The sequence below is a fragment of the Streptomyces sp. NPDC002926 genome (assembly GCF_053591755.1).
The window spans coordinates 1-55,130 of the sequence record NZ_JBSFUK010000023.1 but is presented as its reverse complement, the minus strand read 5'-3'; the positions used below and the strand labels follow the sequence as shown (position 1 = coordinate 55,130).

Annotated in this window: 49 protein-coding genes, 1 tRNA gene and 1 pseudogene (1 of these 51 running past the window's edge); 27 read left to right on the top strand and 24 right to left on the bottom strand. The window is 70.3% G+C overall.

The window, feature by feature from the left end; all coding sequences use genetic code 11:
- Positions 1-1,188, bottom strand: the 5' portion of a protein-coding gene (locus tag ACWDZ6_RS26335) for a M20/M25/M40 family metallo-hydrolase (RefSeq protein WP_451504810.1). 147 nt of this gene lie to the left of the window's left edge; only the first 1,188 of its 1,335 coding nucleotides appear in the window; it begins with the start codon at positions 1,186-1,188; its stop codon lies beyond the left edge, outside the window.
- Between the two features lie 187 nt (positions 1,189-1,375).
- On the opposite strand from ACWDZ6_RS26335, the gene ACWDZ6_RS26330 reads away from it, so the two are divergent.
- Together ACWDZ6_RS26330 and ACWDZ6_RS26325 are read left to right on the top strand one after the other, a co-directional pair.
- A tRNA-Leu gene (locus tag ACWDZ6_RS26330) sits at positions 1,376-1,463 on the top strand.
- Between the two features lie 192 nt (positions 1,464-1,655).
- Positions 1,656-2,600: an RluA family pseudouridine synthase gene (locus ACWDZ6_RS26325; RefSeq protein ID WP_451504809.1), complete on the top strand. Its 945-nt coding sequence runs from the start codon at positions 1,656-1,658 to the stop codon at positions 2,598-2,600.
- A 147-nt stretch (positions 2,601-2,747) separates the two neighbouring features.
- Here ACWDZ6_RS26325 and ACWDZ6_RS26320 read toward each other — a convergent pair whose 3' ends face one another.
- Positions 2,748-4,208 carry an amino acid permease gene (locus ACWDZ6_RS26320; RefSeq protein WP_451504808.1) on the bottom strand — a complete coding sequence of 487 codons (1,461 nt, stop codon included), beginning with the start codon at positions 4,206-4,208 and terminating at the stop codon, positions 2,748-2,750.
- Between the two features lie 235 nt (positions 4,209-4,443).
- On the bottom strand, positions 4,444-5,145 hold the full coding sequence (locus ACWDZ6_RS26315) for a FadR/GntR family transcriptional regulator (RefSeq protein ID WP_451504807.1): 702 nt from the start codon (positions 5,143-5,145) through the stop codon (positions 4,444-4,446).
- Between the two features lie 131 nt (positions 5,146-5,276).
- Here ACWDZ6_RS26315 and ACWDZ6_RS26310 point away from each other — a divergent pair, with 131 nt between their 5' ends.
- Together ACWDZ6_RS26310 and ACWDZ6_RS26305 are read left to right on the top strand one after the other, a co-directional pair.
- Positions 5,277-5,786: a gluconokinase gene (locus ACWDZ6_RS26310; RefSeq protein WP_451504806.1), complete on the top strand. Its 510-nt coding sequence runs from the start codon at positions 5,277-5,279 to the stop codon at positions 5,784-5,786.
- A gap of 12 nt (positions 5,787-5,798) precedes the next feature.
- Positions 5,799-7,196, top strand: a complete 1,398-nt coding sequence (locus ACWDZ6_RS26305) for a GntT/GntP/DsdX family permease (RefSeq protein WP_451504805.1) — start codon at positions 5,799-5,801, stop codon at positions 7,194-7,196.
- Here ACWDZ6_RS26305 and ACWDZ6_RS26300 read toward each other — a convergent pair.
- The 3 genes from ACWDZ6_RS26300 to ACWDZ6_RS26290 all read right to left on the bottom strand — a co-directional run bounded on the left by ACWDZ6_RS26300 (position 7,182) and on the right by ACWDZ6_RS26290 (position 10,308).
- Positions 7,182-7,856, bottom strand: a complete 675-nt coding sequence (locus ACWDZ6_RS26300; protein WP_451504804.1) for a cytochrome b/b6 domain-containing protein — start codon at positions 7,854-7,856, stop codon at positions 7,182-7,184. The genes ACWDZ6_RS26305 and ACWDZ6_RS26300 overlap by 15 nt on opposite strands.
- A complete protein-coding gene (locus tag ACWDZ6_RS26295) occupies positions 7,798-8,463 on the bottom strand; it encodes a molybdopterin-dependent oxidoreductase (protein ID WP_451504824.1) in 666 nt (221 codons plus the stop codon). Before ACWDZ6_RS26295 ends, ACWDZ6_RS26300 begins: the two co-directional genes overlap by 59 nt.
- A 189-nt stretch (positions 8,464-8,652) precedes the next feature.
- Positions 8,653-10,308 carry an FAD-binding dehydrogenase gene (locus tag ACWDZ6_RS26290; protein ID WP_389183104.1) on the bottom strand — a complete coding sequence of 552 codons (1,656 nt, stop codon included), beginning with the start codon at positions 10,306-10,308 and terminating at the stop codon, positions 8,653-8,655.
- Positions 10,309-10,420: 112 nt separating this feature from the next.
- Here ACWDZ6_RS26290 and ACWDZ6_RS26285 point away from each other — a divergent pair, with 112 nt between their 5' ends.
- The 7 genes from ACWDZ6_RS26285 to ACWDZ6_RS26255 all read left to right on the top strand — a co-directional run bounded on the left by ACWDZ6_RS26285 (position 10,421) and on the right by ACWDZ6_RS26255 (position 15,940).
- Positions 10,421-10,936 (top strand): NUDIX hydrolase, encoded by a 516-nt coding sequence (locus ACWDZ6_RS26285; protein WP_389183107.1) that lies wholly within the window; start codon positions 10,421-10,423, stop codon positions 10,934-10,936.
- Between the two features lie 210 nt (positions 10,937-11,146).
- Positions 11,147-11,545: a YidH family protein gene (locus tag ACWDZ6_RS26280; RefSeq protein WP_326648795.1), complete on the top strand. Its 399-nt coding sequence runs from the start codon at positions 11,147-11,149 to the stop codon at positions 11,543-11,545.
- Complete coding sequence (locus ACWDZ6_RS26275; RefSeq protein ID WP_451504803.1) at positions 11,542-11,859, top strand: DUF202 domain-containing protein; 318 nt, start codon at positions 11,542-11,544, stop codon at positions 11,857-11,859. The genes ACWDZ6_RS26280 and ACWDZ6_RS26275 overlap by 4 nt, the downstream gene beginning before the upstream one ends.
- A 363-nt stretch (positions 11,860-12,222) precedes the next feature.
- Positions 12,223-12,519, top strand: coding sequence for a hypothetical protein (locus ACWDZ6_RS26270; protein WP_451504802.1), 297 nt, complete (start codon positions 12,223-12,225; stop codon positions 12,517-12,519).
- 86 nt (positions 12,520-12,605) lie between these two features.
- Entirely contained in the window at positions 12,606-13,520 is a 915-nt protein-coding gene (locus ACWDZ6_RS26265) for an MBL fold metallo-hydrolase (protein WP_451504801.1), read from the top strand.
- 174 nt (positions 13,521-13,694) lie between these two features.
- A complete protein-coding gene (locus ACWDZ6_RS26260) occupies positions 13,695-14,717 on the top strand; it encodes a phosphotransferase family protein (RefSeq protein ID WP_451504800.1) in 1,023 nt (340 codons plus the stop codon).
- Between the two features lie 8 nt (positions 14,718-14,725).
- Entirely contained in the window at positions 14,726-15,940 is a 1,215-nt protein-coding gene (locus ACWDZ6_RS26255; protein WP_451504799.1) for an acyl-CoA dehydrogenase family protein, read from the top strand.
- A gap of 94 nt (positions 15,941-16,034) precedes the next feature.
- Here the strand turns inward: ACWDZ6_RS26255 and ACWDZ6_RS26250 are convergent, their stop codons facing one another.
- Genes ACWDZ6_RS26250 through ACWDZ6_RS26240 form a run of 3 tightly spaced genes read right to left on the bottom strand, consistent with a single transcriptional unit; the run spans position 16,035 to position 19,080 of the window.
- A complete protein-coding gene (locus ACWDZ6_RS26250) occupies positions 16,035-16,628 on the bottom strand; it encodes a TetR/AcrR family transcriptional regulator (protein WP_326648801.1) in 594 nt (197 codons plus the stop codon).
- 38 nt (positions 16,629-16,666) lie between these two features.
- Positions 16,667-18,319, bottom strand: a complete 1,653-nt coding sequence (locus tag ACWDZ6_RS26245; protein ID WP_451504798.1) for a class I adenylate-forming enzyme family protein — start codon at positions 18,317-18,319, stop codon at positions 16,667-16,669.
- Complete coding sequence (locus tag ACWDZ6_RS26240) at positions 18,316-19,080, bottom strand: SDR family oxidoreductase (protein ID WP_366734317.1); 765 nt, start codon at positions 19,078-19,080, stop codon at positions 18,316-18,318. Before ACWDZ6_RS26240 ends, ACWDZ6_RS26245 begins: the two co-directional genes overlap by 4 nt.
- Before the next feature lie 198 nt (positions 19,081-19,278).
- On the opposite strand from ACWDZ6_RS26240, the gene ACWDZ6_RS26235 reads away from it, so the two are divergent.
- Entirely contained in the window at positions 19,279-20,541 is a 1,263-nt protein-coding gene (locus tag ACWDZ6_RS26235) for an exo-beta-N-acetylmuramidase NamZ family protein (RefSeq protein ID WP_451504797.1), read from the top strand.
- A 144-nt stretch (positions 20,542-20,685) separates the two neighbouring features.
- The gene (locus ACWDZ6_RS26230) at positions 20,686-21,990 is read left to right on the top strand and encodes a serine-threonine protein kinase (RefSeq protein ID WP_451504796.1); all 1,305 of its coding nucleotides are present in this window, start codon (positions 20,686-20,688) and stop codon (positions 21,988-21,990) included.
- Between the two features lie 131 nt (positions 21,991-22,121).
- Here ACWDZ6_RS26230 and ACWDZ6_RS26225 read toward each other — a convergent pair whose 3' ends face one another.
- Positions 22,122-24,938 (bottom strand): penicillin acylase family protein, encoded by a 2,817-nt coding sequence (locus tag ACWDZ6_RS26225; RefSeq protein WP_451504795.1) that lies wholly within the window; start codon positions 24,936-24,938, stop codon positions 22,122-22,124.
- A 204-nt stretch (positions 24,939-25,142) separates the two neighbouring features.
- Here ACWDZ6_RS26225 and ACWDZ6_RS26220 point away from each other — a divergent pair, with 204 nt between their 5' ends.
- Together ACWDZ6_RS26220 and ACWDZ6_RS26215 are read left to right on the top strand one after the other, a co-directional pair.
- A complete protein-coding gene (locus tag ACWDZ6_RS26220; RefSeq protein ID WP_451504794.1) occupies positions 25,143-25,754 on the top strand; it encodes a hypothetical protein in 612 nt (203 codons plus the stop codon).
- Positions 25,755-26,061: 307 nt separating this feature from the next.
- Complete coding sequence (locus ACWDZ6_RS26215) at positions 26,062-27,171, top strand: RNA ligase (ATP) (protein ID WP_451504793.1); 1,110 nt, start codon at positions 26,062-26,064, stop codon at positions 27,169-27,171.
- Positions 27,172-27,347: 176 nt separating this feature from the next.
- On the opposite strand, the gene soxR is transcribed toward ACWDZ6_RS26215, so the two are convergent.
- On the bottom strand, positions 27,348-27,824 hold the full coding sequence (gene soxR / locus ACWDZ6_RS26210; RefSeq protein ID WP_326648808.1) for a redox-sensitive transcriptional activator SoxR: 477 nt from the start codon (positions 27,822-27,824) through the stop codon (positions 27,348-27,350).
- Positions 27,825-27,947: 123 nt separating this feature from the next.
- Here soxR and ACWDZ6_RS26205 point away from each other — a divergent pair, with 123 nt between their 5' ends.
- Complete coding sequence (locus ACWDZ6_RS26205) at positions 27,948-28,409, top strand: MaoC family dehydratase (RefSeq protein WP_451504792.1); 462 nt, start codon at positions 27,948-27,950, stop codon at positions 28,407-28,409.
- Between the two features lie 24 nt (positions 28,410-28,433).
- Here the strand turns inward: ACWDZ6_RS26205 and ACWDZ6_RS26200 are convergent, their stop codons facing one another.
- The 3 genes from ACWDZ6_RS26200 to ACWDZ6_RS26190 form a co-directional block, all read right to left on the bottom strand.
- Positions 28,434-29,057, bottom strand: a complete 624-nt coding sequence (locus tag ACWDZ6_RS26200) for a TetR/AcrR family transcriptional regulator (RefSeq protein WP_451504791.1) — start codon at positions 29,055-29,057, stop codon at positions 28,434-28,436.
- Between the two features lie 69 nt (positions 29,058-29,126).
- Entirely contained in the window at positions 29,127-29,414 is a 288-nt protein-coding gene (locus ACWDZ6_RS26195; RefSeq protein ID WP_327322503.1) for a YiaA/YiaB family inner membrane protein, read from the bottom strand.
- 76 nt (positions 29,415-29,490) lie between these two features.
- Positions 29,491-30,642 carry an acyl-CoA dehydrogenase family protein gene (locus ACWDZ6_RS26190; RefSeq protein ID WP_451504790.1) on the bottom strand — a complete coding sequence of 384 codons (1,152 nt, stop codon included), beginning with the start codon at positions 30,640-30,642 and terminating at the stop codon, positions 29,491-29,493.
- A 65-nt stretch (positions 30,643-30,707) separates the two neighbouring features.
- Here ACWDZ6_RS26190 and ACWDZ6_RS26185 point away from each other — a divergent pair, with 65 nt between their 5' ends.
- The 3 genes from ACWDZ6_RS26185 to ACWDZ6_RS26175 all read left to right on the top strand — a co-directional run bounded on the left by ACWDZ6_RS26185 (position 30,708) and on the right by ACWDZ6_RS26175 (position 33,221).
- Positions 30,708-31,352 carry a TetR/AcrR family transcriptional regulator gene (locus ACWDZ6_RS26185; RefSeq protein ID WP_366734310.1) on the top strand — a complete coding sequence of 215 codons (645 nt, stop codon included), beginning with the start codon at positions 30,708-30,710 and terminating at the stop codon, positions 31,350-31,352.
- Between the two features lie 133 nt (positions 31,353-31,485).
- On the top strand, positions 31,486-32,181 hold the full coding sequence (locus ACWDZ6_RS26180) for an ArsR/SmtB family transcription factor (protein ID WP_451504789.1): 696 nt from the start codon (positions 31,486-31,488) through the stop codon (positions 32,179-32,181).
- Positions 32,182-32,213: 32 nt separating this feature from the next.
- Positions 32,214-33,221 carry a DMT family transporter gene (locus ACWDZ6_RS26175; protein WP_451504788.1) on the top strand — a complete coding sequence of 336 codons (1,008 nt, stop codon included), beginning with the start codon at positions 32,214-32,216 and terminating at the stop codon, positions 33,219-33,221.
- Positions 33,222-33,349: 128 nt separating this feature from the next.
- On the opposite strand, the gene ACWDZ6_RS26170 is transcribed toward ACWDZ6_RS26175, so the two are convergent.
- From ACWDZ6_RS26170 to ACWDZ6_RS26135, 8 genes are all read right to left on the bottom strand, one after another.
- Positions 33,350-34,675 carry an MFS transporter gene (locus ACWDZ6_RS26170; protein WP_451504787.1) on the bottom strand — a complete coding sequence of 442 codons (1,326 nt, stop codon included), beginning with the start codon at positions 34,673-34,675 and terminating at the stop codon, positions 33,350-33,352.
- Between the two features lie 183 nt (positions 34,676-34,858).
- Positions 34,859-35,938, bottom strand: coding sequence for a Zn-dependent alcohol dehydrogenase (locus ACWDZ6_RS26165; RefSeq protein WP_326648817.1), 1,080 nt, complete (start codon positions 35,936-35,938; stop codon positions 34,859-34,861).
- Positions 35,939-35,957: 19 nt separating this feature from the next.
- The gene (locus ACWDZ6_RS26160; RefSeq protein ID WP_451504786.1) at positions 35,958-37,352 is read right to left on the bottom strand and encodes an aldehyde dehydrogenase family protein; all 1,395 of its coding nucleotides are present in this window, start codon (positions 37,350-37,352) and stop codon (positions 35,958-35,960) included.
- Between the two features lie 100 nt (positions 37,353-37,452).
- A complete protein-coding gene (locus tag ACWDZ6_RS26155; protein WP_451504785.1) occupies positions 37,453-38,799 on the bottom strand; it encodes an ABC transporter ATP-binding protein in 1,347 nt (448 codons plus the stop codon).
- Positions 38,800-38,852: 53 nt separating this feature from the next.
- Positions 38,853-40,151: an MFS transporter gene (locus ACWDZ6_RS26150; protein WP_451504784.1), complete on the bottom strand. Its 1,299-nt coding sequence runs from the start codon at positions 40,149-40,151 to the stop codon at positions 38,853-38,855.
- Positions 40,152-40,153: 2 nt separating this feature from the next.
- A complete protein-coding gene (locus tag ACWDZ6_RS26145; RefSeq protein WP_451504783.1) occupies positions 40,154-41,629 on the bottom strand; it encodes a CitMHS family transporter in 1,476 nt (491 codons plus the stop codon).
- A gap of 120 nt (positions 41,630-41,749) precedes the next feature.
- Positions 41,750-44,011, bottom strand: a complete 2,262-nt coding sequence (locus ACWDZ6_RS26140; protein ID WP_451504782.1) for a molybdopterin oxidoreductase family protein — start codon at positions 44,009-44,011, stop codon at positions 41,750-41,752.
- Positions 44,012-44,240: 229 nt separating this feature from the next.
- A complete protein-coding gene (locus tag ACWDZ6_RS26135) occupies positions 44,241-44,714 on the bottom strand; it encodes a carboxymuconolactone decarboxylase family protein (RefSeq protein ID WP_366734300.1) in 474 nt (157 codons plus the stop codon).
- Between the two features lie 122 nt (positions 44,715-44,836).
- Here ACWDZ6_RS26135 and ACWDZ6_RS26130 point away from each other — a divergent pair, with 122 nt between their 5' ends.
- Positions 44,837-44,977, top strand: coding sequence for a hypothetical protein (locus tag ACWDZ6_RS26130; RefSeq protein ID WP_451504781.1), 141 nt, complete (start codon positions 44,837-44,839; stop codon positions 44,975-44,977).
- Here the strand turns inward: ACWDZ6_RS26130 and ACWDZ6_RS26125 are convergent.
- On the bottom strand, positions 44,974-45,600 hold the full coding sequence (locus tag ACWDZ6_RS26125) for a TetR family transcriptional regulator (protein WP_451504823.1): 627 nt from the start codon (positions 45,598-45,600) through the stop codon (positions 44,974-44,976). The two genes, ACWDZ6_RS26130 and ACWDZ6_RS26125, sit on opposite strands and share 4 nt — an antisense overlap.
- An 83-nt stretch (positions 45,601-45,683) precedes the next feature.
- On the opposite strand from ACWDZ6_RS26125, the gene hmgA reads away from it, so the two are divergent.
- From hmgA to ACWDZ6_RS26105, 4 genes are all read left to right on the top strand, one after another.
- Positions 45,684-47,036 carry a homogentisate 1,2-dioxygenase gene (gene hmgA, locus ACWDZ6_RS26120; protein WP_451504780.1) on the top strand — a complete coding sequence of 451 codons (1,353 nt, stop codon included), beginning with the start codon at positions 45,684-45,686 and terminating at the stop codon, positions 47,034-47,036.
- Positions 47,037-47,048: 12 nt separating this feature from the next.
- Complete coding sequence (locus ACWDZ6_RS26115) at positions 47,049-47,801, top strand: GntR family transcriptional regulator (protein WP_451504779.1); 753 nt, start codon at positions 47,049-47,051, stop codon at positions 47,799-47,801.
- A 342-nt stretch (positions 47,802-48,143) separates the two neighbouring features.
- A complete protein-coding gene (locus ACWDZ6_RS26110; protein ID WP_451504778.1) occupies positions 48,144-49,313 on the top strand; it encodes a type ISP restriction/modification enzyme in 1,170 nt (389 codons plus the stop codon).
- Between the two features lie 58 nt (positions 49,314-49,371).
- Complete coding sequence (locus ACWDZ6_RS26105; RefSeq protein ID WP_451504777.1) at positions 49,372-50,568, top strand: CaiB/BaiF CoA transferase family protein; 1,197 nt, start codon at positions 49,372-49,374, stop codon at positions 50,566-50,568.
- Positions 50,569-50,604: 36 nt separating this feature from the next.
- Here ACWDZ6_RS26105 and ACWDZ6_RS26100 read toward each other — a convergent pair whose 3' ends face one another.
- Positions 50,605-50,868, bottom strand: a complete 264-nt coding sequence (locus tag ACWDZ6_RS26100; RefSeq protein ID WP_366734295.1) for a hypothetical protein — start codon at positions 50,866-50,868, stop codon at positions 50,605-50,607.
- A 260-nt stretch (positions 50,869-51,128) separates the two neighbouring features.
- On the opposite strand from ACWDZ6_RS26100, the gene ACWDZ6_RS26095 reads away from it, so the two are divergent.
- The 3 genes and pseudogenes from ACWDZ6_RS26095 to ACWDZ6_RS26085 form a co-directional block, all read left to right on the top strand.
- A complete protein-coding gene (locus ACWDZ6_RS26095; RefSeq protein WP_451504776.1) occupies positions 51,129-52,658 on the top strand; it encodes a DUF4331 domain-containing protein in 1,530 nt (509 codons plus the stop codon).
- Between the two features lie 52 nt (positions 52,659-52,710).
- Positions 52,711-54,360 (top strand): tetratricopeptide repeat protein, encoded by a 1,650-nt coding sequence (locus tag ACWDZ6_RS26090; protein ID WP_451504775.1) that lies wholly within the window; start codon positions 52,711-52,713, stop codon positions 54,358-54,360.
- Positions 54,357-55,130: pseudogene (locus tag ACWDZ6_RS26085) on the top strand (nickel transporter); the annotation flags it as partial. The gene ACWDZ6_RS26090 and the pseudogene ACWDZ6_RS26085, both read left to right, overlap by 4 nt.

The following is a 55,130-nucleotide window of genomic DNA, read 5'->3' as shown; positions in this document are numbered from 1 at the left end:
GAGGTCGTCGAAGGACTTGGCGTCGGTACCCCCGGAAAGCATGTACGGGACGGCCCGGGCGATCGGGTCCTCGGCCTTGAGCGCGATCTGCATGGCGTCGACGAGATCCCCGTCGAAGCTGGTCTCGAGCGCCTTGTCCCCGTGCACGTCCTCCCGCTTGACCCTTGGGCCGAGCAGCCGGTCGAGGTCGGTCAGGAACTCCTCCTCGTAGCCCGGCAGGAAGCGCCCGTCGACATGTGCGGTCGCCTGCCCGGGGATCACGTTCACCTTGTAGCCGGCGCCGAGCATGGTGGGGGCGGCGGAGTTGCGCAGGGTGGCGCCGATCATCTTGGCGATGCCGCCGAGCTTGGCGAGCGTCGCCTCCATGTCCTCGGGGTCGAGCGGTGTGCCGAGCGCGTCGGAGAGCTCGTCGAGGAAGGACCGTACGGTCTTGGTCATCCTGACCGGCCACTTGTGCCGGCCCAGGCGCCCGACCGCCTCGCAGAGCTCGGTGATGGCGTTGTCGTTGTTGGTCATCGACCCGTGGCCGGCGGTGCCTTCCACAGTGAGCCGCATCCAGTGCATGCCCTTCTGCGCCGTCTCGACGAGATAGAGCCGCAGATTCTCGTTGACGGTGAAGGAGAAGCCGCCGACCTCGCCGATCGCCTCTGTCACACCCTCGAAGAGATCCGGGTGCTTGTCGACCAGGTGCCGGGCCCCGTACGTGCCGCCTGCCTCCTCGTCGGCGAGGAAGGCCAGCACGATGTCGCGCGGGGGCTTTCGGCCGCTGCGCAGCCGGTCCCGTACGACCGCCAGGGTCATGGCGTCCATGTCCTTCATGTCGACCGCGCCCCGGCCCCACACACAGCCGTCCGCGATCTCGCCGGAGAAGGGGTGGTGCGTCCAGTCGTCCGCGTTGGCCGGTACGACATCGGTGTGGCCGTGAATGAGCAGCGCGGGCCTCGACGGGTCCTCACCCGCGATACGGGCCACTGTGGAGGCGCGGCCCTTGTGGGACTCGAAGATCTGCGGCTCGAGCCCGACCTCGGCGAGCTTCTCCGCGACGTACTCGGCGGCGGCCCGCTCCCCCGGGCCCGAGTGGTCGCCGTAGTTGCTCGTGTCGATCCGGATCAGCTCACGGCAGAGGTCGACGACCTCGTCCTCACCCGAAACGGGCTTGGTCCCCTCAGCCTTGTTCGACTGGCTCACGCTGATTCCTCCCACTGTCGCTGCTGGTGGTTCCCCCTCATCCTCCCGCGCCCCGGCCCCGTACCCCAAGGGCGACCGCCCGCCGTCATGCGGCCGTCACACCGGATCCGGGCGTGATCGAGCACAGTCGAATGTTTGCTATGGTTTTCCACGTCGGAACGGCCCAGCGCCGCGAGACAGACACCTGGTCCGGGTGGCGGAATGGCAGACGCGCTAGCTTGAGGTGCTAGTGCCCTTTATCGGGCGTGGGGGTTCAAGTCCCCCCTCGGACACCAGCAAAGATCCCCACGGATTCCCGTGGGGATCTTTTGTGTACCCCTGAGTGTCGTGCGTCCGAGTGTCATGCGTCCGCGGTACGCGCGTGGCCGGGAGCGCGGCCGAAGCGGGGGTGCAGGGTGGATGGGCAGCGCCATCAGCTCCCGCCCCCGTTCCGCCGGCATCCCATGGAGCGGGCATACAGTCACTCGGTGAGACGCAGACACAAAGCCCCGGCCGCTCCGCTCCCCCAGCGCGACGGGATCGACCCGGTGCGACTGCGGCTGCCCGCCGACCCGGACGGCGCCTGGGCGACGGTGCGCGACCATCTCGCCACGCGGTACGCCGGCGCCATCGGCGCCGAGGCCGTCGACGCGATGTTCAGTGAGGGACGCGTGGTCGGTACGGAGGGTCCTGTCGCCGCCGACGAGCCCTACACCGCCGGCCGGTACCTCTGGTTCCACCGGGACTTCGCCCCCGAGGAGCCCGTCCCCTTCGAGGTCGGGATCGTCCATCGCGACGAGCGTCTCGTGGTCGCCGACAAACCCCACTTCCTGGCCACCACACCGCGCGGCCGGCACATCACCGAGACGGCGCTCGCCCGGCTGCGGCGCGATCTGGAACTGCCCGAGCTGCAGCCCGCGCACCGTCTCGACCGCCTGACCGCGGGGCTCGCGCTCTTCGTCGTACGGCCCGGGGACCGAGGCGCGTACCAGACCCTGTTCCGGGACCGGGAGGTTCGCAAGGAGTACGAGGCGGTGGCTCCTTACGACCCGGCGGTGGCCCTGCCCCGCACCGTACGCAGCAGGATCGTGAAGGAGCGCGGGGTGATGGCAGCGCGCGAGGAGCCCGGCGAGCCGAACAGCGAGAGCCGGATCGAGCTGCTCGAGCACCACGCCGGGCTCGGCCTCTACCGGCTGCTGCCGGCCACCGGCCGCACCCATCAGCTGCGGGTCCACATGAACAGCCTGGGACTTCCGCTGCTGAACGACCCGGTCTATCCGGTCGTCCAGGAGGCGGGGCCCGACGACTACTCCCGGCCTCTTCAACTCCTGGCGAAGGTGCTGGAGTTCACCGATCCGGTGACAGGGGAGCCGCTCCGCTTCGAGAGCGGGTTCCGGCTGGCTCGGTGGCCCGCCGCCCGGCGCAGCCGCTGATGTGAAGCAGCCCACTCCGCGGCATGAGGTGACTCGTCGCTGTGGCGGTCGCGTCGCCGTGGCCGGTCCGTACCAGGGCTGACGGGTACGGGAACGGGCCCCCGCGGGATCTCTCCGGCGGGGGCCCGTTCTCCTGCAACGACGCCGTCAGGCGTCCTGGCGTTCCCGCGCGAGGGAGTTCACCCGGCCGCGGACCAGGTACCAGCCACCGACCAGGGCCGCCGCGATCAGCGGCAGGAACATCACGGTCGTACGGCCCACACCGCCGCCCCACCACATCAGAAAGACCACGCTGGCGAGGAAGAGCAGCGTGAGGATCTGGGTGTACGGGGCCCAGGGCAGCCGGTAGGCGGGGCGGGTGACCCGGCCGTCCTGTGCCCGGTGCCAGAACAGCAGCGAACAGAGCATGATCATGCCCCAGGTGCCGAGGATGCCGATCGAGGCGAAGTTCAGCACGATCTCGAAGGCCTGGCCGGGCACGAGGTAGTTGAGCGCGACGCCCAGCACACCGAATCCGGCGGTCAGCAGGATGCCGCCGTAGGGCACCTGGCCCTTGTTCATCCGGCCGGTGAACCTGGGCGCGGAGCCCGACAGCGCCATGGAGCGCAGGATGCGGCCGGTGGAGTACAGACCGGAGTTCAGGCTGGAGAGCGCCGCGGTCAGCACGACGAGGTTCATCACGCCGGCCGCGCCCGGGACGCCGAGCTTGTCCATGACGGTGACGAAGGGGCTCTGGCCATCGGAGTACGCCGTGTACGGGAGGAGCAGCGCGAGCAGTACCACCGAGCCGACGTAGAACAGACCGACACGCCACATGATCGAGTTGATCGCCTTGGGCATGATCTTTTCGGGGCTTTCGGTCTCACCCGCGGCGACGCCGCACAGCTCGACGGAGGCGTACGCGAAGACGACGCCCTGGATCACCAGCAGCATCGGCAGCATGCCCGCCGGGAAGATGCCGCCGCTGTCGGTGATGGTGGAGAAGCCGGGGGTGTGGCCGTCGACCGGGTGCTGAGTGACCACCAGGAAGATGCCGATCAGCATGAAGGCGACCAGCGCGGCCACCTTGATGATCGCGAACCAGAACTCCATCTCACCGAAGTACTTCACCGAGATGAGGTTCGCGGTCAGGACGACGGCGAGTGCGATCAGCGCGAGGACCCACTGGGGGATGTCGCTGAACATGGCCCAGAAGTGCGCGTAGGTGGCGGCCGCGGTGATGTCGGCGACCGCGGTGGTCGACCAGTTGAGGAAGTAGAGCCAGCCGGCCGCGAAGGCGCCCTTCTCGCCCATGAACTCACGGGCGTACGAGACGAAGGCGCCGGACGAGGGGCGGTAGAGCACCAGCTCGCCGAGCGCGCGGACCACGAAGAAGGCGAAGACGCCGCAGACCGCGTAGGCGATGGCGAGGGAAGGGCCGGCGCCGGCCAGCCTGCCGCCCGCGCCGAGGAACAGCCCGGTGCCGATCGCTCCGCCGATGGCGATCATGTTGATGTGGCGGGACTTGAGGTCCTTGCTGTAGCCGGCGTCGCCCGCGTCGACATGGGGGGAGCTCTTCGCCGGTGCCCCGGCGGCGAGCGTTTCGGCCGCGGTGGTGCGGTCACTCATGGAGAGGTTCGCCTTCGTGAGGGGACGGGGGCCCGGCCGAAGCCGGTGGGGGGTGGTCACCCTGGCATGGCCCGAGGGCACATAACCCGACGGCACATCATCACGGCAACCCTGCGATTTTGGCAGTGGCCAACCTCACGCAGGAATAGATCTGAGGTGTTTCAGAGGTTACGCCGCAGTAAACCAAGGTCACCCACGAGCTCGACTCTCCGGGGCGCGAGCGGCTCCGGACGGCTCAGGGCGCCAGCACATCCAGTTCGGCGAGCGCCCCGACGGAGATCTGGCGGGTGATCTCCTCGGCCCGGACCGCGTCGCCCTCACGGACCGCCTCGGCCACCTGGACATGCAGGGTCACGGCCGCCGGATCGGGGTCGTCGAACATCACCTGATGGTGCGTACGTCCGGCGAGGACCTCGGCGACCACATCGCCGAGCCGCGCGAACATCTCGTTGCCCGAGGCGTTCAGCACGACACGGTGGAAGGCGATGTCGTGCTTCAGATACCCCTCGAGCTGATGTCCGCGCGATGTGGCGACCATGCCGAGGGCGCACTCGGTGAGTTCGGCGCACTGCTCGGGGGTGGCGTTGCGGGCGGCGAGCCCGGCCGCGACCGGCTCGATGGCGGAGCGCAGCACGGTCAGTGAGCGCAGCTGGCGCGGGCGGTCGGTGCCGGCCAGCCGCCAGCGGATGACCCGCGGGTCGTAGACGTTCCATTCCTCGGTCGGGCGGACGGTCACACCGACCCGGCGTCGGGACTCCACGAGGTGCATCGACTCCAGTACCCGGACCACTTCACGGACGACGGTGCGCGAGACGTCGAAGCGCTGCGCCACCTCGTCGGTGCGCAGCACGCTGCCCTGCGGATACTCGCCCGCGGTGATCGCGAGGCCGAGGGTGTCCAGCACATGGATATGGAGGCCCCGGCCCTCAGTGGTCATGGGGCAAGAGTACGGGGCACGGTTCGCAATCTAAAAGTATGACGTTTATGTCTCGACCATTGAATACGTCATACCTAATGGGCTTCAGTGGCTCGACGGACCGATGTCGACGAAGACAGCGAGGCACGTAGATGAGCACCCCCCACGTCGTCGTGGTGATGGGCGTGGCAGGCACCGGCAAGACCACGATCGGCCCCCTGCTCGCCGCCGCGCTGGGCGTCCCGTACGCCGAGGGCGACGATTTCCATCCCCCGGCGAACATCGCCAAGATGTCGGCCGGCACCCCGCTGGACGACGCGGACCGCGGGCCCTGGCTCGATGCCATCGGGCAGTGGGCGCACAGCCGGGCGGGGTTGGGCGGAGTGGTCTCCAGCTCCGCGCTCAAGCGGGTCTATCGCGACCGGTTGCGGGCCGCCGCACCCGGTGCCGTCTTCCTCCATCTCACCGGCGACCGGGCGCTCGTCGAGCAGCGGATGTCCGAGCGCAAGGGTCACTTCATGCCCGCCGCGCTGCTGGACTCGCAGTTCGCCACGCTCCAGCCGCTCGGCAGGGACGAGGCGGGCGTCGCCGTCGATGTGTCCGGCTCCCCGGAAGAAATAACCGAACGGGCCGTCGCCGCGCTGCGCCGGCTCGAGAGCTAAGGAATCGCCACCGTGACCAGTCTCAGCGTCGAGACGCTGGCAGCGGACGCCACCGAAACGATCACTTCGGCCGGCAACGCGCAGTTGGGCATCGCCGTCCTGGCGGGCATTGCCGTCATCGTCCTTCTCATCACCAAGTTCAAGGTCCATGCGTTCCTGGCGCTGACCATCGGCTCACTGGCTCTCGGCGCGTTCGCCGGCGCCCCGCTGGACAAGGTCATAGTCAGCTTCACCACCGGCCTCGGCACCACCGTCGCCGGTGTGGGCGTGCTCATCGCGCTCGGTGCGATCCTCGGCAAGCTCCTCGCCGACTCCGGCGGCGCGGACCAGATCGTCGACACGATCCTCGCCAAGGCGGGCGGTCGCGCCATGCCGTGGGCGATGGTGCTCATCGCCTCGGTGATCGGGCTGCCGCTCTTCTTCGAGGTCGGCATCGTGCTGCTGATCCCGGTGGTACTGCTCGTCGCCAAGCGCGGCAACTACTCGCTGATGCGGATCGGCATCCCGGCCCTGGCCGGCCTCTCCGTGATGCACGGGCTGATCCCGCCGCACCCCGGACCGCTGGTCGCGATCGACGCCATCGGCGCCAACCTCGGCGTCACGCTGGCGCTCGGTGTGGTGGTCGCCATTCCGACCGTGATCATCGCGGGTCCGGTGTTCTCCCGATTCGCCGCGCGCTGGGTGGACATCCCGGCGCCGGAGCGCATGATTCCGCAGCGCCCTTCCGAAGACCTGGACCGGCGTCCCGGCTTCGGCGCCACCGTGGCCACCGTGCTGCTGCCGGTCGTCCTCATGCTGGTCAAGGCGCTCGTGGACATCGTCGTCGACGACAAGGAGAGCGGCATCCAGCGTGTCACCGATGTCATCGGCTCACCGCTCATCGCCCTGCTCGCCGCGGTCGTCGTCGCAATGTTCACGCTGGGCCGCGCGGCCGGGTTCACCAAGGAACGGCTCTCCTCCACCGTCGAGAAGTCGCTCGCCCCGATCGCGGGCATCCTGCTGATCGTCGGCGCGGGCGGCGGCTTCAAGCAGACGCTGATCGACGTCGGCGTGGGCCAGATGATCCTGGACTTCTCCAAGAGCTGGTCGATTCCGGCGCTGCTGCTGGCCTGGCTCATCGCCGTGGCCATCCGTCTGGCGACCGGTTCGGCGACCGTGGCGACGATCTCCGCCGCCGGTCTGGTCGCGCCGCTCGCGGCCGATATGTCGACCACACACGCGGCCCTGCTGGTGCTGGCGATCGGCACGGGCTCGCTCTTCTTCAGCCATGTCAACGACGCCGGATTCTGGCTGGTGAAGGAGTACTTCGGGATGAGTGTCGGCCAGACGATCAAGACCTGGTCGGTGATGGAGACGATCATCTCCGTGGTCGGCCTCGGCTGCGTACTGCTGCTGTCACTCGTCCTCTAGCCGGTCGTCCAGCCACAGCGGGTGTTCCCGCTTCGCCCACGGGCGCTCGACCGACCCGGTACGCATACCCCTGCGTGCCTCCGGGTCGGCGAGCGCCATGGCGATGTGTCCGGCCAGCACGATGCCGACGGTCAGCGACAGCCAGTCATGGACGAACGTCGCGCTGGTCCGCCAGACCAGCGGGGTCAGGTGGGTGAACCACATCAGCAGCCCGGTCGCCAGCATCACCAGCACCGCGCCCGCGATCCACCCGGCGTACACCTTCTGCCCGGCGTTGAACTTGCCCGCGGGACGGGACTCGGGACGGCGGTCGCGTCGGCGGGCCGCGCGCAGCCACGTCCGGTCGTGCGGCCCGAAGCGGTTCAGCCTGCGCAGATCGGCACGGAAGGCGGGCGAGGCGAGACCGAGCAGGAACGGTACGGGCAGCAGCAGCCCGGCCCACTCATGGACGGTGACCACCAGGTAGCGGCGGCCGACGAGTTCGGCGATCTGGGGTACGTAGAGAGCCGCGGCGGTCGCCACGCACAGCAGCATCAGCGCGGCAGTCGTACGGTGCACCCAGCGCTCGGCGCGGCTGAACCGCCGTACTTGCGGGGGCCGTTCAGACTGTGGGGGTGTCAGTGCGGCCGTTGGACCGGCCGACCCAGGCGTCGACGTCATAGCCCCGCTCCTCCCAGTAGCCGGGCCGGACGCCGTCGGTGACGGTGATCCCGGAAAGCCATTTCGCCGACTTGTAGAAATACATCGGTGCGACATAGAGCCGGACCGGGCCGCCGTGGGAGTGGCTGACCGGCTTGTCCTGCATCTGCAGGGCAACCAGCACATCGTCGCGACGGGCCTGCGGCAGCGTGAGGCTCTCGCTGTACGTGCCGTCGAAACAGCTGAAGCGGATCGCCCTGGCCTCGGGGCGTACGCCCGCGGCGTCCAGCAGCAGCGACAGCTTGACCCCCGCGAACGGGGTGTCGGGGACCCGCCAGCCGGTGACGCACTGGACGTCGCGCACGACCCGGGTCTGCGGCAGCCTGCGCAGCGCGTCCAGCGTGTAGGTCGCCGGGCGGTCGACCAGACCGTCGACGGTCAGCCGGTAGCTCCGCTCGTCCTTGCGCGGTACGGAGGAGGCGACCGAGTAGTAGCGGAAGCCTCCGCCGTTGGGCAGCAGCCCGCTCAGACCGGTCGGGTCCTTGTCCGAGGCCGCGCCGAGGAAGGATTCGAGCCCGCGCTGCAGATAGGGCGCCGCCACGACTCCGGTCGCGCCGAGGCCGAGCATGCCGAGCACCAAGCGGCGCCCGACGGGCGCGCCCTCGGTGTCGGAGTGGTGTGTGGTCACCCTTTGATTCGAACACTGCGGGCCTTGAGAAGCCAGAAGAACCGGCCGCACGTCAGACTTTCGTCACACTCCGTCGGCAAGTGGCGTTTCGGGGCCCGCCCTCGATCTCCGGACGGGCCGGCATCCGCCCTAGCCCACCGCTTTCGCCGCTGCCCGCCCCGCTGCCCGCCCCGAGAAGATGCAGCCGCCGAGGAACGTGCCCTCCAGCGAGCGGTAGCCGTGCACCCCGCCGCCGCCGAAGCCGGCCGATTCGCCCGCCGCGTACAGACCCGCCAGCGGCTGGCCGTCCTCGCCGAGCACCCGCGAGGACAGGTCGGTCTCCAGGCCTCCGAGGGATTTGCGGGTGACGATATTCAGCCGTACGGCGATGAGCGGTCCGGCCTTGGGGTCGAGGATGCGGTGCGGTGCGGCGGTACGTATGAGCTTGTCGCCGAGATAGTTGCGGGCCCCGCGGATGGCTGTGACCTGGAGGTCCTTGGTGAACCGGTTCTTGATCTCCCGGTCCCGCGCGGTGATCTCGCGCCGCAGCTCCGCCTCGTCGATCAGCGCCTCCTTGGTGAGTGCGTTCATCCCTCGTACGAGTGCGGAGAGATCGTGCTCGACGACGAAGTCGACGCCGTTGTCCATGAAGGCCTTCACCGGGCCCGGGACATCGGCCCTGGCGCGCCCGATCACATCGCGGATCGACTTCCCGGTCAGATCCGGGTTCTGCTCGGAGCCCGACAGTGCGAACTCCTTGCCGATGATCTTCTGGTCGAGCACGAACCAGGTGTAGTCGTGACCGGACTTCATGATGTGTTCGAGCGTGCCGAGCGTGTCGAAGCCGGGGAAGAGCGGGACGGGCAGCCGCTTGCCGCGCGCGTCCAGCCAGAGGGAGGACGGGCCGGGCAGGATGCGGATGCCGTGCCTGGCCCAGATCGGGTTCCAGTTCTCGATGCCCTCGGTGTAGTGCCACATCCGGTCGCGGTTGATGTGGCTCGCGCCCGCGCCCTCCGCGATGCCGAGCATCAGCCCGTCGACATGCGCGGGAACGCCGGAGAGCATCTTCCGGGGCGGGGTGCCGAGCCGCTCGGGCCACTGGGCGCGTACGAGATCGTGGTTGCCGCCTATGCCGCCCGAGGTGACGATCACCGCCTGCGCGCGGAACTCGAAGGCGCCGGCCACCTCCCGGCTGCTCGCGGTGCCGCGCTCGGCGGCGGACGGTTCGAGGACCTCGCCGCTGACGGTGTCCAGCACTCCCGCGCTGCCGCTCAGCCCGGTGACGCGGTGCCGGAACCTCAGCTGGACCAGGCCGCGCGCGACGCCTTCCCGGACCCGGCGTTCGAAGGGTGCGACCACGCCGGGTCCGGTGCCCCAGGTGACGTGGAAACGCGGTACGGAGTTGCCGTGGCCGGTGGCGTCGTATCCGCCGCGCTCGGCCCAGCCCACCACCGGGAAGAACCGCATTCCCTGCGCGTGCAGCCAGGCCCGCTTCTCGCCGGCGGCGAAGTCGACGTATGCCTCGGCCCACTCGCGCGGCCACCGGTCCTCGTCGCGGTCGAACCCGGCGGTGCCGAGCCAGTCCTGGAGCGCCAGGGCCCTGCTGTCCTTGATCCGCATCCGCCGCTGCTCGGGCGAGTCGACGAAGAACAGCCCGCCGAAGGACCAGTGCGCCTGCCCGCCGATGGACTGCTCGGGCTCCTGGTCGAGAAGGATGACCTTGCGCCCCGCGTCGACGAGCTCCGCGGTGGCCACCAGGCCTGCCAGCCCTGCCCCGATCACGATCACATCAGCGTCGTACGCCATGAGTTCCATCCTTGTCGGGCTCGGCCGTGTCAGGGGCGCGTGCGGTGGTCCGATCTTCGGTACGGGTCAGTAACTAGTCAACAGTCCGGTCGGCCGGTGATTGGATGGGGGCATGACTCCCGCTGACGAAATCCTGGACATCGTCGATGAGAACGACGAGGTGATAGGCCAGGCTCCGCGCGGCGAGGCATACGCCCGCCGGATGCGCCACCGTTGTGCGTTCATCCTCGTCAGGGACGCGGAGGGCCGGATCTTCGTCCACCGTCGTACGGCGACGAAGCTTGTCTTCCCCTCGCTGTACGACATGTTCGTCGGCGGCGTCGTCGGCGCGGGCGAGAGCTACGACGAGGCGGCGCTGCGCGAGGCCGAGGAGGAGCTCGGGGTCCGAGGACTCCCCCGGCCCGAACCGCTGTTCAAGTTCCTGTACGAGAACGGCGAGCAGACCTGGTGGTCGGCCGTGTACGAGGTCCGCTGCGAGCTGCCCGTGCACCCTCAGGCCGAGGAGATCGCCTGGCACGACTTCCTGCCGGAGGATGAGCTGGAGCGGCGGCTCGGTGAGTGGGAGTGGGTGCCGGACGGGCTCGCGGCGTACGAACGGGTGCGGGAGTCGGGTACGCGGCCCTCCTGACCGGGCGTCGGTGCCCGGTCGGAGGTGATGCCCGGCGCCGGGGAAGCGCGCGGGGGTGTGGCCGCTGCCACGGACCGGGATCGTGCTGCCGTCCCGTACGGCCCGACTCGGCAGCTGCCGGATGGAGTTGCCGAGGATCGGACAGCGGCTCCCGCGTACCGCCGCCCGGTGGCCGGGGCCACTGACAACTCCGCGGGTAGGGTGCGGCAGGTGAGCGAAATCGGACAGAGCCTGCGGCTGTGGTTCGCGCCCCAGCGGGTGCGGGAGGAGGGCGAGACTCCCGACTACCGGTTCTCGCTCGCCAATGAGCGGACCTTTCTCGCCTGGCTGCGTACGGCGCTCGCACTGATCGGCGGCGGGTTCGCGGTCGACCAGTTTCTGCCGGACCTGGCCTGGGGATTGCGCGCGGGGATGGCGCTCGGGCTGCTGGGCGCCGGGGTGCTGTGCGCGCTGCGCGCTGTGAATCACTGGGTGCGGTGCGAGCGGGCGATGCGGCGGGGCGAGGACCTGCCCGTTTCGCGGTTCCCGACCCTCCTGAGCATGGTGATCGCCGTCGTCGCGGTGGCGATGGTGGTGGTCGTTCTCTTCGGCTGGGAGGGCGGGCGTTGACCGCAGGGCCGGAGCGGGATCCGGGGCTGCAGCCCGAGCGGACCCGGCTGGCGTGGCGCAGGACCACCCTGGCGTTCACCGTGGCGGCCGTGCTCGCTGCCCGGCAGGCGGCCGGCGGTGATCTGGGCACTGCCGGGTTCATCGCGGTGGCCTGCAGTGCCCTGGTGTGGCTGGGTTTTCTGCGGGTGGCTCACCGGCGCGTGCACGCGCTGGGTACCGGCCCCAGACCGCAGGCGCTGCCGGGCCGCGCCGCGCTGGCAGCCGTGGCCTGCACGGTCGCCCTGGCCGGTTTCGCGGTCGCGGTGATCGTCTGAGCTCAGGCCTCCCGTCGGCTCGGGCTTCCGGTCGGCTCGGGCTTCCGGTCGGTTCGGGCCGCCCGGTCGACGGTGACGACGATCCTGCCGCGGGTGCGGCCCTCCGCGTCCGGCGCTTGGGCCTCGGCCGCCTGTTCCGGCGGGAAGGTCCGGTCCCCATGGAATCCGACCCTCAGCCGCGGTCAGCGCCGGCGCAGGCCGGGTCTGCACGAGCGCCCCGGGCCGGTCGGCGCGCGCCTGCGCGGTGTGCGCGGTCATCCTGTTTCCCGGGCGTGGCACGGGGCCGGGACACGGACGGAGAGAGTCCCGACGGCTAGCCTGAAGAGCGACAGAACGCCACGAATCACATCAAAGGTGAGCGTCATGACCGTTCTCCACCACGAACATCCCACGCATGAGCACACGCACGGTCCGGCCTGCGGACATACCGAGGTTCCGCACGGCGACCACGTGGATTACGCGCACGACGGCCACCTCCACCGGGCGCACTCCGGGCACTGGGACGAGTGCGAGCCGGGCGAGCATGTCTCGCACAGCGGCCATGCGCACGATCACGGCCCGGGCTGCGGGCACCCCGCCGTGAAGCACGGCGACCATATGGACTACGTCCACGACGGACACCGGCACGCCCAGCATGACGGCCACTGGGACGACCACTGAGCACGGCCGGCTCCCGCCTTCCCCCGCGCCCCGGCCAACTGGCAGTCTGTTACCGCTCGGTTCGGCCTTGACCCGGGGGAGTTCAGTTGTCTGCAACGGATCCGTACACCATCCGGCTCGCCCCGGAAGTGCACGCCTATGTCCAGCCGGACGGCGGCTGGTGCCTGAACAACGCGGGGTTCGTCAGCGACGGGGAGTCGACCCTCCTCATCGACACCGCCGCCACGGAACGGCGGGCGCGAGCGCTGCGTGAGGCGGTCCTGGCGAGCGGCGTCCCGCTGCCCCGCACCATCGTCAATACGCATCACCACGGCGATCACACCTACGGCAACACGGTCTTCACTCCGCGAGCCGTGGTGATCGGGCACGACCTGTGCCGCAGCGAGCAGTTGTCGGCAGGCCATCAGCTCCATCTGATGTGGCCGCGGACCGACTTCGGCGACATCACGATCACCGCGCCCACCGTGACGTACAACGACCGGCTCACCGTCCATGTCGGTGACATCGAGGTGCGGCTGATCCACCCCGGCGGCGTCGCGCACACCCTCGGCGACACCATCGTGCATCTGCCGCGGCAAAGGGTGGTCTTCACCGGGGACCTGATCTTCCAGGGCGGCACGCCCTTCATCCCGATGGGCTCGCTGAGCGGGTCCCTGCGGGCACTGGACGTGCTGCGCTCGCTCGACGCGACGACGGTCGTCCCCGGCCACGGTCCGGTCACCGACCCGTCGGCCTACGACGCGACGGAGCGCTATCTGCGGTACGTCGCCGAGCTGGCCCAGGAGGGACGCGCCAAGGGGCGCACTCCGCTGGAGACGGCGCGTGAGGCGGATCTCGGGGGCTTCGCCGATCTGCGGGAGAGTGAGCGCCTGGTGGCGAATCTGCACCGGGCGTACGTGGAGCTGGACGGGCAGCCGGAGGGCTCGCCACTGGATCCCGTGCTGGTCTTCGGCGATATGGCGGCGATGAACGGCGGCGTGCCGGTGGCCTGCCACGCCTGAGCGGTCCCGCCGCCTGACCGACAGCGACCTGGTTCCCGTATGTCACGGACCCACCTGGATGTGATCCGACGCGGTGTGATCCGGACCCGGGTTCCGCCGCGCACTGGACGACATACCGACTGGTCGGTCATCATGAACCGGATCCGTTCCTATGCGCCCCCGGAGGTGCCAACCATGAGCTCAGTCCCCCCGCCAGGCCTCGATCCCGAGCAGCTGCGCGGTTATCTCGACCGCGAGCGTCCGGGTCTGGTGAGCGGACCGCTCAGCGCCCGGCTGATCCAGGGCGGCCGCTCCAACCTCACGTACTCCGTGACCGACGGAACCGGCCGCTGGGTCGTCCGCAGGCCGCCGCTCGGGCATGTGCTGGCCACCGCGCACGACATGAAGCGTGAGCACCGGGTGATCAGCGCACTGCACCCGACCGCCGTGCCGGTGCCCGAGCCCGTGCTGCTGTGCGAGGACGAGGCGGTGATCGGGTCGCCGTTCTATGTCATGGAGTTCGTGGACGGCACTCCGTACCGTACGGCCGAGGAACTGGCACCGATCGGATCCCGGCGCACCCGGGACACGGTGCTCGGCCTGGTCGACACCCTCGTGGAACTGCATGCCGTGAACCCCGAGTCGGTGGGTCTGGGCGACTTCGGCCGGCCCGAGGGCTTCCTCGACCGGCAGCTGCGGCGGTGGGGCAAGCAGTTGGACGCCTCCCGCAACCGCGAACTCGCCGGCATCGACGAGCTGCACGCCGCACTCGGCGGCTCGCTGCCCGCCTCCCCCACAGCCACCGTCATCCACGGCGACTACCGGCTGGACAACGTCCTGGTCGGCGAGGACGACCGGATCAAGGCGGTGCTGGACTGGGAGATGTCGACCCTCGGCGATCCGCTGACCGACCTCGGTCTGCTGGTGATGTACAGCGCCAGGCTGGAGCTGCCCGACTCTCCGATCAGCACGACCGCGGGAGCGCCGGGCCATCCGGACGCTGCCGAGCTGATCGAGCGGTACGCCGCCCGCTCCGGCCGCGACACCTCCGCCATCTCCTGGTACACGGCCTTCGCCTGGTTCAAGCTCGCCGTGATCCTCGAGGGCATCCACTACCGCTACACCCTCGGCCAGACCGTCGGCGCCGGCTTCGACCGGATCGGCGATCTCGTCCCCGTCTTCATCGAGCACGGCCGCACCACCCTCCAGGAAGGCTGAGTACACCCATGGACTTCGCATTCGACGCGCGCACCGAGGAGCTGCGTGCCCGGCTGCTCGCCTTCATGGACGAGCACGTCTACCCGGCCGAGGCGATCGAGCACGAGCAGCGCCTGCAGCTGGCCTCGCCGTGGGACACCCCGGTGATCGTGGAGGAGCTGAAGGCCGAGGCGCGCAAGCAGGGCCTGTGGAACCTCTTCCTGCCCGATGCCGAACACGGCGCCGGACTGACCAACCTGCAGTACGCGCCGCTCGCCGAGATCACCGGTCGCAGCCCGCACCTGGCCCCGACGGCGCTGAACTGTGCCGCTCCGGACACCGGGAACATGGAGGTGCTCGCGCAGTTCGCCACCGACGACCAGAAGAAGCAGTGGCTGGAGCCGCTGCTCGCCGGTGAGATCCGGTCGGCGTTCGCGATGACCGAGCCCGAGGTCGCCTCGTCCGACGCGACGAACATCCAGACGCGGATCGAGCGCGACGGTGACGACTACGTCATCAACGGCCGCAAGTGGTACATCTCCGGGGCGATGAACCCCCTCTGCAAGATCTTCATCGTGATGGGCAAGACCGACCCGGACGGCGACGACATCCGCCGCCAGCAGTCGATGATCCTGGTTCCGCGCGACGCCCCCGGTCTCGAAGTCCGGCGCGCCATGCAGGTGTACGGCTACGAGGACCACTCGCACGGCGGCCACGCCGAGATCGTCTTCAACAATGTCCGGGTGCCCGCCTCGAACCTCATCGGTGAGGAGGGCGGCGGCTTCGCCATCGCCCAGGCGCGCCTCGGCCCTGGCCGTATCCACCACTGCATGCGGCTGATCGGCATGGCCGAGCGGGCCATCGAGCTGATGTGCCGGCGGGCCGTGTCGCGTGAGGCCTTCGGCAAGGCGATCGCCCAGCAGGGCGTCGTGCAGAACTGGATCGCGGACGCCCGGGTGACGGTCGAGCAGCTGCGTCTCCTGGTGCTGAAGACCGCGTGGCTGATGGACACGGTCGGCAACCGCGGTGCGCACGCGGAGATCCAGGCCATCAAGATCGCCACCCCGCGCGCGGTCGTGGACATCCTCGACAAGGCGGTCCAGGTGCATGGCGCGGGCGGTGTGAGCCAGGACTTCCCGCTGGCCGAACTCTGGGCCGCGGCACGGACGTTGAAGCTGGCGGACGGCCCGGACGAGGTGCACCAGCGCTCGCTGGCGCGGCGTGAGCTGAAGCAGTACATGTAGGCATTCGCCGGGGCTCCGCCCCGGATGCCGGTCCTCAGTCAGCCGGGCGGGCCTGATTCCAGGCCCGCCCGGCTGACTGAGGACACAACGGCGACTACGGGCGCAGCGCGCGCAGCAGCATGTCCGCGAGGTGGTCGGCGACCTGCTGCGGAGTGAGCGGGCCGTCCGGGCTGTACCAGGTGGACAGATGATGGACCGAGCCGAAGTGGTAGTCCACCACCAGGTCGGCGGGGGTGGCCGAGGAGAACACCCCGCTCCGCTGGCCCTCCTCGACCAGCGCGCGGAACCGCTCGTGATAGCGGCGGCGCTCGGCACGTACCTGCTTGTGCTTCTCCGGGCTCAGATGATGCATCGACCGGAAGAAGATCGCCGCGTCGTCGAGGTTGTCGATCGTGGTCACGACCACATCGGCCGCGGCCCCGCGCAGCCGCCGCTCCACCGGCTCATCGGCGTTCGCGTAGGCGTCGAGCCGCTCCTGCTGGATCCGGAGCACTCGCGCGTAGACCTCCTGGAGCAGGTCTTCCTTGGAGCCGAAGTAGTGGTAGAGCGCCCCCTTGGTGACGCCGGCCGCCTCGACGATCTCCTGCACGGAGGTGCGGTCGTAGCCGCGTTCGGCGAAGAGCCGGGTGGCGGCGGCCAGCAGCCTCTGCGGGACAGGGGCGCCGTCCCCGTCCGTCGTCCTGGCCATTGCCGCCACCCACCTCTCGTTCAGTACCACTGAGTAACTTACTTGTTGAAACGCAGTTCCCGCCGGAGGATCTTCCCACTTGTCGTTTTGGGCAGTTCCGGCAGGATCTCCACCACCCGCGGGTACTTGTACGCGGCCAGCCGCTCCGCGCAGTACGCGGAGATTTCAGCCGGTTCCACGTCGACTCCAGGGCGCAGGCTGACGTATGCCTTGACCGTTTCCCCACGGTAGTCGTCGGGGACGCCCACAACGGCCGCCTCGCGCACCGCCGGGTGGGTGTAAAGGACGTCCTCGACCTCGCGCGGCCAGACCTTGAAACCGGAAGCGTTGATCATGTCCTTCTTGCGGTCGACGACATAGAGCCAACCGTCAGCGTCCATGAAGCCGATGTCTCCGGTGCGCAGCTCGCCGTCCGGGAACGCCTCGGCGGTGGCGTCCGGCAGCTTCCAGTAGCCGGGCACGACCTGGGGACCGCTGACCGCGATCTCACCCGGCTCGCCGAAGGGCACCTCCTCGCCCGTCTCGTCGATGATCCGCACCAGCGTGTCCGGCCCCGGCACGCCGACGGAGAGGGTGCCGGAGGCCGGGTCGACCGGGGCCTCCTTCTCCGGCGGCACGGAGGCGCAGGGCGCTGTGCACTCGGTGAGGCCGTAGCCGTTGCGGACGTACGGGCCGAAGCCGGCGCGGAACCTCTCGACCAGCGCGGGCGGCACCGGGGCGCCGCCCGAGGAGATCACCTGAAAGGAGTCGAAGTGCTCGCGGGTGGCGGTGGGCTGTGCGGCGAGCGCCATGAAGGCGGTGGAGGGTCCCACGGTGTACGCGGGCCGGTGCTCCGCGAAGGCGTCGAGGACAACGCCCGCCTCGAAGCGGTAGGCGAGCGCAAGGGTGCCGGCGTTGGCGATACAGGCGGCGAGCTGGCAGACCATGCCGGTGATGTGGAACAGGGGCGCGAGCGCGAAGTAACAGGCACCCTCGGGCAGAGGGTGGCCGGTGCGCTGGCGCTCGGCGTTGTAGGTGATGCCGCCGTGGAGGTTCATGGCCCCCTTGGGAGTGCCACTGGTGCCCGAGGTGTAGCTGATCAACGCCACGTCGGCGGTGGCGAGTTCACGGTCCACCGGAGCAGTGTGCCCGGCGCGGGCCACGCTCACCAGATCGTCGGCGTCCACCGCCTGCGGCAGCCGCTCGAAGCCGAGGACACGGGCGTCGTTCCGGGTCTGCAGATCGAGTTCGCAGGCGGTGAGCGCGATACGTACGGACGAGACGGCGGCGCTCGCGCGCAGATAGGTCTCCCAGGCACGGTCCGAGCAGATCAGCGCGGTGACGTCGGCGTCGTTCAGTACGTGCGACACCTCGGCCGACTTGTACATCGGGTTGAGCGGGACGACGGTGGCGCCGGCCTTCCAGGCACCCAGCAGCGCGATCACGAAGTGCGGGGAGTTCTGCAGCATGATCGCGACACGGTCGCCGCGCCTGACACCGCGTGCGGCGAGATGGCCCGCGACGGAGTCGGAGAGCGCGTCGGTCTCGCGGTAGCTGAGCCGTCCGTCGAAGTAGGCGAGGGCGGTGTGCTCGGGGGCCCGTTCGACGGCGGCGCGGAAGGAGTGCACCACGGTCGCCGGCGGGGTGATGTCGGCGCGCTGGACGTCAGTGAGCTGGGAGAGCCACGGCTTGGCGGCGTAGATCGAGGTCACCGGGCCGTCCCTTCCCACTTCTGCTGAAGGTGGTTCATACCGGTCAGCCAGCGTTCGGGCGTGGCGGCACGGGCCTGGTAGTACTCGGCGACCTCGGGGTGCGGCAGGATCAGGAAGCGGTCGGCCTCGATGCCCTCGAAGAGCGCGTCGGCGACGTCCTCGGGCTCGATCGCGGTCGGCGCGAGGACGAGCTCTCCCGCCGATCCGGCCGCCGTCAGCATGTCCGTACGCACGCCCTGGGGGCAGATCGCGTGGACCTTGATGCCGCGGTGGCGGTAGGTGAGCGAGAGCCACTCGGCGAAGGCGTACGCGCCGTGCTTCGTGACGCTGTACGGGGCCGCGCCGACCATGGTGAGCAGCCCGGCGGCGGAGACGGTGGAGACGAAGCGGCCGCTCCCCCGCTCCAGCCAGTCGGGCAGCAGGGTGCGGGCCGCGCGGACATGCGCCATGAGATTGACGTCCCAGGCGGCTGCCCAGACCTCTTCGTCGGCGAAGACGTCGCCGGGCGAGGCGAGGCCGGCGTTGGCGCAGTAGACGTCCACGGTGCCCCCCAGCGCGTCGCGGGCCGCTTCCACGATCTCCGAGGCGTCACCGGGGACCGCGGTCGCGCCGATCTCGTCGGCGATCGCCTTGGTCCTTGTGGGATCGAGGTCGTTGACCACGACGCGGGCGCCCTCCGCCGCGAACCGGCGGGCGAGTGCGGCGCCGATGCCGCCGCCCGCGCCCGTAACCACAACTCCAGCGCCGTGCACCGTACCCATCAAGCTCCGCCTCTCCGCGTGCCGACCATCACCGCAGACTAACCAGTCGGTATGTCGTGAGGGAAGGGGCGGGCCGTAAGGGGAGCGGCCGATGGACCGGAAGGCCGGATGCGAACCTGGAGGCGGGGTCGTTCCCCGCGGCCGGTGTGCGCGCTAGCGTGCGTGGCCATGACGGACGACGGTCACGGAGGTAGCCCGATGAGCCTGTCCAGACGAGGTTTGCTGGCCGCCGGAGGCGCGGCGGGCGCGCTGGCGGCGACATCCGGTTCGGCCGCGGCGCGGCCGGGGGCGTCCGTCGCGCGGTTCGGCGACGGCGGCCGGGTACGTACCGGTTTCGACCGGCTGGCCGCCGACGGATACGCACGGCTGTCCGGACAGCGGGTCGGGGTGGTCACCAACCCCACCGGGATCACCCGGGACGTACGCCACATCGTGGACGTCATGCATGCCGACGACCGGGTGGACATCGCCGCCGTCTTCGGTCCCGAACACGGCTTCCGCGGTACCGCGCAGGCAGGCGGTTCCGAGGGCCGCTACAACGACCCGGCGACCGGGCTGCCCGTCTACGACACCTACCTCAAGAGCGGGCAGCCGCTCGCCGACATCTTCACCGTGTCGGGCGTGGAGACGATCGTCTTCGACATCCAGGACGCCGGCGCCCGTTTCTACACGTACATCTGGACGCTCTACGACTGCATGCAGGCGGCGGCGCTGGCGGGCAAGCGCTTCGTGGTGCTCGACCGGCCGAACCCGGTGACGGGCAGGGCCGCCCTCGGCCCCGTGCTCGACAAGGGGTTCGCGAGCTTCGTGGGCCGCGAGCCGATCTCCCAGGCACACGGCATGACCGTGACCGAGCTGGCGGAACTGTTCAACGGTGAGTTCCTGACGAAGCCGGTGGAGTTGGAGACGGTACGGATGTCGGGCTGGCGGCGATCGGACTTCTTCGACGGGACGGGCCTGCCGTGGGTGCCGCCGAGCCCCAATATGCCGACGCCGGACACCGCGCTCGTCTATTCGGGGACCTGTCTTTTCGAGGGCACGAATCTGTCGGAGGGGCGCGGGACGACACGGCCGTTCGAGCTGCTGGGCGCGGAGGGCATCGACCGCAAGTGGGCGGAGGCCGTGAACACGCTCCGACTGCCGGGCGTCCGCTTCCGCGAGGCGTACTTCGCTCCGACCTTCTCCAAGTTCCAGGGCAAGACGATCGGCGGGGTCCAACTCCACGTCCACGAACGGAAGTCGTACGACCCGGTCCGTACGGGGATCGCTCTGCTGGTGACGGCGAAGCGGACCTGGAGCGGTTTCGCCTGGCGCCCGGACAACTGGATCGACAAGCTGACGGGCTCGGCGAAGGTACGCACGATGATCGACGCGGGTGCCGGGACGGACGAGGTGGTCGGGGCGTGGCAGAGCGAGCTGACTGCCTTCCGGGCCGTACGGAAGAGGTATCTGCGGTATTGACGGGCCCGGCCCACCGTACGACCGGCTCTGATCGGCTCTGACTGTCTTCGACCGACCGCGGCCGACATATGTCGCGGGTATGGCCGTCCCTCCCTTCCCGCAGGATGCTGTGTCATCAGGTGACAAAAACGGGGAGGGCCGGTCATGCCGGATATGAGTGTGGAGCCGTACCGGGACATCACCTTCGACAAGGACGGTGATGTCGATGCGCGGCAGCGCGACCGGCTGGCAAGGCTGGAGGTCACCGATCTGGTGATGTTCGCGCACGGCTGGAACAACTCGCCTTCCGTTGCGGCCCAGTTGTACTCGGCCTTCTTCGCGCCGTTTCCCGGGCTGCTGGCGGCATCGCCCGGTGTGCGGCTCGGATACGCGGGTGTCGTGTGGCCGTCGATGAAGTTCACGGACGAGCCGGTACCCGACTTCAAGCCGTCCGTCTTCGGCCCGTCGACGGAACCGGGGCTGGACGAGGCGACACAGGATGCCCTGATCGAGCTCTTCCCCGGACACCGGGCGACGGTGGAACGGCTGGCCCGGCTCCTGGACGAGCAGCCCGAGTCGGAGACCGCGTTCGCGGAGTTCGGCGTGCTGGCACGGCAGTTGGCCGAAGTGCCGGCCGGCGGGCTCGAGTCCGGCTTCACGGACGATCTGCCGCAGGACGAGCAGGGGCCGCCGGCAGTCCTGTACGAGGACGCGCTCACGATGTGCCGGAAGTTCACGCTGGCACTGGAGGAGACCGGGGCCATGACGGAGCAGTCCGGCGTTCGGTCCTTCTCGATCGGCGGCGGATTGAAGAAGGTGTGGAAGGGCGCGAAGGAGCTGCTGAGGCAGACGACGTACTACGCGATGAAGCGGCGCGCCGGGACTGTCGGCGAGCTGGGCCTCGGCCCGCTGCTCGGGCAGCTCGCCCGGTCCTCCCCCGATGTACGCGTCCATCTGGTCGGACACAGCCAGGGGGCACGGCTGGTCTCCTTCGCGCTGCGCGGACTGCCCGACGGCGTACGGAACGTGAAGTCACTGACGCTCCTTCAGGGAGCGTTCTCCCACTACGCGTTCGCGCCGAGCCTGCCGCACTCCCCGCACAGCGGCGGGGCTCTGCGCAGCTTGGAGCACCGGGTCGACGGTCCCGTGGTCGCCTGCTATTCACGGCACGACAGCGCGCTCGGGGTGATCTATCCGCTGGCGTCGAGCCTCGCCGGGGACGATGCGAGCGCGGTCGGGCCGGACAAGCGGTGGTGGGCGATGGGACACGACGGGATACAGGCTGTTGGGCAGACATCGCGGATAACACTCGAGCAGGCACTCCGCGACGGTATTCCGGGCTCGGGGTGCGTCAATGTGGACACGGCGTCGGTGGTGCGGCGCGGCGGACCGCCGGCGGGCGCGCACAGCGACATCTGTCATGAGGAGCTGGCGCGGGTGGTGGTTGCCGCCGGCCGCATCGGACGCTGAGTGGCCTCGACGCCCGTGCAAACCACGGCAGTTGTCATCGACCGGCCAACACCGGGCGACTGGCACCGGGCGACCGGCACCGGCCGACCGTCAGCGGTGAGTGTCACTGGCGAGCGGCCGGCGATGAGTGGTCACCTGTGTGACGGGAACTCCACGACCTGCTGGTACGTCGGCCGGTTCTGCCAGTTGACCCCCGGGTGGGTGATGCCGCCCAGCGCACGGTGGATGATCGAGTCCGTGCACCACTGGTTGCCCGCGCCGCAGCTGCCGTCGGCGGGGTAGACCTCGGTCGCCGGCTTGGCCGTGGCCTGCTTCAGCGTGGCGAGGAGTGCGTCACGGCAGGCGGCGAGGTCACCGTTGCCGCAGTACGTCCTCGCCAGCGGGCCCTGGACCGGCAGGCCCAGTACCTGGCGCAGATCCTTGTCCGCGAATGCCCACCAGCCGTACTGGAAGGCGGAGCCGCTGTGCGCGCCGGTCGCGCCATGGCCGGCCGCCGGGGATCCGTCGATCGCGAGGTTCCCGGCCAGAGCCCGGTAGAGACCGTCGCCGAGTCCCGGTCCGAACTCGGCCTCGGTCAAGAGCGGCCACCAGGCGTCCATGATGCGTACCGCGTCGGCATGGGTGTAGCTGTGCGAGCCGGGCGCCGTCTCCCTGCGCTGCGAGCCTGCCGCGCTCCAGGAGTCCAACTGCTGGATCGACGCGTTCAGTTGGGGGTCCGTAACGGGCTGAGAGCGCAGCACCTTCAGCAGCTCGGGCAGCAGCTGCTCGCCGCGCAGATCGGCGACGGCCGCCTCCGCCATGGCCCGGGTGAGCGAGGCACGGGTCACCCGGCCGTCCGCGACCAGCTTCGCCAATCGGTCATCGAGCAGATCGCCACGGTGCACGGCGCCGAAGCCGAATGCCGCGGTGGCGTACCCCTTGGCCTGCCGGTTGTTCCAGGAGATGTAGTAGTCCTGTCCGATGGACCGGGGGTGCTGGGCGAAGGGCGTGTACGAGGCGGTGTTGGCCGCCGGGTCGAAGCCCTGCCACTCGTACGGCTGCTCCGCCCTGACCGGCAGCGCCGGGTCGACGTCGGCCGCCCGTACCGGGTTCATGCCGCTGTTGAAATAGGCGGCGGTGCGCGAGTCGGCGTAGAACCAGTTGAAGGCGTAGTCGATGTGGTGGGCGGCCTGCTGGAAGGACGTGGCGTCCGTCACGTACGACGGGTCGTTGAGCATCTGGAAGCCGATGATCGAGTCGGCCTCGTGGCGGTAGGTGGTGCGCAGCGAGGTGTACGCGACGGGCTTGCCGCCCACCGTGGCGCGGTGGGTGACCATGCCGTACTTGGTCCGCCAGACCTGCATGCGGTAGGAGCCGGCAGCGGTGGAGTCGGCGACCGTCGGCTTCCAGGCGTTGCGGCGCTCCATTTTCTCCATGGGGGTGCAGACGCCGCGGTAGAGGTAGTGGTCGGCGTCCTTGCCCGGGGTGCCGCCGCCGGGTGCGCACAGCTCGACCGCATAGCTGTCGGTGATGTCCTGGGCGGCGGAGGTGGCGGACCAGGCGTAGTCCTGGCCTCGGCCCATCTGGACGTACATACCGATGCCGGCGAAGGAGACGCCGCGAGCGGAGATGCCGGGGCCCTGTATCTCCTGGAGCATCATCAGCTGTGGCGCGAAATAGCCGGTTTGCGGGCCGAAGACGGCGATCGGGTTGCCGCTCGCGGTGTTCTTGCCGGAGACGACGAGCGCGTTGGACATCCCGCGCCCGCCGCCGATGGAGCCGGGCGCGACAACTCCGTGGTCGTACATGCCCTGCGCGGGCCTGAGGTTCTCCGGGACCCGCAGCGGGGACTTGGCGTCGGTGCCCGCGGCGCCGGTCCTGTCGTGGACGAGCTGCTCGGGGACGAGAGATCCGGCGTCGGGCAGTGCGGTGCCGCGCGGGTTCGCGGGCTTGTTGGCGTACGGGAAACTGGTGCCGTCATGGACGGTGAGCACGGCCTCGGGATCCTCGCGCTGCCGGAAGGACTCCCAGACCCTGGTGCCTTCCACCAGGCCGTACTTCTGCTGGGCGGCGAGCAGGGAGAGAGCGGCCTGCACCTCGCCGCCGCCGCCTCCGCCGAACTGGCCGCCGACCACCGAGGCGATGGCGATGAGGTCGCTGAGTTTGAAGGGCTGGATCTCACCGGCGTTGGTGATCGAGTCGATATGGCCGGTCAGGACGTACTCGCCGGGGAAGTACCGTCCGTTCTTGGACTGCACCCGGTAGGCGTTGATGCCGTCGACGTAGGCCTGGGCATCGGCCATGGCCTGCTCGCCACGGGCGCCCTCGGTGGTGCGGATCCGCTCCGCCTGCGCCTCGTAGTCGGCCTCGGTGTACGGGGCGGAGGGCCAGAACTGCTGCTCCAGGCCCTGGTTGGCGAGCGCACCGCCGGCGAACGGGGTGAGTTCGCCCCGGCCGATGTGCCGGAAGAGGTCCATCATCCACAGCCGGTCCTGGCCGGCGGCGAATCCGGCGCCGTACTCGGTGCCGTAGCGGGTGGTGCCCTTGATGTGCGGGACGCCGGTCTTCCTGTCGCGGGTGATCGTGACGTCGGAGCGGGGTCTGGTGACGGACTCGGCCTGGCCTTCGGGGACACCGAAGGAGGAGTCGTTGAAGAAGTCGGTCAACTTGGCGTCGGTGAGTCCGCCGTAGCCGCCCACCAGGGAGTCGTAGCGGCCGAGTTGGTCGGAGCTGTGGGCGGGGCGGGTGCCGAGGACGCGGTGGGCGAGGATGTCGGCGAGGGTGGCGTTGCCGTTCTCGCCGGGCGGCAGGATGTCGGCGCACTGGCTCCGGCAGAGGTCGCCATCGGCGGACGCGGCGGGGGCCGCGGCTGCGGCCGTGGTCCGGGGCAGCGGGGCCATCAGCCCCGCGGCGAGCGCGAACACCGCGGCAGTGACGGCAGTTCTGAGTCTTCCGGTGCGTCGTCGCATGGATGCTCCTCGGGGAGGCCGATGCGCCGGAGGTTACCGACGGTATGACACGCAAGTAAGGTGAACATGCGTCACCTTTCGAACCACCGCACGGCGAGGCGATGTCCCACTGATGGCCGCCATCGAATTTTCGATGGAGCCGGATGGGGTAGTCGTACGTCCACTCTTTGACGCCGATGTACCAGCGACGGAGGTGGCAGTGCGATGGCCGGTTTCCGGAGTCTCGCGAGACAGGTGCGCGACCCACGATGTGACCTGGCGCTTCGGCGCTATTCACTGCGCAAGTGCCTGGAGCGGTTTGCCCCTTATGGGCACCGGGCGACCTGGGATCATCTGTGCGGGAAGCACAGAATCGAACCCGAGGACAGGGCCCCCGATCCGGCGCGGCTGGTGGCCGCGCTCGAGGAGTTGGAGGAGGCGCGGGCCGTCTGGCTCGCGTACGAGGAGAGTTTCGCCGACCGCCGGAAACGCGAGAAGCACGACGGGCTGAGGCGGCCCGGATTCATCGACGACTGGCACCGCCGGACCTGGGGCGGGAACGGGGTCGCACGCTGCGACATCCCCGCCGCCCATCCGGCGGCGCCGCTCGGTGATGTACTGCGCCGGCTGATTTCCGCACTGGAGACCGATCCCGGTGCGGCCTGTCCGGTGTGCGAGGGAACGAACATCGTCTGGCGGCAGGACCTCGCCCACGAACCGTGGTTCGGGCCGGTCTGCACGGGCTGCGGCATCGTCGTGCCGCAGCCCGTTCTGACGTCCGAGGCCGTGGCGGCGGCCAAGAGGGCCGGGCGCAGGGAACTGGCGTCGGTGGCGTGAGGCACGCGGGGGCGGGCCACGGCGTCGTTGCGCCCCCGCGTAGCCGACCCGGTGACGGTGGCCCTGTCAGTGGCGGCCGGCACCACCGAAGGCATCATCCCGGTCCGTCCGGACGGGCCCTGTCCGGCCGGTGACCGGCACTGCGGAGGACCGGGCCGACGGACACGCTCTGCCTGCCGGACGGCCGGCGTGCCGCGGTCCGTGCCCAACTGGTGTGCGCCGCCCCGGACATCGCCGATATTCGGTGGCCGCCCAACCTCGACAGCCCTCACAGTGGTGACGGCAATCCGTAACCGAGGAGGCGCCGATGTCGACGCTGCGAGTCACCGCAGAACTGCTCACCGTTCACGAGCACCCGAACGCCGATGCGCTCGAGCTGGCCCAGGTGGGTCTGTACCGCGCGGTCGTCGCCAAGGGCGCCTACCGCAGTGGTGACGCTGCCGTGTACATCCCGGAACAGGCGGTGCTGCCCGCGGAGTTGATCGAGGAGCTGGGGCTGACCGGGCGTCTGGCCGGCAAGGCGTCCGACCGGGTCAAGGCGGTGCGGCTGCGCGGCGAGCTGTCGCAGGGCATCGTGTGCCGGCCGCGGGCGCTCGCGGACCTCGATCTGGCGCAGGCGGCGGCCGACGGCACGGACTTCGCGGAGCTCCTCTCGATCACCAAGTGGTCGCCGCCCATCCCGCCCACGATGGACGGGGAGGTGGAGCGGGCGCCCGAACTGCTGCCGTGGGTCGACATCGAGAACATCCAGCGCTACCCGAAGATATTCGAGCCGGGTGAGCCGGTGGTGCTGACCGAGAAGCTGCACGGCTCGGCCTGCCTGCTGACGTACAGCGTGGCGGACGGAGAGCGAAGCGATACGGGGGTCCCCACGACCGAAGGCCGGGGGAAGGTGCAGGTGTCGTCGAAGGGCTTCGGCGCCAAGGGTCTGGCGCTCACCGAGGATCCGCGGAATCTGTACTGGCGCGCGGTGCACGGCCATGACGTCCCCGCGGTCGCGGCACGCCTCGCCGAGAAGCTGGGGGCGAGCCGGATCGGTCTCTTCGGCGAGGTGTACGGCGCCGGGGTGCAGGACCTCGGCTACGGCGCCAACGCGCGCTCCGAGGCGCTGGGTTACGCCGTATTCGACGTATCGGCGGAGATCGACGGCCAGGTCCGCTGGCTGGATCCGGCCGGGCTGCTGGAGGGTGAACTGCCGCTCGTACCAAGGCTGTACGAGGGTCCGTACGACATCGAGAAGGTGCTGGAGCTGGCAAGCGGGCGGGAGACCGTGTCCGGGCGCGAGTTGCATCTGCGCGAGGGGGTCGTGATCCGTCCGGCCACCGAGCGCTACAGCCCCGTGGTGGGCGGCCGCGCGATCGCCAAGGCGGTCAGCCCGGCCTATCTGACTCGCAGGGGCGGCACGGAGTACGAGTAGGGCGACCCTGCGCGGACCGTGGAAGAGGTGAGCCCGTCACGGGGGTGCGGGCCCACCGCCGGCCGGCGGCTCGCCGGCCGGGCTTGATCTTCAAACCCGGCCGGCGACCGAGGACGAACAGTCTGCCCGGCGGGCCCGGACGGACCGGGCCGGCCGCACCGGCCACCGCGCCCCCGTCAGCAGCAGTCCTTCGCGGACCGGCGCTCCGGCAGCAGCCGCGAGCCGCTCATCCGCTCGCCGGAGATGTCGTCCGGGTTGGACAGCACACAGGTCTCCAGCGAGAGACAGCCGCAGCCGATGCAGTCGGTGAGATGGTCACGGAGCCGGCCGAGCTGCTTGATGCGTTCGTCGAGCTCGGTCCGCCAGGCCTCGGACAGCCGCGCCCAGTCCTCACGGTCCGGCGTGCGTTCGTCGGGCAGTTCGGCGAGCGCGTCCCGGATGGTGGCGAGCGGAATGCCGACGCGCTGCGCGGCGCGCACGAAGGCGACGCGGCGCAGGGCGTCCCTGCTGTAGCGGCGCTGGTTTCCGGTGGTCCTGCGGCTGCTGATCAGGCCCTTTGACTCGTAGAAGTGGAGGGCGGACACGGCCGCGCCACTGCGCGCGGACAACTGGCCGACCGTGAGCTCGTGGATCTTCTCGGGAATCTGTGGCACTCCTCGAACCCTACTGGTCGAGTGTTGGCAGCCTTCCGTTGACAGAAGAGCGCATGCACAACCATGCTGAGCAAGCGCTTAGACAATGAGCTTGTGAACGCTTGAGAGGCAGGGACCAGGGACATGGCCGAGCCGAGGATCTTCACCTCCGCCGATGAGCTGCGCGCCGGAGTCGGCGAACAGCTGGGGCACAGCGAATGGCTGGAAGTCGACCAGAAGCGGATCGACCTCTTCGCCGACGCCACCGGTGACCACCAGTGGATCCATGTGGACCCGGAGCGGGCCGCGAGCGGCCCGTTCGGCACGACGATCGCGCACGGCTATCTCACGCTGTCGCTGCTGCCGACCTTCGTACCGCAGATCCTGCGCGTCGAAGGCATGAAGATGGGCATCAACTACGGGGCCAACAAGGTCCGCTTCCCCTCCCCCGTGCCGGTGGGCTCGCGGCTGCGCGCGTCGGCGCTCCTCCAGAATGTCGAGGAGGCGGGCGGCGGTGTGCAGGTGACCGCCCTCGTCACAGTGGAGCGCGAGGGCGGCGACAAGCCGGTGTGCGTGGCCGAGTCGGTGTCCCGCTACTACTTCTGAGCGTCGGCCGGAACCGCTCCTGAGCTACTTCCGAGCGGCGACCATGCGCAGGACGAGGTCGGCGTAGAGCGCGCCGACCTCGTCGGGCGTCCGGGCTCCCCGCACGTTGAACCACCGCGCCACGTCGATGCAGAGCGACAGCACGGCGACCGTGGTGCCGGGCACGTCGGGGACGTCGAACTCCCCCGTCTCCACGCCGTCGCGCAGGATGCCCCGCACCACGGCGTCGCTGCGGCGCCGCAGCTCCAGGATCTCGGTGCGGTGGTCGTCGGAGAGCGCGTCGATCTCGTACTGGACCACGTGCGCGGTGTCGTGCCGCCCGGCATGCCAGCGCACGAAGGAGCGCACCGCGTCGGCGAGCCGATCGGACGGTGTGCCGCCGCCGGCGTCCGCCGCCGAAAGGATCTCCAGCGCCTTGTCGTGCCCGATCCGGCTGATCCGGTGAAGCAGCTCTTCCTTGGTCTTGTAGTGGATGTAGAGCGCGGCCGGGCTCATCCCCGCGCGGCCCGCGATGTCCCGCGTCGTCGTCGCGTGGTAGCCGCTTTCGGCGAAGGCCTCGACGGCGGCGACGAGCAGCTTCCTGGCCGCCTCGGGCGTGACCTCACCCCACGGCATGTCCTCGCCGGCCGTGTCCTCCGCCGTACTCATCACTGGCCCCTTCCATTCAGCAGAACGCACACCATACCCCGAGGGTGAGCAAGCGCTTAGGGCATCTGGTCAGAGCTTTTGGAAGGGGTCGTGCTCGGCGAGCATCTTTTCCAGCCGGGCCTGGTCGACGCGGCTGACGATCTGCCCGGCCTCCTGACGGTCCCTGATCACCTTGGCCAGGGTGAACGCCGAGGTGGTGAGGTAGAGGACGGCGATGGCGAGAAAGCCGCGCACCCAGGCATCAGCGTCGAGATAGAGGATGCCGAGGCCGACGGCCGCCAGGGCGACAGCGAAGGAGGCGACGGCCTGACCGTAGAAGGCCGCCGTGTTCTGCTGCTTGACGGGTGTTTCACTCATGCCGGTCAGCATCGGCCGGTGCGGCCGGTGCCGCATCCGCTCCCGTACTCATCCGCGTACTCAGAGGCCCAACGGGTCAGAACGCGGAGACTCCGGTGAGCGCGCGGCCGATGATCAGCTTCTGGACCTGACTGGTGCCTTCGTAGAGGGTCATCACGCGGGCGTCGCGCAGCAGTTTGCCGACCGGGTACTCGTCGATGTAGCCGTAACCGCCGAAGACCTGCAGAGCGTTGTTGGCACAGCGCACGGCGGCCTCGGAGGCGAAGAGTTTGGCCTGGGACGCGGCGGTGGCGAAGTCCTCGCCGCGATCGACGAGGTCGGCGACCCGCCAGGTCAGCAGCCTGGCCGCGTCCACATCCACCGAGATGTCGCTGATCAGCTCCTGGACCAGCTGGTACGAGGCGATGGACTTACCGAACTGCTCGCGCTCGCCGGCATAGCCGACGGCCGCGTCGAGGGCGGCCTGCGCGATGCCGACGCAGCCCGCCGCCACCGACATCCGCCCCTTGGCGAGCGCGGACATGGCGATGGAGAAGCCCTTGCCCTCGGGGCCGAGCAGCGTGGCCGCGGGGACACGGACGTCCTCGAGAACCAGTTCGGCGGTTGCCTGGCCGCGCAGGCCCAGCTTTCCGTGGATGGTGCGACGGCTCAGACCGGGCGTGTCGGCCGGCACCAGAAAGGCGGAGACGCCCTTGTGGCCGGGCGTGTCATTGGTACGGGCGAAGAGGAGCACCACATCGGCCCAGGTGCCGTTGGTGATGAACATTTTGGAGCCGTTGATGACGTAGTCGTCGCCGTCCCGCACAGCCCTGGTGGTCAGATTTCCCGCATCGGAGCCGGTGCCCGGTTCCGTGAGCCCGAAGCAGCCGATCGCCTCACCGGCGGTGAGCCGGGGCAGCCACGCACGCTTCTGCGACTCGTCCCCCCAGGCAGCGATCGTCTTGGCGACCAGCCCGAGGGATACGGAGACAATGCCGCGCACCGAGGAGTCGCCTCGCCCGAGCTCCTCCGTGACCAGGCAGTACGCCAGGTGGTCACCGCCGGAGCCGCCGTACTCCTCGTCGACGGTGAGCCCGAGGAAGCCCAGTGCGCCCAGCTTTTTCACGATCGACTTGTCGACGTTCTCGGCGCGGTCCCATGCGACGACATGCGGGGTGATCTCACGGTCGACGAAGTCCTTGGCCAGCTGCCGGACGGCTGCCTGCTCCTCGCTGAGCTCCAGGTTCATTCGCGCCCACCCCACTTTTAACTATCACTGCTAGTTTCTTCTTGGCAGGCCCTACTATGTGCCGCATGGCCCGACCGCGCAAGCCCCTCCTCAGCAGAGAACGCATCGTCGAAACGGCGGGCGCACTCGTGGACGCGGAGGGTCTGGAGGCCGTCTCCACCCGACGGCTCGCCGCCGAGCTGGGTGTCAGCGGGCCCTCCCTCTACAACCACTTCCGCAACAAGGACGAGATCCTCGAAGCGGTCGCCGACGCGATCAGCGCCCAGGTCGACCTGTCGATGTTCGAGGAGGACGACGCGCGCGACTGGCGCACCGCGCTCCACGACTGGGCCGTCTCCTACCGCGCCGCCCTGACCGCCCACCCCAACACGGTCCCTGTCCTCGCCCGCGGCCCGGGCCGCCGCCCGGCCGGCCTGCGAGTGGCCGACGCCGTCTTCGGCGCGATGGTCCGGGCCGGCTGGCCACCGGCCCAGGCGACCCATATCGGCGCCCTGATGCGGTACTTCATCACCGGCTCGGCGCTCGGCTCCTTCGCCCGCGGATTCGTCGACGACGAAACGGCGTACGATCCGGCCGACTATCCGCATCTCGGCCAGGCCCATCTGCTCGCCGAGCGGCAGCAGAAGGTGGACGAGGGCGCGTTCGAGACGGGGCTCCGGGCACTCATCGACGGCCTTGCCGTCCAGTACGCGGCCCTGGTACGCACCTGACGGGCGGCGCGCCCGTCATGGACAGTCCCTCATTCACCCCCTCATGAACGGGTCCCTCCGGTGGAACCTCCCGTACCGGAGGCACCGGAACAGTTCGGCCACCGCCGAAGGGTGAATGGCCGATCCTGGAGTCATGCAATCCAGAGACCTGGCCGCATTCGCCGCGCTGCTGGCCGACGAGACCCGCGCCTCCTTCTGTCTCGTACTGCTCGACGGACGGGCCTGGACCGCCGGCGAACTCGCACGGCACGCGGGCGTGGCGGCGTCGACCGCCAGTGAGCATCTGGGCAAGCTCGTCGCAGGCGGGCTGCTCGCCGAGGAGCGGCAAGGGCGGCACCGGTATGTGCGCCTCACCGACGAACACGTCGCGCATCTCGTCGAGGAGCTCGCCTCGCATGCCACGCCGGCACCCGACCCGTCGCCGCGGTCCCTGCGGGTGGCGAGCGCGCGCAGTGCCATGGCGCGCGGGCGGACCTGCTACGACCATCTCGCCGGGCGGCTCGGGATCGAGATCACGCAGGCCATGACGGTACGGGGGCTGCTGCGCCAGGACACCGGTTTCGCCCTGACCGATCAAGGGACGGCATGGTTCGGCGAGTTGGGCATCGATCTGCGGCGGAAGGGGCGACGTCCGCTCGCACGGGGATGTCTGGACTGGACCGAGCGCACACCGCATCTCGCCGGCGTCGCCGGGGCGGAGTTGTGCCGGCATGCGCTGGATACGGGCTGGTGCGTACGGATCGGATCCGAGCGTGCGGTGAAGGTGACCGCGGCCGGCGAGCGGGCGCTGGGCGCGCTGCTCGGCATCGAGCCGGAGATATTGCGGTGAGCGCCGAACGGCCGAGGACGTACGGTCGCCCCATGACGAACACCGCGCACCCCGCACCCCGCCCGCAGTGGCCAGCGCTGGCCGCGGCCGGCGTCACCGTGCTGCTGTGGGCCTCGGCCTTTGTGTCGATCCGCAGCGCGGGCGATGCGTACTCTCCCGGCGCACTCGCCCTCGGAAGGCTGCTCGCCGGGTCCCTCGTACTCGGCATCTTCCTGCTGATACGGCGCGAGGGGCTGCCGCCGCGGGCCGCCTGGCCCGGGATCGCAGTCTCGGGGCTGCTCTGGTTCGGGGTCTACATGGTGGTGCTCAACTGGGGTGAGCAGCAGGTCGACGCGGGCACGGCCGCGATGGTCGTGAACATCGGGCCGATCCTCATCGCGCTGCTCGGCGCGCGGCTGCTGGGCGAGGCGCTGCCACCACGGCTGCTGGCCGGCATGGCGGTGTCGTTCGCGGGAGCGGTGACCGTCGGGCTCTCGATGTCGGGCGAGGGCAGCGCATCCACGCTGGGAGTGCTGCTGTGCCTGCTGGCGGCGGTGGGGTACGCGGCCGGGGTGGTCGGCCAGAAGCCGGCGCTGGCCCGTGCGAGCGCACTGCAGGTGACGACGTTCGGGTGTCTGGTCGGGGCGGTGGCCTGTCTGCCGTTCGTCGGGCAGCTGGTCGACGAGGCGAGCCGGGCGCCCGTGACGGCGACGCTCAACATGGTCTATCTGGGGGTGTTCCCGACCGCGCTGGCGTTCACGACGTGGGCCTATGCCCTGGCACGTACGACGGCGGGACGGATGGGCGCGACGACGTATGCAGTCCCCGCGCTGGTCGTCCTGATGTCCTGGCTGGCGCTGGACGAGGTGCCGGCCGGGCTGACGCTGGCAGGAGGCGCCCTGTGCCTGGCCGGTGTGGCCGTCTCCCGCTCCCGGGGCCGGGTGCGGCGGCCGGTGGCGGGAGCGGGGGCCGACGCCTCCGCGTTCGGGGCCGGGACGCCGGAGACCGGACCGGCGGACTCCGGACCGGCGGGGTCCGGTGCCGGGTCCCGTCGGACCTGAGCCGTGCGCTCCCGCAGCCACGCCGTTCCCGCCCCCGGGGCTCGTGAGCTCGTGAGTGTGTACGGCCGCCGCGCCGGGCGGGCGGGTCGGCCGTACACGAGGTCTCACGGACGGAACGGAGTGCCGGCTCAATCCCGGGCGGCTGCCCGTGAGGCCAGGATCTTGATCGAGACGAGGGCGATCACCGCCAGGCCGATGATGTAGCCGGAGACGGCCATCGAGGTACCGGTCGCCTCCAGCAGCAGGACCATCATGAACGGAGCCAGGCCGCCGCCGAAGACCGCGGCTATCTGGTAGCCGAGCGAAGCTCCGGTGTAGCGCATCTCGGCGGTGAAGAGTTCGGCGAACAGCGCCGCCTGCGGCCCGTACATGATGCTGAGGAAGCAGCTGGTGACGAAGGTGCCGACGCCCAGCCAGAGCAGCGACTTGGTGTCGATCAGCAGGAACATCGGGATCGCCCAGACCAGCAGGCCGACCGCACCCGCGGCGTAGATGCGCAGCCGTCCGATGCGGTCGGAGAGGGCCGCGGCCGCGGGTATCAGCGCCAGCTGGGTGAGGCTGACGCAGAGCGAGACGGTGAGCACGGCGCTGCGCTTCATCTCGAGTTCGCGGGTCGCGTAGTCGAGCACGCCGGTGATGATGATGTAGAAGGTGGCGGTGTTGACCGCGAAGGAACCGCCGGCCAGGAAGACCGTGCCGAGGTGATTGCGCAGGATCGTTCGGAGCGGTGAGCGGGGCTCGTTCTTCTCCTGTGCGGCCAGGGCCTGCTCGGCCTCGCGGAATGCGGGCGTCTCCTCGACCCGGGTGTGGATGAACCAGGCGAGGGCGAGGACGAGGAAGCCGACGAAGAACGGGACCCGCCATCCCCAGGTGGCGAAGGCGGAGTCACTGGTGACGGCACCGGCGACCAGGAAGACCGTGTTGGCGGTCACCACTCCGATGGGGACGCCGAGCTGGACCAGGCTCCCGTACAGCCCGCGCTTGCCCTCCGGGGCGTACTCGGTGGCCATCAGCATCGCGCCGCCCCACTGGGCGCCGACCGCGATGCCCTGGACCACGCGGAGCAGGACGAGCAGCACGGGGGCGGCTACGCCGATCGTCTCGTACGTCGGAAGGAGGCCGATTCCGGTGGTGGCGACGCCCATCAGGGTCAGCGCGACGACGAGCATCGGCTTGCGGCCGTGCTTGTCGCCGAGCTGGCCCGCGATGATCCCGCCGATGGGCCGGGCGAGGAAGCCGACCGCGAAGGTGGCGAAGGCGGCGAGCACACCGGCCGAGGAGCTGCCGGAGGGGAAGTAGAGGTCGCCGAGGACGAGAGCCGCGGCGATGCCGAAGACGAAGTAGTCGTACCACTCGACGGCGGAGGCGAGGGCGGCGGCGGTGGCCACCCTGCGGCGGTTCGGGTCGGCGGGGGCTGGAGCGGTGCTGTCGGTGAGCTGTGCGGCCGTGTCCATGCTGTGCACACTCCGATGGGTGCGGGGACGAGGAGTGCGGGGACCGTACCGACCGGATGGTATGGCGGTCAACGGTTCGCGCACCAGGAGTTTTTGCTCGGGCATGACTCGTCGGCGGGAGGTCGAGGGCAGCACTGACACCCCGGCCGCACACGGGCGGCCGGGGTGCTGCGGGAGCGGAATCTAGAAGACGACCAGGGCCCGGCCCCCCTTGCCGGCGAGCATGTTGTCGAAGGCGGCGGGGATGCCGTCGAGCGCGATCCGCTCAGTGATCATGGAGCTCAGGTCGAGGCGCCCGGCGCGGATGTGTGCGGCGAGGACGGGCAGGTCACGAGCCGGATCGCTGTTGCCGTAGACGCAGCCGGAGAGCGTACGGCCCCAGTGGAAGATCTCCAGTGCGTTAAAGCTGACCTGCTGGTCCTTGCCTCCGATGCCGACGACCGTGGTGCGGCCGCCGCGGCGGGTGGAGTCCCATGCGGTGCGGATGGTGGCGGCCCGGCCGACACACTCGATGGCGACGTCCGCACCCTGGCCGCCGGTGAGTTTACGGATCTCCTTGGCTGTGGTCTCGGAGGCGATGACGTACTCGGTGGCGCCCGCCCGGCGGGCGAGCGACTCCTTCTCCGGGGAGACATCGACCGCGATGACGGTCGATGCGCCTGCGATCCGGGCGGACTGGAGGGTGGCGATGCCGACGCCGCCGACGCCGAAGACCACCACCGACTCGCCCTGCCGGACGCGGGCGGAGTGATGGACGGCGCCGTAACCGGTGAGGACCGCGCAGCCGAGCAGGGCGGCATCGGCGAGCGGGACGCCGTCCGGGACCGGCAGAACGCAGTTCGCGGCGACGACGGTCTCTTCGGCGAAGGCCGCGACGTTCAGGCCGGGGTGGAGTTCGACGCCGTCGGCGGTACGGGCGTAGACGCTTGCGGCGCCCGCCAGCGCGCCCGCGCACAGCCACACCTCACCGATCCCGCAGTAGTGGCAACTCCCGCACGAAGGCGCCCAGTTGAGAACCACGCCGTCGCCGGGGGCGACATGGGTGACGCCTTCACCGACGGAAACGACCGTGCCGGCGCCCTCATGACCGAGGACGGCCGGGACGGGGACGCGCATGGTGCCGTTGGACAGGGACAGATCGGAGTGACAGACCCCGACGGCGGCGAGGCGGACCCTCACCCTGCCGGGGCCCGGCTCGGGCAGTTCGATGTCGGTGATCTCCAGCGGAGAGCCGACGGCGGGCAGTACGGCGGCGCGGACCATGATGCGTGAGACTCCCGGCTCAGAACTGGAGGGACTTGGTCTGGAGATACTCGGACAGACCGTGCGGGCCGAGCTCGCGGCCGACGCCGGACTGCTTGTAACCGCCGAACGGCGCGAGAGGGTTGAAGCGGCCGCCGTTGATGTCGACCTGTCCGGTGTCCATCCGGCGCGCGAAGGCGACGGCCTCCGTCTCGTCGCCGGCCCAGACCGCGCCCGCGAGACCGTAGACGGTGCCGTTGGCGATCCGGAGCGCGTCCTCCTCGTCCTGGTACTTGAGCACGGAGACCACCGGGCCGAAGATCTCCTCCTGCGCGATGGTCATGTCCTCAGTGACATCGGCGAAGACGGTCGGGCTGACGTAGTAGCCCGTCTCGAGCGGGGCGTCGGGGCCACCCGCGACCAGACGGGCGCCCTCGGCGACACCCTTCTCGATATAGCCGCGTACGCGCTCCTGCTGCTTGGCGTTGACCAGTGGGCCGACCCGCTCGCCCGGCACGTACTTGGCAACCGCGGCTGCGGCGAGCGCGACCGCCTCGTCGTACTGGTCCTTGTGCACCAGCATCCGGGTCCAGGCGCTGCATGTCTGGCCGGAGTTGGACATGACATTGGCGATGCCGACGCTGACGGCCTTGGCCAGGTCGGCGCTCGGCAGGATGACATTGGCCGACTTGCCGCCGAGCTCCAGCGCGACCCGCTTGACGGCTGCGCCGGCCGTCGCGCCGATCTGCCTGCCGATCGCGGTGGAGCCGGTGAAGGAGACCAGATCGACACCCTCGTGCGCGGCGAGTGCCTGGCCGGCGACCGGGCCGAGGCCGGTCACCAGGTTGAACACTCCGGCGGGCAGCCCGGCCTCGTGCACGGCCTCGGCGAAGAGCTGAGCGGTCAGCGGGGTGTCCTCGGCGGGCTTGAGTACGACCGTGCAGCCCGCCGCGAGAGCCGGGGCCACCTTGGCGACGACCTGGTGCAACGGGTAGTTCCAGGGGGTGATGGCGCCGACCACGCCGACCGGCTCCAGCAGCACGGTGGAGTTGCCGATCTTCTCCTCGAAGGGGTACGAGGCGGCCAGTTCCGCGTACGAGCCGGCGACCAGGACCGGTACTCCCGCATGCACCGTCTGCGAGAGGGCGAGTGGTGCGCCGAGTTCGGCCGTGACCGTCTCCGCGATCTCGTCCTTGCGGGCCACGAGCACGTCACGCAGCGCCGCGATCCGTGCCGCGCGTTCGGCGGGAGGGGTCGCGGCCCAGGCCGGGAAGGCCTCGCGGGCGGCGCGTACGGCGGCGTCGACATCCTCCGCCGTGCCGGCCGGCACATGGGCGATGACCTGCTCGTCCGCCGGATTGACCACCGCGATCGTGTCGGGTCCGGCGGCCGGCCGCCACTGGCCGCCGATATACATGCCGTCGTGAGCCTTCATCGCACTCCTCCAGAACCTGCGGTAGTCTTCCGGACCCCAAACTAGCGGTGTTAGTTTTTGGGCGCCAGGGGCACCCGGGGTGAGGAGACCGGCGCGGGCTTCAGGCATCCAGCCCGAGGAGGTCGGCGGGAGCGGGACAGATCCGTCGTCCTTGGTGGTCGAAGACGTAGAGATGCGCGAGGTCGACGAGGAGAGGCACCTGGGCGCCGGTACGCAGCCGGACGTCGGGACCGGTCCTGACGACCAGATCGCCCGTGGATACGGCTTGGCGCTCGTACACCGGAGCCGCGGGCTCCGGCGCCGGCTCGTCGAGCACCACGACGGGACCCGAGACATGCGCGGCCGCACGCTCCTTCAGCCGGGTCAGCACACTCGGGCCGCCGCTTCTTCCGCGACGGCGGCGCGGGGTGGGCTGCGGCCTTGGCGACTCCAGATCGGCGACCACGGCGGGCTGCGAGCCGGTGTTGAAGTACACCAGCGCTTCGTGCCCCTGGTACTCCATGTGCTCGACGATCCCGGTCAGCGCCACCTCGCCGGGGCGCGCCTGGCTCGGCGGAGCGATCCGGGTCGCCTCGGAACGCAGGCCCACGATGATCTGCCGGCCCTGCTGGATACGGAGCAGCTGGTGGTCGATGCTGAGGGGCTCGGGCAGCGGCAGCCGCTGCTTGCCCAGATCGATCGACATACGGCCGTCCAGCGGCGCGTACACGACGGCCTGCAGGAGGTTGATGCGCGGAGTGCCGATGAACGCGGCGACGAAGACATTCTCCGGCAGGGCATAGGTCTCGCGCGGGGTGCTCACCTGCTGCAGCACGCCACCGCGCATCACCGCGACCCGGTCGCCGAGCGACATGGCCTCGGCCTGGTCGTGCGTGACATAGACGGTGGTCACCCCCAACTCCGCGGTGAGCTGCGCGATTTCGGCCCGCAGATGATTACGCAGCTTGGCGTCGAGATTGGACAGCGGCTCGTCCATCAGGAAGACGGACGGCCGCCGGGAGATGGCACGGCCCATCGCGACCCGCTGGCGTTCGCCGCCGGACAACTGGCTGGGATAGCGGTCGAGGACGTCCTCGATACCGAGCATCCGGGCGGTGGCCTCGACCTGCGGGCCGGTGTCCAGGCGGGGGTTCTCCAGTCGCAGCGGGAAGCCGATGTTCTCGCGGTTCGTCATGCTCGGGTACAGCGCGAAGTTCTGGAACACCATGGCCATCGCGCGTTCGCGGGGCGGGATGTAGTTGGCGTACTCGCCGTCGAGCAGCAACTCCCCCTCGGTGATGTCCTCGAGGCCCGCGATCATGCGCAGCACGGTCGACTTGCCGCAGCCGGAGGGGCCGAGCAGCACCACGAACTCCCCCGGCTCGATCTCCAGGGAGAAGCGGTCGACGGCACGGGTGGCCCGTCCGTACCTCTTACTGACGCTGTGCAGGGAAATGGCGCGACTCATATGGTTCCGCCAGGAGAAGAGGAGGAGCGACTGAGACGCCTGAAACTAGCCGACTACTCCCGGTCAGGGAATGATTCGCGCGAAGGTTGGGGACAGGCTCTTCGTACGGAGCCGTCCGCCACCGGGGGACGACCCCGGCCATGGTCTCGTCCCTCGCGAACCCCGGCCGCCGCCGGGCGGGTTGGCCGCCGGGCGCTCAATCCGGCCGCGACCAGCAAGAGCGTGCCCAGCATGACGAACGGCGCGGCCGTGCCCGCGATGCCCGCGACCAGTCCCGCGGAAGCGGGAGCGGCGACCTGGCCGAGGCGGTTTCCGGTCAGCCTCAGGGCGAGTGCGGTTGAGCGCGCCCGGGCCGGGGCGGCCTGGACGACCGTCGTCATCGACAGCGGCTGACCGACGCCCAGACAGAAGCCGAGGACGGCGAGCATCACCGCGAGCGCCCACACCGGGACGGGCAGCGCAATGCCCGCGCACAGGAGACCACCGAGCAGGCAGGTCACGGTCATCAGCGCCGTACGGCCCAGCAGCCGGATCATCGGCGTCATCACAAGGCGGCAGGCGACGGTCGCGGCCGCGCGCAGGCTCAGCAGCAGACCGATGGCGGCCGGGGCGATACCGCGGTGCTCGCCGATCACCGGGAGATAGGCCGTGAGGATGTCGGTGGCCGAGAGCACGGCGAGGCTGATGAAGATCCCGGCGGGTACGCCGCGGGTGCGCAGAATGCGGTGTACGGGGACCTTGGACCGCGGTGCGCGAGCCTCACGGCCGGTGCTGCTGTGCTCGATGCGCCAGAGCGAGGTGAGGGAGACGGCGGCCACGGCCGCCGAGACGACCAGGGCGAGTGCGCTCGTACGGCCCATGGCGCCATCCTGCTCGGAGACCAGGAACCCGGCGGCGATCGGTCCGGCCAGCTGGCCGAGCGAGGCGCCGATGGTGAAGTGGCCGAAATTGCGGTCCTGTTCGTCCGGGGCCGACTGGCGGGCGACGATCGACTGGGCGCCGATGACGAAGCAGAGGTGGCCGAGGCCCATCACTCCGCTCCAGGCCGCCATCGAGGTAAGTGAGACCGCCGTACCGCTGAGGGCACACCCGCCGGAGATCAGGACAACACCGATGGGCAGCAGGGGTGCACAGCGCCCGTGGTCCGTCCTGCGCCCCAGCGGTACGGCGGCGAACAGGGGAAGCAGCGCGTACACGCCCGCGATCACACCGATCGCGCGCTCGTCCGCGCCCAGGGCAAGAGCCCGGTAGGAGACGGCCGGCCGCGCCATCGACACCGCGCCCTGCGCGAAGGCGAAGGCGATGACGAGGCGCAGCAGCCAGCTCCTGCCGGGCTCCCCGGAAGCGGGCACCATCAGATGATGCCGAAGAGGACGCCGGCGCCGAGCACCACCAGAGAGGTGAGCGCGGCCCACTTGACCGTGAACTTGGTGTGGTCGCCGAACTCGACCTTGGCCATGCCGACGAGCACGTACACGGCGGGGACCAGCGGGCTCGACATGTGCAGGGCCTGGCCGACCAGCGACGCGCGGGCGATCTCCAGCGAGGAGACACCGTGGGCGGAGCCCGCTTCGGCGAGGACCGGCAGCACACCGAAGTAGAAGCCGTCGTTCGACATGAAGTAGGTGAGCGGGAGGCTCAGCAGACCGGTGACGATGCCCATGTGCGGGCCCATGCCCTCGGGGATGGCGCCGACGAGCCAGTCGGCCATGTGCTTGACCATGCCGGTACCGGTGAGGACGCCCGTGAAGACGGCGGCGGCGAAGACCATGCCGGCCACGTTGAGGACGTTCTCGGCGTGGGCGGCGACCCGGGCCCTCTGGTCGGCCATCGTGGGGAAGTTGACCGTGAGGGCGAGAGCCGCACCGAGGAGGAAGAGCACCGGGATGGGGAGAATCTCCATGATCATCGCGGCGAGGAGAACGACGGTGAGCCCGGCGTTGAACCAGTAGAGCTTGGGGCGGAGGGTGGCGCGGTTCGGGTCGAGTCCCTGGAAGCCCTCGTCGTCCCCGTGCTTGCCGATGTCTGCGTCCTTGCCGTCCCTGCCCTTGCCGTCGTCCCCGTCGGCCTTCGCGGGCTCGGCGTCGGCGTCCGTACCGGCGCCACCCGTGAGGCTCTTCTTCGTGCCCTTGCCGGCGCCGCCCGAATTGACCAGCACCGTCTCGGAGACGGTCTCGTCGGCGGTCTCGGTCTCGAGCACGTCGTCGAGGGTGAGGACACCGAGGCGCGTGCGCTCCCGTCGGCCCAGCACATAGGCGAGGACGAAGACGAAGAGCAGTCCGACGCCGAGCGCCGGGATCATCGGGACGAAGATGTCGGCCGCGTCGACCTTCAGCGCGGTCGCCGCACGGGCGGTGGGGCCGCCCCAGGGCAGGGTGTTCATCACGCCGTTCGCCGTGGCGGCGACACCGGTCATCACGACCAGGCTCATCTTGAGGCGCTTGTAGAGCGGATACATCGCCGAGACGGTGATCATGAAGGTGGTGGAGCCGTCACCGTCCAGCGAGACGATGGCGGCGAGCACCGCCGTACCGACCACGATGCGCAGCGGGTCCGCCTTGCAGAAGCGCAGGATGCCGCGGACGATCGGGTCGAAGAGGCCGACGTCGATCATGACGCCGAAGTAGACGATCGCGAACATCAGCATGGCCGCGGTGGGGGCGAGATTGCCGACGCCTTCGATGACGTAGTCCCCGAGGTGCGCGCCCTTTCCGACGAGTACGCAGAAGAGTGCGGGAATGAGGACCAGCGACGCGATCGGCGACATCTTCTTCATCATGATCAGGACCAGAAAGGTCGCAATCATGGCGAAGCCGAGGATTGTCAGCATTGGGGACACCTAACGTTCATCCTTGAACTCCCACCGGAGCGGCGGTTCGGATGACGTTAGGTCGCGCCAATCGCCGTTAACAAGATGTTGACGCGTGAGCAATACGAGCAAAACCCCAGGTCATCGCAGAGGTGACAGTTCGACGGGGAAGCCGTTCAGCACGGCGGTGCCGGACAGCGGGTCGAGCCTGGAGCCGTCGAGCAGCTGATTGACATTGACTCCGGGCCGCGAGGCAGCCACCGACATCCGGGTGCCGGGCCGGTCGTGTCCCCAGCCGTGCGGCAGGCTCACCACTCCGGTCCGTACCGTGTCGGTGATCTCCACCGGGGCCTCGACCTCTCCTCCGTCCGCCTTGATACGGACCGGGGCGCCGCCCTCGAGTCCCAGCCGGGCCGCGTCGGTGGGGTGGATCTGGAGGGTGCAGCGGTTGGAGCCGCCGTTGAGCGTGGCGACGTTGTGCATCCAGCTGTTGTTGGAGCGCAGATGGCGGCGGCCGACCAGGACGAGTGCGCCGGGCCGCTCGTCCAGGGCGCGCCGCAGCCGCGGCAGATCGGCGGCGATGGGCTCGGGGAGCAGCTCGACGCGTCCACTGCGGGTCTTGAGGATCTGCGGGAGGCGGGGCTGCAGCGGGCCGAGGTCGACGCCGTGCGGGTTCCGGAGGAGATCCTCGAGGACGAGGTCGTACGGCCCCATGCGCAGCATCATGTCCAGGCGCCGCTCGGGTCCGGTGCTGCCGTAGAGCTGACCGGCCAGAACCCCGGGGTCTTCGCCGTGGAGCGGGGAGTAGGGGTCGGCGACGGCCTTGGTGAGCGAACTCTCGATGACCATGTCGTCGACGGCGGACGAGTGGGCGCCGTGCATGCCGGCCACGGCGAGCACCAGTCGGGCCTGGATCTCGCACTCGCCGAGCCTGCCCTCCTCCAGAGGGACGACCGCCGGGCTGTAGCGCGCCTGGTTGCGTACGGCGAAATTGTTGAAGGAGAAGTCGAAGTGCGCGCTCTGGGAGGGCGGCGGCGGGGGCAGCACCACATCCGCGTGCCGGGACGTCTCGTTGAGATACGGGTCGACGCTGACCATGAAGTCGAGTCCGCCCAGCGCGCGGTCGAGGCGGTCGCCGTCGGGGGCGGAGAGCACCGGGTTGGCGGCGATACAGATGACCGCGCGAATCCGCCCGTCGCCGGGGGTGTCGATCTCCTCGGCGAGGGCCGCCATCGGCAGTTCACCCTTGGCCTCGGGGTGGCGGCTGACCCTGCTGGCCCAGCGCCCGAGCGTAAAGCCCTTGCCGGGGGCGGCGGGGCGCGGCGCGCGGTCGGTGGCGGCGAGCGGGAAGAGCGCGCCGCCGGGGCGGTCGAGGTTTCCGGTCAGCACATTGAGTACGTCGACCAGCCAGTTGGCGAGGGTTCCGAACTCGACGGTGCTGCTGCCGACGCGGCCGTATACGGCGGCGGTGGGCGCGGCGGCGAGCTCGCGGGCGATCGTACGGATCTCCTCCGCGTCCATGTCGCAAGCGGCGGCGACGGCTTCCGGCGTGAACTCCCCTATGGCTTCGCGGAGTTCGTCGACGCCCTCGATCTGCGCCGCCAGCGTTCCGAGGTCCGTGAGCTTCTCCTCGAAGAGGACCTGGGCGAGGGCGGCGAGCAGCAGGGCATCCGCGCCGGGCCGGATCGGGACGTGCCGGTCGGCGAGCTGAGCGGTGCGGGTACGGCGCGGGTCGACGACGGTCAGCGTGCCGCCGCGCTTGCGGAGCGCCTTGAGCTTGCCCGGGAAGTCGGCCGCGGTGCAGAGGCTGCCGTTGGAGTCGAAGGGGTTGGCGCCGAGGAGCAGCAGATGGTCGGTGCGGTCCAGGTCCGGGACAGGGATGGCGATGGAGTTGCCGAAGAGCAGTCCGCTGGAGACATGCTTGGGCATCTGGTCCAGGGTGCTGGCGGTGAAGAGATTGCGGGTGCGCAGCAAGGAGAGCAGTACCGGGGGATAGAGGGCGCCGGCCATGGTGTGGACGTTCGGGTTGCCGAGGATGACGCCCACGGCGTTCGGCCCGTGCTCCTCGATCAGCGGCCTGATGCGGGCCGCGACCTCGTCGAACGCCTCCTCCCAGCTCGCCTCCCTCAGCTCGCCGTCCCTGCGCACGAGAGGGGTGCGCAGCCGGTCGGGGTCGCCGTCGAGCTCCCCGAAGGACGCGCCCTTGGGGCAGATGAAGCCGTGGCTGAATACGTCGTCGCGGTCGCCGCGGGCACCGGTGACACGGGTGCCCTCGATGGTGAGGGTCAGCCCGCAGGTGGCTTCGCAGAGCGGACAGACGCGCAGCGCGGTGCGTGCCGCCCCGGGCGGCACGGCGGGCACGCCGTCCCTCGGTGCGGTCTGGGCGGCTTTGGTGCGGGACATGGGCCCTCCCGGGGCGGCGGCGGTGGCGCGCGGTTCAGGCCGAGCATACCGACCGGTATGCACGGAGGGGAGGGGTGCACGCCGTCTTCCCGAAACCGGGGCCGGGGCGCGCGGGGCGCCTGCCCACATTTCGGGAAGCGGCAGGGTGGCAAGGGCCCTCCCGGCGGGCGCACCCAGGGGCCGGTGCCGGCGCGCGACAGCCTCCGGCCCCCGGGCGAGGTACTCCGGGCTATCCGAACTGGCCGGGCTGGTAGTCGCCGGCGGGCTGCCGGATGATGACGTTCAGCCGGTTGAAGGCGTTGATGACGGCGATCAGGGACACCAGGGCGGTGAGCTGCTCGTCGTCGTAGTGCTTGGCGGCATTCGCCCAGGCTTCGTCCGTGACACCACGAGCCGCGTCCGCGATGCGGGTGCCCTGCTCCGCCAGCTCCAGCGCGGCGCGCTCGGCATCGGTGAAGACCGTCGCCTCCCGCCACGCCGCGACCAGGTTGAGGCGCACCGACGTCTCACCGGCGGCCACGGCTTCCTTGGTGTGCATGTCGGTGCAGAATCCGCAGCCGTTGATCTGACTCGCGCGGATCTTCACCAACTCCTGCGTCACGGTCGGCAGCGGCGAGGCCGAGACCGCCTGGCCCGCCGAGATGATGTGCTTCAGGACCTTGCCGGCGGTCGGGCTGCCGAAGACGTTCAAACGGGCATCCATGGTGTGCTCCTCTGCCGTTGTCGGTGGCTACACACCCAGGACGGAAACGACTCGGCACGATGTGACATGAACGAATGTGACGTGCGTCTCCAACGCCCCCCGCGCCGCGGGAGCGACCATCGATGACGACGTTCAGGACCTGCCGCGTCACCGCCCCCGCGCGCAACGGCCGCAGGCGTCTCGCGGCCCTGCTCCCCATCGCGGGAATCCTCTTCCGGTCCGCCCGTTCCGGCCCGCCCGGCGATCCGAGCGCAACGGCCTAGTCGAGGACCCGTGCGAGATACGCGCGCAACAGCTCCCGCGTCTCCGCGACGATCTCCTCGTCCCCCGCCGGGTCCACCCGGAAGGCGAGTTGCAACAGCGCGTCCGCCGCCTCGACGGAGACCAGGGCCGCCCGGCGCAGCTCGTCGTCGGCACCGCGGCCCAGATGCCCGGCGAGCAGCTCGGCAAGACGGTCCGCGACCTGGTGGTTCGCCCCGGACGCGGGCGCTCCTACGGGGATCTGGTAGCCGAAGTCGATCAGTGCGAAACCGGGGACGGTCCGCTTCATCTCCAGATACTCGTCGAGTACGACATCGAGGACACCGCGCCAGTCGGCCGACGGGAGTGAGGCGAGACGGCCGCCGATGCGCTCGGCGTAGCTGTCCAGATTGCGGTGGGCGAGGGCGTCGGCGAGGGCGCGTTTATTGCCGAAGAAACGGTAGACGGAACCGATGGGGACCCCGGCCCTGACGGCCACCGCGCGGGTGGAGAGCTCCTCGTAGCCGGTCTCGTCGAGGAGTTCGGCACAGGCGTCCAGTATCCGGGCGAGCCGATCGGCGCTGCGCTGCTGCACGGGCGTACGGCGGAGATGCGGGGCAGGGCGGGCTGGGGACACGCGGTCCATCATGCCGCCCCGTCCCCGTTGACGGGGCAGGCCTGCAATCCTACGGTTGTGCATAGGAATCCTTCAGCACCGGGGAGCGGACGATGAGCGGCATCGAGCAGGCACGGAAGACGGCCGAGAGTCTTGGCCACTCCCCCGGCTTCGGCAATGAACACACTTCCGAGGCTGTGCCCGGCGCGCTGCCGCACGGACGCAATTCGCCGCAGCGCGCGCCGCTGGGGCTCTACGCGGAGCAGCTGAGCGGTTCGGCGTTCACCGAGCCGCGCGCCCACAACCGCCGCTCATGGCTGTACCGGATCCGCCCGTCGGCGGCGCATCCGCCGTTCGTACGCATCGACAACGGCCGGCTGCGCAGCGCGCCCTTCACCGAGTCCGTGCCCGACCCGAACCGGCTGCGCTGGAACCCGCTGCCGGAGCCCGCGCCGGGTACGGACTGGCTGGCCGGTCTGTGGACGCTCGGCGGCAACGGCGACGCGACCCAGCGCACCGGCATGGCCGTACACCTCTACCACGCCAACTCCGCCATGACGGACCGGGTGTTCAGCGACGCGGACGGTGAGCTGCTGATCGTCCCCGAGCGGGGCGGACTGCTGCTCCGCACGGAGCTCGGACTGCTCGCCGCCCGGCCCGGCGAGATCGCGCTGATCCCCCGCGGGGTCCGCTTCCGGGTGGAGCTCCTGGACGAGAGCGCGCGCGGATATGTCTGCGAGAACTACGGGCAGCCGTTCCAGCTGCCGGATCTGGGGCCGATCGGCGCGAACGGGCTGGCCAACGCCCGCGACTTCCTCGCGCCGGTGGCGGCGTACGAGGAGGTGGAGCGGCCGGTGGAGGTGGTCAACAAGTTCTGCGGGAACCTCTGGGCCGCGACGTACGACCACTCGCCGCTCGATGTCGTCGCCTGGCACGGCAACCATGTCCCGTACGTCTACGATCTGCGGCGCTTCAATGTGCTCGGCACCATCAGCTACGACCACCCGGATCCGTCGATCTTCACCGTGCTGACGTCGCCTTCGGACACGCCTGGGCTCGCGGGCGTCGACTTCGTGGTCTTCGCGCCGCGCTGGCTGGTCGGCGAGGACACCTTCCGGCCGCCGTACTTCCACCGCAATGTGATGAGCGAGTACATGGGGCTCATCGAGGGCGCGTACGACGCCAAGGCGGAGGGCTTTGTTCCGGGCGGCGGGTCGCTCCACAACATGATGTCCGCGCACGGGCCGGATCGTGAGACCTTCGACCGGGCCAGCGCTGCCGACCTGAAGCCGCAGAAGATCGACGACGGGCTTGCGTTCATGTTCGAGACGCGGTGGCCGGTGACGGCGACCGGACAGGCGATGAGCGCGGGGCATCTGCAGGAGGACTACGACAACGTGTGGCAGGGTCTCCAGCGCCACTGGGGGTCTGGGGGATACTCCCCCGGAAACCACGGCCGGTCCTGATACGGAGTCCCTGTGACCTCCTCCTTCGCCCCTGACTCGCTGGTCCTGAACCGCAAGCTGCCGCTGTGGTACCAGGTCTCGCAGTCGCTGCGTGCCTCGATACTCGGCCGAACGCCCGAGGCGTCACTGCGGCTGCCCACCGAGGAGCAGCTCGCCGCGCACTACGGCGTCAGCGTGCTGACCATGCGCCAGGCCCTCAAGGAGCTGGAGGAGGAGGGGCTGATCAGCAGGCACCGGCGGCGCGGCACCTTCATCGAACCGGGGGCGTGGCGGGGTGCGCCGAGGCGGCTGCTGGGCTCGATCGACGCGATCGTGGCCCAGCAGTCGGGCGAGCGGACGACGATTCTGGGGCACGGGCCGGAGCCGGTGCCGGGCGAGCTCGCGGAGTACTTCCCCAAGACGCCGGAAGTCGTGCTGTACAAGCGGCTGCGCTGCGACGGGGAGAGCGGTGAGCCGACGAACTGGGCGGAGAACGCGGTCCGTCCGGATGTGGCGGCGGGGCTCGACCTCGCGGACCTGGAGCGCTGGCCGATGACGAAGGTGCTGCGGGATGTGCTGGGCGTGCGGATCAGCAGGATCACGGACACGGTGGAGGCGCGGCTGGCGGATCCGCCGACGGCGGAGCTGTTGAAGGTCCCGTTGCTGAGCCCGATCCTGCACTACACCGGGGTGACGTACGACGAGGGCGGGCGGGTGGTGGATGTGGCGCGGATCCGGTACCGCGGCGACAGATTCTCGTTCTCGGTGACGGTGGACGCGGACTGATCTCTCGGGGCTCGGTGGTGCGGGGCACCCGGGGTGCGGGGCGGGGTCTCGGGGTGCAGGGTCCCGGGTGCGGGTCTTTGGTCCCTGGGGGCAGCCCGGTCGCCGGGCACGGGTGCGGGCAGCTCCGGGCTGGCCGCCGTGACGCGGCTGCGGGACTCCGGGCGGGCCCGGTCGCGGTGGCGCGGGTGCGGGACTCCGGGCTCGTGTCCTGGGCTGCTTTCCTCACCGTGATTCGCGCGAGTTGCGACGCTGTACGTCCAGAGCACGACCCCTGCGCGTCCCCCGCGGGCGCGACTACCATTCCCCGCGGTACGGGCCCATGGTGAGGGGGAGGATGTCCGCATGCCGATGCTCGATGAGCTGATGCCCTGGAGCGCGCCTCCGTTGCGGCTGGGGCGCGAGTGGGTGATGGCCCCGGACGCCGGCTCCCTCAGGGCGCGGTGGGATGTTCTCGTGGGGGCCGGGGCCGGCGAGCGCGACGCGTTGTTCGGGTGCACTCGGGTGCGTACGCCGCACAGTGCCGTCAGCCAGCTGCCCGGCCAGCCCACCGGCACTGGCAGATTCGTCCGGGAGGACGGGCGGTGTCCCACACCGGTTCGGGTGCTGCACGGACCCTTCGACGAGCAGTGGCTCATCCCCGACCACCGGCTGATCGACATGGCTCGCCCCGAGTTGTGGCGAGTCGCCGACGAGCGGCAGGTGTTCGTCGTCGAGCCCGGGTACGTGGCAGGTGCGCCGGGGGCTCCGGTGGTGGTGTCCGCCCTGTTGCCGGACGGGCGATCGCCTGCCGGGAGGCCCGGGCGGATCCGGCCGCTCTACCGCCGGCCCGGTGGGCTCGAGCCCAATCTCGCGCCGGGGCTGCTGTCCGCGCTGAGCACCGCGTACGGGCGCGAGGTCGACGCCGAGGAGATCATCGCCTGGATTCTCGCCGTCGCCGAATCGTCGCCCGCCGGATGCGCGGTGCCTCTGCCGGCCGATCCCGGGGTGTGGCTGAGCGGTGTGGACCTGGGGCGGCGGCTCATGGAGATCCAGCTGCGTGGGGTCCGTGGCGGAGCGCGGCCGCGGCTGCCCGGGGGGCGCAGGCCGTATGTCCGTGCCGCCGTGCCCGCCCGGCCCGATGCGATCGGCTACGACGCGGCGGAGGAGGTGCTCAGTCTCGGCGACGGGCGCATCTCACCCGTGCCGCGTGAAGCCTGGGATTTCGAGGTCTCCGGCGTACGCGTGCTGGAGCTCTGGTTCGAGCGCCGGACCGGCGAGGCCGAAGCGGGGACGCTGGAGGCGATACGGCCCGCCTCGTGGCCGCAGGAGTGGACCTCCGAGCTGCTGGAGCTGATCACCGTGCTGGCGCTGCTGGGCGAACTTCGGGTACGGAAAGAAGAGTTGAAGGTGGGTAGGGAGATCACGCGCGAGGAGCTCGGGAGTGTGCTGCCGCCGCCCGCCGCGGCTCGGCGGCCCGCCTCCGTGCTCGACCATCACGAGGAAGGGCCGGAGGGTCAGTTCGCCCTGCTGTGAGGGGGTGGAGTGTCCAGGGGGTGACAAAGGTGGCCCGTACACGATAGGCACGGCTGTTATGAACCATCAGCCCCTTCCGCTCGACGGGATCACGGTCGTCGCCGTCGAACAGGCCGTCTCGGCGCCCTTCGCCACCCGCCAGCTCGCGGATCTCGGCGCCCGCGTCATCAAGATCGAACGTCCGGACGGCGGTGACTTCGCGCGCGGCTACGACACCGCCGCCCGCGGGCTCGCCTCGCACTTCGTCTGGTGCAACCGCGGCAAGGAGTCCATCGCCGTCGACCTCAAGGACCCGCGCGGCATCGATATCGTGCGTCGGCTCGTCGCGGACGCCGATGTGTTCGTGCAGAACCTCGCCCAGGGAGCGGCCGCGCGGCTCGGTCTGGACGCCGCCACCCTGTGCGCGGCGCACCCGCGGCTGATCGCCGTGGACATCTCCGGTTACGGCGCCCAGGGCCCGTACGCGCACAAGCGGGCGTACGACATGCTCGTGCAGTGCGAGGCGGGTCTGGTGTCGGTGACCGGGACCGCGCAGCAGCCGGTCAAGGCCGGCATTCCTGCGGCCGACATCGCGGCGGCGATGTACGCGTTCTCCGGTGTGCTCGCGGCGCTGCTGCGGCGGGCCACCACGGGCCGCGGCGGTCCGGTCGAGATCTCGATGCTGGAGTCGCTGGCCGAGTGGATGGGGCATCCGCTGAACTACGGGATGCACGGAGGTGAGGCCCCGGCGCGCACCGGGGTCGCGCACGCCGTCATTTCGCCGTACGACGCCTATCCGACGGCCGACGGCGGACAGGTGCTGCTGTCGGTGCAGAACGACAGGGAGTGGCGGCGACTGGCCGAACAGGTCCTTGAGCGACCCGAGTTGGGCGAGGATCCGGCCTTCGCGACCAATACCGCCCGCACGGCGAACCGCGCGAGGACGGATGCGGTGGTGGCCCGGGCCCTGGCGGGGCTGAGCAGCAAGGAGGCGATCGGCCGGCTGGAGGCGGCGGGCATCGCATGTGCCCGGCTCAACAGCGTGACGGATGTGGCCGTACATCCCCAGCTCGCGGCGCGGGACCGCTGGCGGGAAGTGGATTCACCGGTCGGACCGCTGCGGGCTCTGTTGCCCCCGATCACCCTGCCGGGTACGGCGGAGGCACGAATGGGCGCGGTTCCCGCACTCGGCGAGCACACCGACACGCTGCTGAAGGCCCTGGGGATGACGGATGAGGCTACAGCGGCGCTGCGCCGGGACGGTGTGATCGCCTGAGCGCGTTCGCGTCGAGCTGACGTCCTGGTGGTCGGTTCAGCCGCGGCTGCCGAAGAGCGAGCGACGCAGCCGCCGGAGCGGCGCGAAGAGCGACACCCGCGCGCTCTTGCTCTTGCGGGTGTGCGCGATGTCACGCGAGGTGAGCTCACGCATCAGCGACGTCGCCTCGGCCGACTCGTGCTGCGGGACGGCGGGACCGCCGAGCACCGCGAGATGGCGGTCGAGACGCGTGCTGGTCGCACTGCTCCCACACGTGATCGCAGGCACTCGCGGCCTGCTGCGCACCGTTATCTGTTCCATGTCACTCCCCACCCGTACGAGGGCACCCGGCCCGGGCAGGTTAACCCTATCGCTCCGCCGGGACACTCGTGTATCCCGCCCACGGGATTCACCACACCTGTACGAAGGTTGACGAATAGTCACCGAATACACCTGATTCCAGGGTGAGTTGGACAGTTCGTCAGCGAAAAAACTTTCTTCCCCAGCGACCAATCCGAACGGCTCTCCGCACCGAATGGCTGGCATCGAAGCACGACCAGCACTCCCGAAGGACGGATTCGATGACCGCAATCAGCAGCAGCGGGCGGCGGGGGTTCAACAGGCTCGCCGCACTCACCTGCGTGGCGCTGGCTACCGGAGCCCTGGTGGCCTCCGGCCTGACCGGCGCGGAGCCCGGGACCGCCCGGGCCTCCAGCCACCGCGAGGCCCCGCTGATCTCCGGACAGCCGCAGTACGACAACACCGACGTGTACGCGTTCGTCAGCCCCGACAAGCCGGACACCACCACGCTCGTCGCCAACGTGCTGCCGTTCCAGGAACCGGCCGGCGGCCCGAACTTCTTCAAGTTCGCCGACGACGCCCAGTACGACGTCCACATCGACAGTGACGGCGACGCCCAGGGCGACCTGATCTACCGGTGGACCTTCAAGGATCACGTCAAGAACGGCAATACGTTCCTCTTCAACACCGGTCCCGTCACGTCACTCGACGACCCGGACCTCAACATCACGCAGACGTACGACATCGAACTGCTGAGGCTGAAGAACCAGCATGTGATGCACACCACGAAGATCGCCGACGATCTGCCGGTGGCACCGTCGAACGTGGGCAAGGCCTCCATGCCGGACTACCAGAAACTGCGCGACCAGGCCGTGCGCGAAATCCCGGGCGGATCAAAGGCGTTCGCGGGTCAGGCGGACGATCCCTTCTTCGCCGACCTGCGCGTCTTCGACCTGCTCTACGGAGCCAACCTCACCGAGGTCGGCAACGACACGCTCAAGGGCTACAGCGTCAACTCCCTCGCACTGCAGGTACCGACCGCGTACATCCGGCAGTCGGAGAAGCAGCCCATCGTCGGCATCTGGACGACCACCCAGCGCAAGAGCGCGAGCGGTCACTGGGCCCAGGTGTCCCGGCTCGGTATGCCGCTGGTCAACGAGGTCGTCATACCCGTGAAGGCCAAGGACAAGTTCAACGCGTCCCACCCGTGGAACGACGGTGACTTCCTCCAGTTCGTCACCCAGCCGGAGCTGCCGAAGCTGATCGAGGGCATCTACAAGATCAAGGCCCCCGCCGAGCCGCGCAACGACCTGGTCTCGGTGTTCCTGACCGGCGTCGACAAGCTCAACAAGCCGCCGCACGTCCGCCCGGCGGAGGCGCTGCGGCTCAACACCTCCATCCCGCCCACGGCCGAGCCCAAGAGGCTTGGGGTACTGGACGGAGACAACGCCGGATTCCCCAACGGGCGGCGGCTGACGGACGACGTTCTGGACATCGCGCTCCAGGCCGTGGAGGGCGAACTGCTCGGCCAGAAGAACGACTTGGGCGACGCGGTCGACGCGAACGACCAGAAGTTCGGCCACTCCTTCCCGTACCTGGCACTGCCGACGTCGGGCTCCCGTGGCCCGCTGGCCAAGGGCGCCGGGACCAAGGACGCCGCGGGCAACCTGCTCACCGGAGGGGCGGCCGCCTCCAGCAGCGACACCAGCACGACGCTGATCGCCTCGGCGGTCGCCGCGGGTGCGGGAGTACTGCTGATCGGCCTGGGCCTCACCTGGTGGCGGATGCGGCGACGCAACCAGTACAGCTGAGCCGCCCGGCACCCATCGCCTCGACGGATCCACGAACGGAAAGGGCAGACAGATGTCCCTGCGCAGGGCGCGAGCAGGAGCGCCACCGCCGCTCCCCGGCAATCCTGCCCCGTCGGGGCGCGTAGGTGCCCGGCTCGCCGGCCGGTTCACCCGGCGCGGCGGGGCGGGGGAACCGGCCGGGCTCGACCCGGTGGTGCAGGCCGGGCTCGACGCGGAGACGCCGGCCGGGCTCGATCCCGTGGCGCGGGCCGGGCTCGACGCGGAGACGCCGAGCGGGCGTGCCGAGGCGGCGCTCTCCGACGGCTCCGACGGCTCCGACGGAAATCGTGAAGCCGGCACCTCCGCCGGCCCTGGGGCGGGCCCCCCGGGCCGGGCCGCCGGGCGGGTCCGGGGCGTTCTCCTGCCCGCCGCGGCGCTCGCGCTCGTGCTCACCGCGGGCGCTCTCGCCTTCGGACGGCCGGACGAGGCGCCCCCGACCACCCGCACCGCCGCGCCCGCGGCCGACGCGCCGTTCGACCGGATCGGTACCGGTGACCTCGCGCACGGGGTCACCGGCCTCCAGGCGCATCTGCGGGCCCAGCCCAAGGACGCCCGGGGGTGGGCGACCCTGGCCACCGCCTATGTGGAGCAGGCCAGGACCGGCGGCGACCCGACCCGGTATCCGCAGGCCGCCAAGGCGCTCGCCCGCTCGCTCGCCCTCCAGCCGCAGGACAACGACTCGGCGCTTGCCGGGCGCGCCGCGCTCGCGGCGGCGCGGCACGACTTCCGGGGCGCGCTGCGGGACGCGGAAGCGGCGCTGAAGGTCAATCCGTTCAGCGAGCGGGCTCTCGCCTCCCGGATCGACGCCCTTGTCGAACTGGGCAGCTATCCAAAGGCGTTGGCGGCGGCGAAGGAGGCCGACGGCCGCCGCCCCGGTATCCCCGTCTTCACGCGCTACGCGTACGTACTGGAGCTGCGCGGCGACATCGCGGGCGCCCGCCGGGTGCTCGGCCTGGCACTGGACTCGGCCGTCTCCCCCGGCGACACCGCGTACGTGGCCACCGCTCTGGGCCAACTGGAGTGGACCCAGGGCGCATACGCCGCCGCGCTGCGCCGGTTCGCGACCGCGCTGGCCGCTGATCCGGCGTATCTACCCGCTCTGGAGGGCCGGGCCCGTGTCCAGGCCGCGCAGGGCGACACGAAGAGCGCCGAGCGCGGGCTCGAGGATGTGGTGGAGCGGCTGCCGCTGCCGGGACAGCTGGTGGCGCTCGGTGAGGTGTACGAGGCCCGGGGACGTACGGCCGAGGCCCGGGCCCAGTACGAACTGATCGGCACCTGGACCGAATTGGCCCGCGCCAACGGCGTGGACACCGATCTGGACACCGCCCTGGCTCTCGCGGACCACGGCGACCGGAGCCAGGCGCTGCACGCCGCACGCGCCGAGTGGAAGCAGCGGCAGACCGTGCACACCGCTGACGCCCTGGCGTGGGCGCTGCAGGTGAACGGCCGCTCCGCCGAGGCACTTTCGTACATCGGGAAGTCCGCGCCCCCCGGCTGCCGCAACGCGGTGTTCCTCTACCACCGCGGCATGATCGAACGCGCCGCCGGCCGGACCGCGGCGGCCCGGACCTCGCTCGCGGCCGCCCTGAAGGTCAACCCCGGCTTCTCACCGAGCGGTTCGCGTGCGGCTCGTGCCGCGCTGAAGGCACTGGAGGCATCATGAGGAGGCGTACCACCGTCGCCGGCACGGCGGTCCTCATTGCCGGGGCGGCGCTTGCGCTGCTGCCCGCGGGGACGGCCGCCGCGCACCCCCTGGGCAACTTCACGGTCAACCGGTACGACGGGCTCCTCGTCGCCCCGAAGCTGCTGGGCGTCGATCATGTCGAGGACCTGGCCGAGATACCCGCCGCCCAGGCCCGTTCCGCCATCGACCGGGACGGCGACCGGAAGATGTCCACCGGTGAACTGTCCGCCTGGGCCAGGGGCCGCTGCCAGGATGCGGCGCAGGACGGCCATGTCACCGTCGAGGGGCACGCGGCCGCGCTCACACCCGGCGCGAGCAGCGCCGAAGTACGCCCGGGACAGGCCGGGCTGCCGACTATGCGGGTCGAGTGCCGGCTGACGGCCGCACTACCGGAAGGGCAGCAGACGATCGTCTTCCGGGCGCCGGGCGGCGACAAGGGTCCGGGCTGGCGGGAGATCACGGCCCGCGGGGACCGGATGACGCTCGCCTCCTCCGACGTACCGAAGGCAACAACGTCACGGCGGCTCACGGTGTACCCGAACGGCCAGCTCTCCTCTGCGCCGGACCAGCGGGCGGCCGAGCTCTCGGTCACTCCGGGCGGCGCCCCGGCGGTGGCGGACCGGCCCGGGGATGCGGTGGCTCCGGCCTCCGTACTGCCGCGCGGCGCGGACCGCTGGACGCAGGCGCTGACCGGGCTGGTGTCCCGGCGCGAACTGACGGCCGGATTCGCCGCGCTGGCCCTGGCGACG

What these genes read in the sequence shown, in the direction of transcription:
- ACWDZ6_RS26320 (WP_451504808.1), bottom strand. Translation starts at nt 4,208, where the DNA reads ATGAGTGACCGCACCACCGCGGCCGAAACGCTCGCCGCCGGGGCACCG.
- ACWDZ6_RS26315 (WP_451504807.1), bottom strand. Translation starts at nt 5,145, where the DNA reads ATGACCACTGAGGGCCGGGGCCTCCATATCCATGTGCTGGACACCCTC.
- ACWDZ6_RS26310 (WP_451504806.1), top strand. Translation starts at nt 5,277, where the DNA reads ATGAGCACCCCCCACGTCGTCGTGGTGATGGGCGTGGCAGGCACCGGC.
- ACWDZ6_RS26300 (WP_451504804.1), bottom strand. Translation starts at nt 7,856, where the DNA reads ATGACGTCGACGCCTGGGTCGGCCGGTCCAACGGCCGCACTGACACCC.
- ACWDZ6_RS26295 (WP_451504824.1), bottom strand. Translation starts at nt 8,463, where the DNA reads ATGCTCGGCCTCGGCGCGACCGGAGTCGTGGCGGCGCCCTATCTGCAG.
- ACWDZ6_RS26290 (WP_389183104.1), bottom strand. Translation starts at nt 10,308, where the DNA reads ATGGCGTACGACGCTGATGTGATCGTGATCGGGGCAGGGCTGGCAGGC.
- ACWDZ6_RS26285 (WP_389183107.1), top strand. Translation starts at nt 10,421, where the DNA reads ATGACTCCCGCTGACGAAATCCTGGACATCGTCGATGAGAACGACGAG.
- ACWDZ6_RS26270 (WP_451504802.1), top strand. Translation starts at nt 12,223, where the DNA reads ATGACCGTTCTCCACCACGAACATCCCACGCATGAGCACACGCACGGT.
- ACWDZ6_RS26260 (WP_451504800.1), top strand. Translation starts at nt 13,695, where the DNA reads ATGAGCTCAGTCCCCCCGCCAGGCCTCGATCCCGAGCAGCTGCGCGGT.
- ACWDZ6_RS26255 (WP_451504799.1), top strand. Translation starts at nt 14,726, where the DNA reads ATGGACTTCGCATTCGACGCGCGCACCGAGGAGCTGCGTGCCCGGCTG.
- ACWDZ6_RS26250 (WP_326648801.1), bottom strand. Translation starts at nt 16,628, where the DNA reads ATGGCCAGGACGACGGACGGGGACGGCGCCCCTGTCCCGCAGAGGCTG.
- ACWDZ6_RS26240 (WP_366734317.1), bottom strand. Translation starts at nt 19,080, where the DNA reads ATGGGTACGGTGCACGGCGCTGGAGTTGTGGTTACGGGCGCGGGCGGC.
- ACWDZ6_RS26235 (WP_451504797.1), top strand. Translation starts at nt 19,279, where the DNA reads ATGAGCCTGTCCAGACGAGGTTTGCTGGCCGCCGGAGGCGCGGCGGGC.
- ACWDZ6_RS26230 (WP_451504796.1), top strand. Translation starts at nt 20,686, where the DNA reads ATGCCGGATATGAGTGTGGAGCCGTACCGGGACATCACCTTCGACAAG.
- ACWDZ6_RS26225 (WP_451504795.1), bottom strand. Translation starts at nt 24,938, where the DNA reads ATGCGACGACGCACCGGAAGACTCAGAACTGCCGTCACTGCCGCGGTG.
- ACWDZ6_RS26220 (WP_451504794.1), top strand. Translation starts at nt 25,143, where the DNA reads ATGGCCGGTTTCCGGAGTCTCGCGAGACAGGTGCGCGACCCACGATGT.
- ACWDZ6_RS26215 (WP_451504793.1), top strand. Translation starts at nt 26,062, where the DNA reads ATGTCGACGCTGCGAGTCACCGCAGAACTGCTCACCGTTCACGAGCAC.
- ACWDZ6_RS26205 (WP_451504792.1), top strand. Translation starts at nt 27,948, where the DNA reads ATGGCCGAGCCGAGGATCTTCACCTCCGCCGATGAGCTGCGCGCCGGA.
- ACWDZ6_RS26200 (WP_451504791.1), bottom strand. Translation starts at nt 29,057, where the DNA reads ATGAGTACGGCGGAGGACACGGCCGGCGAGGACATGCCGTGGGGTGAG.
- ACWDZ6_RS26195 (WP_327322503.1), bottom strand. Translation starts at nt 29,414, where the DNA reads ATGAGTGAAACACCCGTCAAGCAGCAGAACACGGCGGCCTTCTACGGT.
- ACWDZ6_RS26190 (WP_451504790.1), bottom strand. Translation starts at nt 30,642, where the DNA reads ATGAACCTGGAGCTCAGCGAGGAGCAGGCAGCCGTCCGGCAGCTGGCC.
- ACWDZ6_RS26185 (WP_366734310.1), top strand. Translation starts at nt 30,708, where the DNA reads ATGGCCCGACCGCGCAAGCCCCTCCTCAGCAGAGAACGCATCGTCGAA.
- ACWDZ6_RS26180 (WP_451504789.1), top strand. Translation starts at nt 31,486, where the DNA reads ATGCAATCCAGAGACCTGGCCGCATTCGCCGCGCTGCTGGCCGACGAG.
- ACWDZ6_RS26175 (WP_451504788.1), top strand. Translation starts at nt 32,214, where the DNA reads ATGACGAACACCGCGCACCCCGCACCCCGCCCGCAGTGGCCAGCGCTG.
- ACWDZ6_RS26170 (WP_451504787.1), bottom strand. Translation starts at nt 34,675, where the DNA reads ATGGACACGGCCGCACAGCTCACCGACAGCACCGCTCCAGCCCCCGCC.
- ACWDZ6_RS26165 (WP_326648817.1), bottom strand. Translation starts at nt 35,938, where the DNA reads ATGGTCCGCGCCGCCGTACTGCCCGCCGTCGGCTCTCCGCTGGAGATC.
- ACWDZ6_RS26160 (WP_451504786.1), bottom strand. Translation starts at nt 37,352, where the DNA reads ATGAAGGCTCACGACGGCATGTATATCGGCGGCCAGTGGCGGCCGGCC.
- ACWDZ6_RS26155 (WP_451504785.1), bottom strand. Translation starts at nt 38,799, where the DNA reads ATGAGTCGCGCCATTTCCCTGCACAGCGTCAGTAAGAGGTACGGACGG.
- ACWDZ6_RS26145 (WP_451504783.1), bottom strand. Translation starts at nt 41,629, where the DNA reads ATGCTGACAATCCTCGGCTTCGCCATGATTGCGACCTTTCTGGTCCTG.
- ACWDZ6_RS26140 (WP_451504782.1), bottom strand. Translation starts at nt 44,011, where the DNA reads ATGTCCCGCACCAAAGCCGCCCAGACCGCACCGAGGGACGGCGTGCCC.
- ACWDZ6_RS26135 (WP_366734300.1), bottom strand. Translation starts at nt 44,714, where the DNA reads ATGGATGCCCGTTTGAACGTCTTCGGCAGCCCGACCGCCGGCAAGGTC.
- ACWDZ6_RS26130 (WP_451504781.1), top strand. Translation starts at nt 44,837, where the DNA reads ATGACGACGTTCAGGACCTGCCGCGTCACCGCCCCCGCGCGCAACGGC.
- ACWDZ6_RS26125 (WP_451504823.1), bottom strand. Translation starts at nt 45,600, where the DNA reads ATGGACCGCGTGTCCCCAGCCCGCCCTGCCCCGCATCTCCGCCGTACG.
- hmgA (WP_451504780.1), top strand. Translation starts at nt 45,684, where the DNA reads ATGAGCGGCATCGAGCAGGCACGGAAGACGGCCGAGAGTCTTGGCCAC.
- ACWDZ6_RS26110 (WP_451504778.1), top strand. Translation starts at nt 48,144, where the DNA reads ATGCCGATGCTCGATGAGCTGATGCCCTGGAGCGCGCCTCCGTTGCGG.
- ACWDZ6_RS26105 (WP_451504777.1), top strand. Translation starts at nt 49,372, where the DNA reads ATGAACCATCAGCCCCTTCCGCTCGACGGGATCACGGTCGTCGCCGTC.
- ACWDZ6_RS26100 (WP_366734295.1), bottom strand. Translation starts at nt 50,868, where the DNA reads ATGGAACAGATAACGGTGCGCAGCAGGCCGCGAGTGCCTGCGATCACG.
- ACWDZ6_RS26095 (WP_451504776.1), top strand. Translation starts at nt 51,129, where the DNA reads ATGACCGCAATCAGCAGCAGCGGGCGGCGGGGGTTCAACAGGCTCGCC.
- ACWDZ6_RS26090 (WP_451504775.1), top strand. Translation starts at nt 52,711, where the DNA reads ATGTCCCTGCGCAGGGCGCGAGCAGGAGCGCCACCGCCGCTCCCCGGC.